Origin of the sequence: Streptomyces sp. NPDC058741 (genome assembly GCF_042746715.1) — a bacterium.
Taxonomy (GTDB): domain Bacteria; phylum Actinomycetota; class Actinomycetes; order Streptomycetales; family Streptomycetaceae; genus Streptomyces.
Map to the genome: position 1 here is coordinate 54,745 of NZ_JBHYQH010000003.1, position 56,828 is coordinate 111,572.

A 56,828-nucleotide genomic window follows, 5' to 3' on the forward strand; every position below is an offset into this window, starting at 1 on the left:
TTTTTGCGAGGTTATATCCTCCCCATCAGGGTGGTGTTGATCTATAGGACTAGTCGGTGCGCCACCGCTGGGGGGGCCCCACGCCCCTTGCGGCAGTGTGTTTCACGTGAAACACACTGCTTGAGTGGCCCTACTTGACTGACTTCAGGCAGAGAACGACATCGTGGTTGTCACCCACCTGGTAGTACGCGATCTCCGCCTCCTTGACCGTCGCGCACTTGCTGTCGTCGCTGGTGTTGTCGAACTTCTCGACGACCTTGTACTGAGCGTCACTGGATGAGCAGTCGACCGTGGAGAGGTCCGGCTGGGACTGGGATCCCTTGTTCTGCATGCAACTACCCACGGCCGTGGTCTCCGCGTCGGTCTTGCCCATCTGCCACTTGACCACGGCGATGATGATGGCGATGACGATGAAGCCGACGATACGCAGCAGCTTCTTGCTGAAGCGCCGAGAGGGAGTCGGCTGAGGGGCCGGAGCGCCACCCTGGGGCGGGATGCCGGGCTGGCCGGGCTGCTGCGGGTAGCCGGCCTGCGGCGGGAACGGAGCCTGAGGCTGAACCGCGGGCTGGCCCTGCGCGAACGGATTGCCCTGGGGCGGCGGAGTAGTCACTTGGGGGTCCCCCTAGAACATGGTGAGTGACGCGAACATGTCGCGAGATAAGACCCACGTAAGCTATCGGTCCCCACTGACAACGCAGTAGTCAGGAATGGCTCTGTGGCATTGATGTGACACTTACGGACGTCCAAAACGCGCCATAGCGGCAGCTACTGCCGCGTAGGTGACGGCGATCGTGATCACCAGCGTCGCGGATCGGCCGTCCGGTGGCAGCATGAGGGCGGCCACAGCGGCCGCGCCGACGAAGGAGACGTTGAACAGAACGTCGTAGACCGAGAAGATCCGGCCACGGAAACCGTCGTCGACGGCCGACTGGACGATCGTGTCCGTGGCGATCTTCGCGCCCTGGGTGGTCAGCCCCAGGACGAACGCCGCGACCAGCAAGGGAACGGTGGCGAACGGCAGTCCGAGCGCGGGTTCCAGCACTGCGGCGGCCCCCGCGCACACGACGATCCAAAGACCGGGTCCGAGGCGTCCCGCGGCCCAGGGGGTCACCACGGCCGCCGCGAAGAAGCCCGCGCCGGAGATGCCCAACGCCAGCCCGAGCAGGGTGAGTCCACCGTCGGTGGTCGAGGTGAGCGCGTACCGGCAGAGCATCAGCAGCATGACCAGCAGCGCGCCGTAGCAGAACCGCATCAGCGACATCGCGGCGAGCGCCCAGGCGGCCTCCCGGCGCCGCGGCTCGGCCAGGTGCCGTGCGCCCGCCACCAGATCGCGCAGGGTGGTGCTGATCGCCGTACCGATCCGCACATGCGGCACCGTCCGGTCGGGGCCCAGCAGTTCACGCGCCATGCGGAGGGAGGCCAGAGCCGCGCACAGGTACAGCCCCGCCGCCACGAGCACCACGGCGGCGTCGGAATCGGCCACCACCAGACGGACCACGAAGGCGATACCGCCGCCCGCGGTCGCCGCCAGCGTCCCGGCCGTCGGGGAGAGGGAGTTGGCGATGACCAGGCGCTCGGCGTCGACCACACGCGGCAGGGCGGCTGACAGGCCCGAGAGGACGAACCGGTTGATGGCGGTCACGCACAGCGCGGAGGCGTAGAAGAGCCAGTCCGGAGCGGGGCTGAGTATCAGCACAGCCGTCGCGCAGGCGAGCAGGGCGCGCAGCAGGCTCCCGTGGAACAGGACCTGACGTCGTCGCCACCGGTCCAGCAGGACCCCGGCGAAAGGGCCGACGAGGGAGTACGGAAGGAGCAGGACCGCCATCGCCGAGGCGACCGCCGCGGCGGAGGTCTCCTTCTCCGGTGAGAAGACCACGTGGGCGGCGAGCGCGACCTGGTAGACGCCGTCGGCGCCCTGGGAGAGCAGCCGGACGGCGAGCAGGCGCCGGAACCCCTGGAAAAGCAACAGCACACGCAGGTCACGGACGACGGCCATGGGGCCCAGCCTCACATACGGGGAGGGTCCCCGGGGCCTTGCGACCCGGGGACCCTCACAGCCCTGGCAGGAGCGACGTGTGGTGGCGCGTCAGCGCTCGACCTCGCCCTTGATGAACTTCTCGACGTTCTCGCGGGCCTCGTCGTCGAAGTACTGCACGGGCGGGGACTTCATGAAGTAGCTCGAAGCCGAGAGGATCGGGCCGCCGATGCCGCGGTCCTTGGCGATCTTCGCGGCGCGCAGCGCGTCGATGATGACACCGGCGGAGTTCGGGGAGTCCCAGACCTCGAGCTTGTACTCCAGGTTCAGCGGGACGTCGCCGAACGCGCGGCCCTCGAGGCGCACGTAGGCCCACTTGCGGTCGTCCAGCCAGGCGACGTAGTCGGACGGGCCGATGTGGACGTTGCCCTCGCCCAGTTCGCGGTCGCGGATCTGGGAGGTGACGGCCTGCGTCTTGGAGATCTTCTTCGACTCGAGGCGGTCGCGCTCGAGCATGTTCTTGAAGTCCATGTTGCCGCCGACGTTCAGCTGCATCGTGCGGTCCAGGACGACGCCCCGGTCCTCGAACAGCTTCGCCATGACGCGGTGCGTGATCGTGGCGCCGACCTGCGACTTGATGTCGTCGCCGACGATCGGGACGCCCGCCTCGGTGAACTTGTCCGCCCACTCCTTGGTGCCGGCGATGAAGACCGGAAGGGCGTTGACGAACGCGACCTTGGCGTCGAGGGCGCACTGCGCGTAGAACTTCGCCGCGTCCTCGGAGCCGACCGGCAGGTAGCAGACGAGGACGTCGACCTGCTGGTCCTTGAGGATCTGGACGACGTCGACCGGCTCGTCGGCGGCCTCCTCGATGGTCTCGCGGTAGTACCGGCCGAGGCCGTCGAGGGTGTGGCCGCGCTGGACCGTCACTCCGGTGTGGGGCACGTCGCAGATCTTGATGGTGTTGTTCTCCGAGGCGCCGATGGCGTCCGCGAGGTCGAGACCGACCTTCTTGGCGTCCACGTCGAACGCGGCGACGAACTCGACGTCGCGGACGTGGTACTCGCCGAACTGGACGTGCATCAGGCCCGGCACCTTGGACGCCGGGTCGGCGTCCTTGTAGTACTCGACTCCCTGCACCAGCGATGCGGCGCAGTTGCCCACACCGACGATGGCTACGCGAACCGAACCCATTCCGGTTGCTCCCTGTGTGTACGAGTGAGGCCCTGAAGTGGGCTCTCACGTGGCGGTGTCGCCGGGCGTATCCGGACGGGGGTCGTCCCCCGGCCGGGGCAGGCCGCCCGACGCTCCAGATGTGGTGTCACGCGAAGCGGGCTCCCCGGAGGCGGAACCCTGGAGGTCCCGTCCCGCCCGCTCGCTCTCGATGAGCTCGTTCAGCCAGCGCACCTCGCGCTCCACGGACTCCATCCCGTGGCGCTGCAGCTCAAGCGTGTAGTCGTCGAGGCGCTCCCGGGTCCGGGCCAGGGACGCGCTCATCTTCTCGAGGCGCTCCTCCAGCCGGCTGCGGCGGCCTTCGAGCACGCGCATACGGACATCGCGTGAGGTCTGCCCGAAGAATGCGAAGCGGGCGGCGAAGGTCTCGTCCTCGTACGCGTCGGGCCCGGTCTGCGAGAGCAGTTGCTCGAAGTGCTCCTTACCCTCCGCCGTCAGCCGGTAGACGATCTTGGCGCGGCGGCCGGTCAGGGGCACCGTCTCGGTTTCGGTCCCCGGTTCCTCGATCAGCCAGCCGTTGGCGACCAGCGTCTTGAGGCAGGGGTACAGCGTTCCGTAGCTGAACGCCCGGAACACACCCAGTGACGTGTTGAGACGTTTACGCAGTTCATAGCCGTGCATGGGAGATTCGCGGAGCAGGCCGAGTACGGCGAACTCAAGGATCCCGGAACGCCGGCTCATCGTCGCCTCCTCCCTGCCGTGGTGTGCGCGTCTCCGTCGGATGTGTCGGACCGATGTGTCGAGCAGATGTATCGACTCGATACATCAAAACGATAGAACGGCCTTCCGGATGCGACAAGGGGGGGTGTGGTGAACGGGATCACATCACCGATTCGTCGGATGCGATGTGCCTGATTTGAGGTGAACTTCGGGCCTCGGCAGGTTTTGACGGTGCGTAGTCTGTGCGCCATGCACCTCACCGGGAACCGAGTGACGCCTGAGCGCGTCGTCATCTTCGGTGTAGTACGGGTGCACACGGGACCGATGAATGCGGAGCCGACCGCATCCGTACTTCGGGGGGACCGGAAACCAGCCGCCGTTTCCAGGCGCGCAAAGGTGCGCCTGCCCGAGGAGTAGTCGTTCGATGAGCGAGCACCGTCGCAAACCGCCGCAGCCGCAGGGAGGCGGACGTGCCGCGGCCCGACGCGGCCAGTCCGGCTCGTCCTCCGGCCGCCGCGCGGCACCGCGAGGCGCCACCGGGTCTCCGTCCGACTCCTATGGGTCGGGTCCCCTCGGCTCGGGGGGTGATGAGCGCGCGTACGGCAGCCGTGCGGAGGCCCGGCGCGCGGCGCAGAGAGGCGCGGGAGGCAGCCGGCGCAGGGCTGCCGAACCGACCCGAGGCGGCCGTCGCGCCGCCCCCGGCGGGCCGAACGGGCCCGGCCGGGGCCGAGGGCGCGCAGCCGCCGTCCCCGGCAAGAAGCGGCTGATCGACTATCCGCGGGCCGGCAAGGACGGCTGGCAGCGCTGGCTGCCGTCCTGGAAGCTCGTCTCCGGCCTGTGCATCGGCTTCCTCGGCAGCCTCGTGGCCGTGGCGGGCATCGGCTACGCCATGGTGGGCGTCCCGAACGAGGAGAACGCGGCGGCGCTGTCGCAGAACAACGTCTACTACTGGGCCGACGGCACTCAGATGGTCGCGGCGGGCAGTGGCCAGAACCGCCAGAACGTCGCGATCGAGCGGATCCCGAAGGCCATGCAGTGGGCGGTGATCTCGGCCGAGAACAAGAGCTTCTACCAAGACTCGGGCGTCGACCCCATGGGCATCGCCCGAGCCCTGGCGAACATGGCGCGGGGCGGTGACACCCAGGGCGGCTCGACGATCACCCAGCAGTTCGTCAAGAACACCTACCTCAGCCAGGAACAGACGATCACTCGTAAGTTCAAGGAGATGTTCATCTCCATCAAGGTGGGCACCAAGGTCTCCAAGCCGGTGATCCTCCAGGGCTACCTCAACACCTCGTACTACGGCCGTGGCGCCTACGGCATCCAGGCCGCCGCGCAGGCTTACTACGGCAAGGACGCCGCGAAGCTCACCCCGAGCGAGTGCGCCTTCCTCGCCGCTCTGCTCAAGGGCCCGACCTACTACGATCCGGCGGGCAACGAGAGCATCGACACCACGGCGACTGCGGAGGCCAACCGCAAGCGTTCCGAGGACCGCTGGGGCTGGATCCTCGAGCAGATGCACAACGACAAGAGGATCACGGACAAGCAGTACCAGGACGCGATCAAGGAGTACCCCGAGCCCCAGCCACGCAAGGCCTCCAAGGGCATGAGCGGGCAGATCGGCTACCTGGCGGACACGGCCAAGAAGTACGTCCTGAACCACTCCAACATCACGGAAGCCCAGTTCGACCAGGGCGGCTACCAGATCAGGACGACCTTCGAGAAGAGCAAGGTCGAGGCACTGGCGAAGGCCGTCAAGAAGGTCGAGAAGGAGAAGCTCGACCCGAAGAATCGGGAGCGGGACCGACACGTCCAGTTCGGTGCGGCGTCGGTGAAGCCCAAGGACGGCGCGATCGTCGCGCTCTACGGTGGCGCGGGCTACGAGAACGGCCACTTCAACAACAACGCGGACACCTCGGGTGTCCCGGTCGGCTCCACCTGGAAGCCGTTCGTGCTCGCCGCCGCCATGGAGCACGGGACCTACCGCAGTGAGGGACCGCTCTCGCCGCTGAGCAAGTACAACGGCAACGACCTCCTGAAGGTCCGGAACAACGACGGTTCCTACGTCCTGAAGAAGGACAACACGCCGTTCCTTCAGAAGAACGAGAGCGACCACCCCTGGGGCTACATCACCCTGCGCAAGGCGATGGAGCAGTCCGTCAACACCCCGTTCGTACAGCTGGGCATGGACGTCGGGATGAGGAACGTGCGGGACGTGGCCGAGAAGTCAGGCATCCTCGACTCCAGCTTCGCCACTCTGAACCCGTCGTTCGCGCTCGGTACCTCGACGCCCAGCGCGATCCGCATGGCCGACGCCTACGCGACGTTCGCCGCCGCCGGCAAGCAGGCCGCTCCGTACTCGGTGACCAGCGTCAAGTTCAACGGGCAGGACATCGAGGGCTTCGACAAGCCCCGGATCACCCAGGCGATGCCGGAGAACGTGGCGAACAACATCACGGACGTCCTCGAGAACGTCATCCAGAACGGCACGGGTAAGAACGCGCTGGCTCTGGGCCGTACGGCGGCCGGCAAGACCGGTACGACGGACGAGAACAAGTCCGCCTGGTTCGTCGGTTACACGCAGCAGCTGTCCACCTCGGTCGCGATGTTCCGTGAGGACCCCAAGAGCGCCAAGCTGCTCTCCATGAACGGCACGGCCGGCGAGGAGTCCATTCACGGTGGTGATGTCCCCACGCTGGTGTGGACCGAGTACATGAAGGCCGCGCTCAAGGGCAAGCCCGATCTCGGTTTCCCGGATGCCGAGCAGATCGGCCAGATCCAGGACGGGGTGGGTGCTCCCTCGCCGACCCCGACGCCCACGGTGGAGCCCAGTGAGACCGTGACCGAGACGCCGAGCGCCACGCCGAGCGAGACGCCGACGAGTCCGTCGCCCTCACCGAGCGACTCCTGTGGATTCTTCGGGTGCCAGACGGACGGCGGCGCACAGAACGGTGGCCCGGGCAACGGAGGCACGGACGGTGGGGCGAGCACCGAGCCCAGCCCGACCGACACGAACCTGGACGGCGGTAACAGCAGGGGCAACGGCAACGGGGGCATCTTCGGAGGCCCTGCCGGATAGCTGACGATCGCCCTGCTTGGGTGTTTCACGTGAAACGCCACGATGTTTCACGTGAAACGAGGGCCGCCGCACCCACTCGGGTGCGGCGGCCCTCGGCGTATGGCCGGACTCGTACGGCAGGATGTGCGGCATGCCCAGTGCAGAATCGACGCGAGCAGGCGTCCATGAGCCGGAGCCGGTGCGGCCGACCAAGGAGGACGAGGTCGCCGCGGCCGGCAGTGAGCTGATCGGCGGCCCGCTCGGGCGGCGCGTGCTGCCCGGGGCCTCCTGGTGGACTCCGGTGCGGGTGATCGCGCTCGTGGCGATCGGCATGTTCGCCCTCGGCCTGGTCCAGAAGGCGCCCTGCTACAACGGTGCCTGGTTCTTCGGCGCAAGCTCCCAGTACACGCACGCGTGCTACTCGGACATCCCGCACCTCTACCAGGGGCGCGGCTTCGCCGACGGGCTCGTGCCGTACTTCGACAAGCTCCCCGGCGACATGCAGTACCTGGAGTACCCGGTGCTGACCGGTGTCTTCATGGAGGCCGCCTCGTGGCTCACGCCCGGCAGCGGCACCATCCAGGACCAGGAGCAGTGGTACTGGATGGTCAACGCGGGGATGCTCATGGTCTGCGCGGCCGTCATCGCCGTCTGCGTCACCCGCACCCACGCGCGGCGTCCCTGGGACGGTCTCCTGGTCGCTCTGGCGCCCGCCTTCGCACTGACGGCCACCATCAACTGGGACCTGCTGGCGGTCGCCCTGACGGCCGCGGCGATGCTGATGTGGTCGCGGGGCCGCTCCCTCGCCTTCGGTGTCCTGCTCGGCCTCGCCACGGCCGCCAAGCTCTATCCCTTCCTGCTTCTGGGGCCGCTGCTGGTGCTGTGCTGGCGCGCGGGCAGGTGGCGGGAGTTCGGTACGGCCCTGGGCGGCGCGATCGTCGCCTGGGTCGTCGTGAACGGGCCGGTGATGCTCTTCGCGTTCGAGGGCTGGTCGAAGTTCTACACGTTCAGCCAGGAGCGCGGTGTCGACTTCGGCTCGTTCTGGCTGATCCTGGCCCAGAACTCGGACGACCCCCTCAGCACCGACACCGTCAACACGCTCGCCACGCTGCTGATGCTGGCGAGCTGCGTGGCCGTCGCGGCGCTCGCACTGACCGCACCGCGCCGCCCCCGGTTCGCCCAGCTCGCCTTCCTGATCGTCGCGGCCTTCATCCTCACGAACAAGGTCTATTCACCCCAGTACGTGCTGTGGCTGGTTCCCCTGGCCGCCCTGGCCCGGCCGAAGTGGCGGGACTTCCTGATCTGGCAGGCCTGCGAGGTGGCGTACTTCCTGGGCATCTGGATGTACCTCGCGTACACGACCAGCGGAGACGCCCACAAGGGACTGCCCACCGACGGCTACCACTGGGCCATCGGCCTGCATCTGCTGGGGACGCTGTACCTGTGCGTGATGATCGTCCGGGACATCTTCATGCCGGAACGGGATCCGGTGCGCCGCTCCGGGGACGACGACCCCTCGGGCGGCGTGCTCGACGGCGCCGAGGACGTCTTCGTCCTCGGTCCCGCGGGCCGCTCCCGACAGGACGCGACCACCCACTTCGAGGGACCGCAGGTGCAGTGGGGCAAGCAGGGCGCTCCCGGCGGTTCGCTGTGAGCGAACGGCGCTGACCCGGCTTGAGGTTCAGGAGGGTCGGAGACACCGAAGGCCGTACACGGGACACCGTGTACGGCCTTCTCGCTGAGCTCGAGCTTCCCGGGTTCAGCGGTCCACGAGCCGGTCGAACTGCGTGGTGGTGTGCCGCAGATGGGCCACCAGCTCCTCGCCGACCTTCGGCTCCGGTGCTTCCGCGGGCACGAAGAGGATCGAGACCTGCATGTGCGGCGGTTCGGCGAACCAGCGCTGCTTGCCGCCCCAGACGAACGGAGAGAGGTTCCGGTTGACCGTCGCGAGGCCGGCACGGGCGACGCCCTTGGCGCGCGGCATGACCCCGTGCAGCGCCTTGGGAGCCTCCAGACCCACCCCGTGCGACGTACCGCCCGCCACGACCACCAGGAAGCCGTCTGAGGCCGCCTTCTGCTGGCGGTAGCCGAAGCGGTCGCCCTTGGCCACGCGCGTGACGTCCAGGACCGCGCCGCGGTACTCGGTGGCGTCGTGGTCGCCCAGCCACAGCCGCGTGCCGATGCGGGCCCGGAAGCGGGTCTGCGGGAACTGCTGCTGCAGCCGGGCCAGGTCGTCGGCCTTCAGATGGCTGACGAACATGGTGTGCAGGGGCAGCCGGGCCGCGCGCAGCCGGTCCATCCAGCCGATGACCTCCTCGACCGCGTCCGAGCCGTCGGTGCGGTCCAGGGGCAGGTGGATGGCGAAGCCCTCCAGGCGGACGTTCTCGATGGCGGAGTGCAGCTGGGGCAGGTCCTGCTCGCTGATGCCGTGCCGCTTCATCGAGGACATCACCTCGATGACCACACGGGCTCCGACGAGGCCGTACACGCCGTCTATCGACGAGACCGAGCGGATGACCCGGTCCGGCAGCGGCACGGGTTCCTCGCCGCGGCGGTACGGCGTCAGCACCAGCAGGTCACCGCCGAACCAGTCCTTGATCCGGGCCGCCTCGTACGTCGTGCCGACGGCGAGGACGTCCGAACCCAGCCGCGTGGCCTCCTCCGCCAGCCGCTCGTGCCCGAAACCGTAGCCATTGCCCTTGCAGACCGGCACGAGGCCCGGGAACTGCTCCTGTACGTGCTTGTGGTGCGCCCGCCAGCGCGCGGTGTCGACGTAGAGCGTGAGCGCCATGGCCGGACCTGGAACCTTTCTCGTGGTCGCCGTGTATCAGCGGTTGCCGTGTTGCCGTGTTGCGGTGTGTCAGAGGTATGGAAGCACTGAACGTGGCGTCACCTACGCGACATGTAGATGTCGAGCGCCTTGTGCAGCAGCTTGTTCAGCGGGAAGTCCCACTCGCCGAGGTACTCCGCGGCCTGGCCGCCCGTGCCCACCTTGAACTGGATCAGGCCGAAGAGGTGGTCGGTCTCGTCGAGCGAGTCGGAGATACCGCGCAGGTCGTACACGGTGGCACCGAGCGCGTAGGCGTCGCGGAGCATCCGCCACTGCATCGCGTTCGACGGCCGGACCTCGCGGCCGATGTTGTCGGAGGCGCCGTAGGAGTACCAGACGTGCCCGCCGACGATCAGCATCGTCGACGCCGATAGGTTCACGCCGTTGTGCCGGGCGAAGTACAGCCGCATGCGGTTCGGGTCCTCGGAGTTGAGGGCCGTCCACATGCGCTGGAAGTACGACAGCGGCCGCGGCCGGAAGTGGTCGCGCACGGCCGTGATCTCGTACAGCCGCTGCCACTCCTCGAGGTCCTGGTAGCCGCCCTGGACGACCTCGACGCCGGCCTTCTCGGCCTTCTTGATGTTGCGGCGCCACAGCTGGTTGAAGTTCTTGTGGACCTCTTCCAGGGAGCGGTTGGCCAGCGGCACCTGGAAGACGTAGCGGGGCTGGACGTCGCCGAAACCGGCGCCGCCGTCCTCCCCCTGCTGCCAGCCCATGCGGCGCAGTTTGTCCGCCACCTCGAACGCGCGCGGCTCGATGTGGTCGGCCTCGATGTCGCGCAGGCGCTTCACGTCGGGGTTCTGGATGCCCTGCTTGATGGAGGCGGCGTCCCAGCGCCGGATGATCACCGGCGGGCCCATCTTCACCGAGAAGGCGCCCTGCTGCTTCAGGTGCGCCAGCATCGGCTCGATCCATTCCTGCAGATTCGGCGCGAACCAGTTGATGACCGGGCCCTCGGGCAGGTAGGCGAGGTAGCGCTTGATCTTGGGGAGCTGCCGGTAGAGGACCAGGCCGGCGCCGACGAGCTCGCCGGTCCGGTCGTCGAACCAGCCGAGGTGTTCCGAACGCCATTCCGCCTTGACGTCAGCCCAGGCCGGGACCTGCATGTGGCTCGCCGACGGCAGGCTCTGGATGTAGGCCAGATGCTGCTCTCGACTGATGGTCCTCAGGGTCAGGCTCATTCGGGGCGCTCCTCGGGCTGGTGTGTCCCCATGGGGTCAGGGGCTCCGGCTCTCGCGCGAAGCCTACTGCGCCTGGGGAGCGCGCTGTTTGGGCGTACGCCACCTCCGCCCCGGCCCCAGGACGGCCGGGGCGTGGCCCGGGGATCGAATGAGTGAGGGTGCTCTGGCGTCAGTCGATGAGCCCGCCGAAGAGGCCGCCGTGCGCCATGCCCAGGAAGAACCCGACGCCGCACGCGCCCAGGCCGAGGATCAGGCCGAAGCGCTCACGGGTCGTCTCCGAGATCCACTGGCCGTAGGCGCCGGTGAGAATGCCCACCAGGCCGGTCCAGGAGCTGAGCAGGTGCAGGTCTTCGTCGATGAGCGCCGTGAGGAACGACGTGATGCCCAGCACCAGGGTCACCGCGAGAAGGGCGTCCGGGAGGGGATGGGGCTTGCCGTCCGTGGCGAAGAGGCCACCTGCGGTGTTGGGTCGCAATGCCTGTGCCATAGGGCACCTCCTGCGAAAGTCGGCGCATCGTAGCGCCATACACACCCGATGTGTACAGATTGGCTGCCCTCCCGCCCGGATTTCAACCGCAAGCCCCCGTGCGGGTACTCTGTACCGTCCGTACCGGTGTCTGCCCATGTCACGGCAAGGGCTTCTGCACAGAACCCCCGACTGTCAGTGGTGGCCGATACCGTTGCCTACGCATCACAACCCTCCTGCCACGGAACGACCGTGGCCGCTGAGTCCAAAGGAGGTGGGTTCCACATGCGTCACTACGAGGTGATGGTCATCCTCGACCCCGACGTCGAGGAGCGCGCTGTCTCCCCGCTGATCGAGAACTTCCTCTCTGTCGTCCGTGACGGCGGCGGAAAGGTCGAGAAGGTCGACACCTGGGGCCGTCGTCGTCTCGCGTACGAGATCAAGAAGAAGCCCGAGGGTATCTACTCGGTCATCGACCTGCAGGCCGAGCCTGGGGTCGTCAAGGAGCTCGACCGCCAGATGAACCTGAACGAGTCGGTCCTCCGGACCAAGGTCCTCCGCCCCGAGACCCACTGAGCCCTCCCGCTCAGCTGATCCCGGGATTCGAGTAAGCAGCCAGAGCAAACCCGCCGAGAGGTTCCCCCATGGCAGGCGAGACCGTCATCACGGTCGTCGGCAATCTTGTCGACGACCCCGAGCTGCGCTTCACCCCCTCCGGTGCGGCCGTCGCGAAGTTCCGTGTCGCGTCCACTCCCCGCACCTTCGACCGCCAGACGAACGAGTGGAAGGACGGCGAGAGCCTGTTCCTGACCTGCTCGGTCTGGCGTCAGGCGGCGGAGAACGTCGCGGAGTCGCTCCAGCGAGGCATGCGCGTCATCGTGCAGGGCCGGCTGAAGCAGCGGTCCTACGAGGACCGTGAGGGTGTCAAGCGCACGGTCTACGAGCTGGACGTCGAGGAAGTCGGCGCCAGCCTGCGCAGCGCCACGGCCAAGGTCACCAAGACCACCGGCCGCGGTGGCCAGGGCGGATACGGCGGCGGTGGCGGCCAGGGTGGCGGCGGCTGGGGCGGCGGCCCCGGCGGCGGCCAGCAGGGCGGCGGTGCTCCCGCCGACGACCCGTGGGCGACCGGCGCACCTGCCGGTGGCCAGCAGGGCGGCCAGGGTGGCGGCGGCTGGGGCGGCGGCTCCGGCGGCGGTGGCGGCTACTCGGACGAGCCCCCCTTCTAAGGGCGGGTTCGCACCCACACTTCTTGATCACACAGGAGAATCACCATGGCGAAGCCGCCTGTGCGCAAGCCGAAGAAGAAGGTCTGCGCTTTCTGCAAGGACAAGGTCACGTACGTGGACTACAAGGACACGAACATGCTGCGGAAGTTCATTTCCGACCGCGGCAAGATCCGTGCCCGCCGCGTGACCGGCAACTGCACGCAGCACCAGCGTGACGTCGCCACGGCCGTCAAGAACAGCCGTGAGATGGCGCTGCTGCCCTACACGTCCACCGCACGCTAAGGGAAGGGTGACCTACTCATGAAGATCATCCTCACCCACGAGGTCTCCGGCCTCGGTGCCGCTGGCGACGTCGTCGACGTCAAGGACGGTTACGCTCGCAACTACCTGATCCCGCGGAAGCTCGCTATCCGCTGGACCAAGGGCGGCGAGAAGGACGTCGAGCAGATCCGTCGTGCTCGCAAGATCCACGAGATCCAGACCATCGAGCAGGCCAACCAGGTGAAGGCCCAGCTCGAGGGCGTCAAGGTCCGCCTGGCCGTCCGTGCCGGCGAGGCCGGTCGCCTCTTCGGTTCCGTCACCCCGGCCGACATCGCCTCGGCGATCAAGGCCTCCGGTGGCCCCGAGGTCGACAAGCGCCGTATCGAGGTCGGTTCGCCGATCAAGTCGCTCGGCGCCCACGAGACGTCCGTGCGTCTGCACCCCGAGGTTGACGCGAAGGTCAGCATCGAGGTCGTCGCGGCCTGAGTGCCGCGCTCGCTCCAGCAGTGAGAGATGGGGCCGTACCCTCCGGGGTGCGGCCCCATCGTCGTGTCTGCGGCAGGGTGGCGGTGTGTTTCACGTGAAACACACCGCCACGTCGTTTCACGTGAAACGACGAGAAGTGCGTCGCCCTCTCAGCGGGTAGCGCCTGTCACGATCCAGCGGCCCGAGCGGGCGCGGAGCCAGAGGGTCAGCATGCGTACGGTCATCATCAGCGTCATGGCGCCCCAGAGGGCGGTCAGTCCACCGCCCATCCCCGGAACCAGCAGGGCGACCGGCGTGAAGACGGCCAGGACGATCAGCATCGCCCAGGCCAGATACGGGCCGTCACCTGCGCCCATCAGTACTCCGTCCAAGGTGAAGACGATGCCGGAGATCGGCTGAGACAGAGCCACGATGACCAATGCGGGCAGCGCCACGTCTGTGACGGCGGGATCGCTGGTGAACAAGGGAAGGAAGAGCGGGCGGCTGACGATCACCAGAACGCCGAGTGCGACACCGACGGCGACGCCCCACTCCACCATGCGACGGCAGGCGTCACGGGCGCCCTGTGTATCGCCGGCTCCGAGACAACGCCCGATGATCGCCTGTCCGGCGATGGCGATGGCGTCGAGCGCGAAAGCGAGCAGGCTCCACAGGGACAGGATGATCTGGTGGGCGGCGATGTCGGCGTCCCCGAGCCGGGCCGCGACCGCCGTGGCGATCATCAGGATCGCCCGCAGAGACAGGGTACGGACGAGGAGAGGAACACCGGCTTGTGCGGAGGCTCTGATCCCGGCGGCGTCCGGGCGCAGCGAGACGCCGTGCTTGCGTGCCCCGCTCAGAACCACTGCGAGATAGACCGCGGCCATGCCGAACTGGGCGATGACCGTGCCCCAGGCGGAGCCGGCGATCCCGAGGTCGGCGCCGTAGACCAGCCCGGCGTTGAGAGCGCCGTTCGCCACGAAACCGCCGATGGCGACATAGAGCGGTGTCTTGGTGTCCTGCAGACCGCGCAGGACGCCGGTCGCGGCGAGGACGATGAGCATGGCCGGGATGCCGAACACCGAGATACGCAGGTACGTCGTCGCATAGGGGGCAGCCGCCTCCGATGCGCCGAAGAGGTCCACGATGTGGGGTGCCGTCGGCAGGGCGGCGGCGACCACGGCGGCGCCGAGGAACAGTGCCAGCCAAATGCCGTCCACGCCCTTGCGGATGGCGGCAGGGAGCTCACCCGCGCCGACACGGCGAGCGACCGCTGCCGTGGTGGCGTAGGCGAGGAACACGAAGACGCTGACGGCGGTCATCAGCAGGGCCGAGGCGACGCCGAGGCCGGCGAGCTGGGCGGTGCCCAGGTGGCCGACGATCGCGGTGTCGGCCATGAGGAAGAGGGGCTCGGCGACGAGGGCGCCGAAGGCCGGCAAGGCCAGCGTGACGATCTCTTGATCGTGCTGTCTCCGGCCGTCTCGACGGCGCACGGGGGCCTGTGTCATGCGCACCAATCTAATCGTCCACAGGTAAGAGATGCAAAGCAACTGAGGCCCTTACTTCGTGTCCCGGGAAGCGCACTCCTGTGCAGTGTTCGAAGCGATCTTGCGCCCGTCGGGAAAGTTTTTCTTCTGCACAGCCGGTGGATGGCAAAGGACCAGGTCAGAGGTCCTTGCAGAAGGTGAAGGTCGGCTTGTTCACAGCGCTGTCCACCGGGTCGTGCACAGGTTTCGAGGAGTTCTCCACAGCATCTGGGCCGTCGTCCACATGGCCTGTGGATAACCAGATTGGCTGACGGTGCCGACGGGCCTACGGTAGTCCGACGCCCGCTCCGTCCGCCGGTTTCCAGAACGCCACAAAACCGGCGCCCGTCAACCGGAGTTGGGCCTCTCATTTGTCAGTGCCGTGCCGTAGAAAAGAGGGGCACGGTGAGGTCTGCTGCGGCGGACGGGAGGAGGTGGCTCGGTGAGCATTTCCGAGCCCTTGGACGACCCGTGGGCCGACAGTGGGCCCAGCGATCGTCTCCCCGCCTCCCGTCGACGGGGCGACGGACCCCGGGGCCGTGACGAACAGCACGAGCGGGGCAGGGACGGCGGCGCGTGGGACAGCGGAGGGGCTCCGTCGTTCGAGCGCGTACCCCCGCAGGACATCGAGGCGGAGCAGTCCGTCCTCGGCGGCATGCTCCTGTCCAAGGACGCCATCGCCGACGTCGTCGAGATCCTCAAGGGGCACGACTTCTACAAGCCGGCGCACGAGACGATCTACCAGGCCGTCCTCGACGTGTACGCCAAGGGCGAGCCGGCCGACCCCATCACGATCGCTGCCGAGCTCACCAAGCGTGGCGAGATCAACAAGGTCGGCGGGGCCTCCTATCTGCACACTCTCGTCCAGACGGTCCCGACCGCGGCCAACGCCGCGTACTACGCGGAGATCGTTCACGAGCGGGCCGTCCTGCGGCGCCTGGTCGAGGCGGGAACGCGCATCACGCAGATGGGATACGCGGCAGACGACGACGTCGACGAGATCGTCAACCGCGCCCAGGCAGAGGTCTACGCGGTCACCGAACAGCGCACCAGCGAGGACTATCTCCCGCTCGGCGACATCATGGAGGGCGCGCTCGACGAGATCGAGGCGATCGGCTCCCGAAGCGGCGAGATGACCGGCGTGCCCACCGGGTTCACCGACTTCGACTCGCTCACCAACGGCCTGCACCCGGGCCAGATGATCGTCATCGCCGCCCGTCCGGCCATGGGCAAGTCCACGCTCGCGCTGGACTTCGCGCGGGCCTGCTCCATCAAGAACAACCTGCCGAGCGTGATCTTCTCGCTCGAGATGGGGCGCAACGAGATCGCGATGCGTCTGCTGTCCGCCGAGGCCCGGGTCGCCCTGCACCACATGCGCTCCGGCACCATGACGGACGAGGACTGGACCCGTCTGGCCCGGCGGATGCCGGACGTCTCCGCGGCCCCGCTCTACATCGACGACTCCCCGAACCTCTCGATGATGGAGATCCGCGCCAAGTGCCGTCGCCTCAAGCAGCGCAACGACCTCCGGCTCGTGGTCATCGACTACCTCCAGCTGATGCAGTCCGGCGGCTCCAAGCGCGCCGAGAGCCGGCAGCAAGAGGTCTCGGACATGTCCCGTAACCTCAAGCTGCTGGCCAAGGAGCTGGAGATCCCCGTCATCGCGCTCTCGCAGCTGAACCGCGGCCCCGAGCAGCGTACGGACAAGAAGCCGATGGTGTCCGACCTACGTGAGTCCGGCTCCATCGAGCAGGACGCCGACATGGTCATCCTGCTGCACCGCGAGGACGCCTACGAGAAGGAGTCGCCCCGCGCGGGCGAGGCCGACCTGATCGTGGCCAAGCACCGTAACGGCCCCACGGCGACGATCACGGTCGCCTTCCAGGGCCACTACTCGCGCTTCGTGGACATGGCGCAGACCTGAGGCCGCCCGGGCGCCGCGTCGTCGCGCCAAGGCTCGTCAGCACCCACGGCACTGATGTGACGCCGGGCCGGGAAATGAAGTCGACTCACAGGCGCCATGCCGATGGACTTGGGGCATGACGACATTCCAAGAAGAGGTGCTGCCCGCCACACGCCGGGCGCTGCTGCACCGGATCGCCGTGGCGCAGACACAGGGGCGGGCACCGTCGCTGGTAGCGGCCGTCGTGCGGGACGGGCGTGTGGTGTGGCACGGGGCCCGCACGTCGGTGGACGGTCACGCGCCTGACGAGAACGTCCAGTACCGGATCGGCTCGATCACCAAGACCTTCACGGCCGTACTGGTCCTCCGGCTGCGCGACGAGGGTGCGCTGGAGCTGGGGGACCCCCTGGAGAAGCATCTGCCGGACACCGGCGTGGGGGAGGCGACGATCGCCGAACTGCTCGCGCACACGGGAGGGCTGGCAGCCGAGACACCGGGACCGTGGTGGGAACGGAGCCCCGGCTCCCTGCGTCCCGAACTCGCCGACGTACTGGGCGAGCAGCCCCGGCTGTCTCCGCCGGGCCGCAGGTTCCACTACTCGAATCCGGGTTACGCGCTGCTCGGCGCACTGGTCGAGGAGCTGCGGGGTGCCTCCTGGCAGGAGGTGCTTCGGCGTGAGGTGCTCGAGCCTCTGGGGCTGCATCGGACGAGCGTGCGTCCGCAGGCGCCGTATGCCGGCGGCTGGGCCGTGCACCCCTGGGCCGATGCGATGCTCCCGGAACCCGCCGAGGATCTGGGGCGCATGGCTCCCGCCGGCCAACTGTGGTCGACCACGGGGGATCTGGCGCGGTTCGCCGCCTTTCTCGTCAACGGCGACGATCGGGTGCTGAGTGCCGAGTCATTGCGGGAGATGAGAACACCGGCCGCGTCCCACGAAGCGGCGGATGTGGCGAGCGGCTACGCCTACTGCCTGGGTATGGAGATCCGGCGGCGGAACGGACGGTCCCTCGTCGGCCACACCGGTTCGCTGCCCGGCTTCCTCGCCTGCCTCATGATCAGCATCGAGGACGACGTGGCAGCGGTCGTCCTGGCGAACTGCACGTCCGGCCCCCTGCTGTTCGCCGTGGCCGCCGATCTGGTGCGTATCGTCGCCGAGGCGGAGCCGCGCATCCCCGCCCCATGGAAACCGATGGCCGAGGCCGACGTGGATGTGGCGCTGCTGGAGCTGACGGGCCAGTGGTACTGGGGGACGTACGCCTGCGCCCTGCGCCTCACCGCTGACGGGCTCGCCTCGCTGGAGCCGTTGTCCGGCCAGGGACGGCGCTCACGGTTCCGGCCCAACGGCGACGGTACGTGGACCGGCCTGGAGGGCTACTACGCCGGAGAGGTTCTCAGGGCCGTGCGGAGGCCGGACGGGTCCGTGAGCCATCTGGATCTGGGTTCGTTCGTCTTCACCCGGCAACCGTACGACGAAGGGTCCCCGGTGCCGGGAGGTGTCGATCCCGAGGGATGGCGAGGGATCGGATAGGCGTCGTCGGAGGTGGGCGCTGTTTCACGTGAAACAGCGCCCACCCTCGGTCAGAGCGGAAGCTTGAAGCCGGTGTGCGACGCCGTGAATCCCAGCCGCTCGTAGAAGCGGTGGGCGTCGGAACGGGTGTTGTCAGAGGTCAGCTGGACCAGCTGGCAGCCTTCATCGCGGGAGGTGTCTACCGCCCACTGGATGAGTAGCGTGCCCAGGCCGCTGCCGCGCTCGTCGGCGTGGATGCGCACTCCCTCGATGATCGACCTGGTCGCCCCTCGCCGGGACAGTCCGGGAATGATCGTGAGCTGGAGCGTGCCGACGACGCGGCCCTCCCGGACGGCCACGACCAGGTGCTGGTTCGGGTCGGCGCTGAGCCGCTCCAGCGCGGCCAGATACGGGGTGAGGTTGTCCGGCGACTCGCGCTGTGCGCCCAGCGGATCGTCCGCGAGCATTGCCACGATCGCCGGGACGTCGTCGGCGACGGCGTCGCGTATCTCAAGATCTCCCACGGACGCAGCTTACGCACAGGTGGTCGGTGCGGGAGAGGCGGCGCAGCGGGGCGCCCCTGTTCATCGTCGGCAACCTGCTCTCCGCTCTCTCCCCGGCCTTCGCCGTCATGCTGATCGGCCGGATCGTCGCCTCGCAGGCCCACGGCGCCTTCTTCGGCATCGGCTCGGTCGTCGCGGCCGACCTCGTCGCCCCGGACAAGAAGGCCGGAGCCATCGCCATGATGTTCACCGGTCTGACCGTCCCCAACGTCGTCGGCGTCCCGCTGGGCACGCTCGTCGGGCAGTCGATCGGGTGGCGGGTCACCGTCGGTATCGTCGCCGCGCTCGGGGTCATCGGCCTGGCCGGAATCGCCCGGCTGGTCCCGGACGTGCCCAAGCCGGAAGGGGTACACCTGCGCCACGAACTGGCCGCCTTCAAGAACGTGCAGGTGCTGCTGGCGATGGCGATGACCGTCCTCGGTTTCGGCGGTGTCTTCGCGGCCATCACCTACATCGCGCCGATGATGACCCATGTCGCCGGCTTCGCCGACGGATCGGTCACCTGGCTGCTCGTCCTCTTCGGCCTCGGCATGGTCGGCGGCAATCTCGTCGGCGGCAGGTTCGCCGACCGTGCCCTGATGCCCATGCTGTACGTCTCCGTGGGGGCGGCGGCCGTCGTCCTGGCGCTGTTCACGCTCACCGCGCACCACACGGTGCTGTCGGCCGTCACCATCGCACTGATCGGCGCCCTGGGCTTCGCCACCGTCCCGCCGCTCCAGAAGCGGGTCCTCGACCAGGCACACGGCGCCCCACCCTGGCCTCCGCCGTGAACATCGGTGCCTTCAACCTCGGCAACGCCCTGTCCGCCCGGCTCGGCGGCCTCGTGATCGCCGCGGGCCTCGGCTACACCGCGCCCAACTGGGTCGGTGCCGCCCTGGCCGCGGCAGCCCTGGTCCTGGCCTTCCTCTCGGCCGCCCTGGAACGCGGCTCCGACGCCCCCAGCACCGTCGTCACGCAGTCCACGCCGACCGGGCAGCGGACCGCCGCCCACCACTGAACCCCCCGGCAACAGGGCACAGAGCCCATCGCGCACAGCCCACCGGCGTCAGAGGCCGATCACCTCCCCCGGGTCCCGTACGCCCCAGCTCCTCCTGCGGGAGAACCTCATGAGCAGCACCACCGCCGCCGTGTCCGGATTCAGCCCGCCGCGACCGTGACCGGGGCGAACCGGCGGCGCCAGTCTCCTGGCAGCTCGGTGATCCCGTGGGCCATCACGGAGTTGAAGGCGACGGACGCAAGACCCCGTTCCTTCACCCACGCGAGCAGTTCCTCGTGCCGCACGTCGATGTCGGTGCGCAGAGGACGGTCGGTGTGAGCGGCGAGTGAGGTGATGAGCGCCTGCGCCACCGAGGTGTCGCGTGCGACGAGCGGGCCGACGACATGGGTCTGCATGTTCGGCCAGGCGGCCGCGTAGCCGACGAGCCGCCCGTTCTCCTCCGCCACGCGCAACTGGTCGGCGAAGGCGGGCAACCGGGTGACGATGTGCGTGCGGTCGGTCCCGAACACCGGCTCGTCGAGGCGGAGGATCGCGGAGAGATCCTCGGCGGTCGCGGCGCGAGTGGTGACCTTCGTCTCGGGTCCTCCCGGCCTGAAGTGACCGCTCACCATCTCCGCCCGGCCGATGACCTTGAAGCCCAGCTCCTCGTAGAGCGGACGGCCGTTCGGCGTGGCATGCAAGGTGACCGGTGTCGTGCCCCTGGCGGCGGAGAGGACGTGACGCATCAGCCGGCGTCCCACGCCTCGCCGCGCATGCCGTTCGGCCACGAGCACCATGCCGATCGCCGCCAGGGCGGGATGCTCCTGCGGTCCGTACTCGGTGACGACGCAGGCGCTCACCAGACCGCCGTCGGGGTCGTCGATGCCGTAGCCCTTCCCGGCTGTGAGGAGAAAGCCCCACTTGTGATCCTCCCGTGGCCACCCCCGGTCCTCGGACAAGTCGGCGCAGGCGGTGAGATCACGGAGCGTCAGACGACGGATGGGCAGGGAGTCAAGGGAAGGAGTCGACACGCAGGCCAGGCTGTCCGACGGGGGCCCTCGGCGTCCACCGCTTTCGGCGGAGAGATGCGAGCTTGTGGCCGGTTGTCGTCGCCTGCTCACCAGGGGGTGCAGGCACGCAGTGTTTCACGTGAAACGCGCAAGAACAGCTGATGTCCGAACGGGACGTCGAATAGGCAAGGTCTGAAAGGTAGTTGGCGAAATCGGCGAGCCGGGCAGGGGCCTGATGCGTAAGGAGGGAAGGGGACTTGTGCACACGGCGGTGGCCGGTAGGGTCGACTCCAATTGGCGTCCGGGGTGGGTGACCCGTTCCGGGGTGTGCCGCCCGCGGGGCCGACGACGGGTGGAACAGGGCCGCATCAGCCGCGGCAGGGACGGGAACACGGTCCGTCCAGGGGGAAGCAGGCACCTTCCGACCAGGAACGTGCGCAGACCGACCGAGAAGATGCTCGAGGCGAGGCACACCATGGACGCTCCGACCACCACATCGGCCGACGACGGCATGTCCGGCGGTGGGGGCGGCTGGTTCGCCCCCCGCAAGGACGCCACCCCGAACAACGAGTTCGGTCCGCTGGAGGGGCGTCCCCCGACGCCGGCGCCCGGGCCGGCACCCGACCCCCAGGCCATGTCGCCGGGTCCCGCTCCGGCCCTGCTCACCCCGACGCCCTTCGCCTCCGCTGTCCTTCCACCGGGCGGACCGCGCGTTCCCGCCCAGCGACCGATGCCGGAGTCCGCCGCGGAGGCGGCAGCCGCCCCCCCGCAGGCGTCTCCTGACGCCGTCCTGATCCGCAGGGTGATGGATGAGGTCACCCCGGTGGCCGACAAGGTCACGTCGTACTTCTACGCCCTGCTCTTCGTCCGCCATCCCGATCTGCGGTCGCTGTTCCCGGCCGCGATGGACACCCAGCGGGACCGGCTGCTCAGAGCCCTGCTCACGGCCGCCGAACACATCGACAACGCCGACGTCCTCGTCGACTACCTGCGGAACCTCGGAAGGGGCCACCGGAAGTACGGGACGCGGGCCGAGCACTACCCGGCCGTCGGGGAGTGCCTCATCGGCGCGCTGAGCACGTATGCCGCCGGTGTCTGGAACGAGGAGACGGAAGCCGCATGGGTCCGGGCCTACACCAGGATCTCCCAGATCATGATCGACGCGGCGGCCGCAGACGAACTGCGGGCCCCGGCCTGGTGGTACGCCGAGATCGTCGGGCACGACCTCAGGACCCCGGACATCGCGGTGGTCACGGTGCGCCCCGACCAGCCGTATCCGTTCCTGGCCGGGCAGTACACGAGCCTCGAGACACCCTGGTGGCCGCGGATCTGGCGGCACTACTCCTTCGCTTCGGCACCCCGCTCCGACGGCCTGCTGTCGTTCCATGTGAAAGCCGTGCCGGCCGGCTGGGTCTCCAACGCCCTGGTGCACCGTGCCCGCCCCGGCGACATCATCCGCCTCGGCCCGCCCGCCGGCTCCATGACCGTGGACCACTCCACCGACAGCGGGTTGCTGTGCCTGGGCGGCGGCACCGGCATAGCCCCCATCAAAGCCCTGGTCGAAGACGTCGCCGAGTACGGGGACCGCCGGTCGATGGAGGTCTTCTACGGCGCCCGCACCGGACACGACCTGTACGACATCGACACGATGCTGCGTCTCCAGCAGGCGCACCCCTGGCTCTCGGTGCGCGCGATCATCGACCAGCAGGCGCGCAGGCAGCTTCCTGACGCGATCCGCGCCTTCGGACCGTGGAACGAGTTCGACGCCTATCTCTCGGGTCCGCCCGGGATGATCCGCAGCGGCCTCGTCGCCCTGCGGGGCAGCGGTATCCCCCCGTACCGCATACGGCACGACTCGGTGGAGGCACTGGTCTCGGCAGGGACCTGACCGGCTCGGTGTCAGCCCAGGTCGGATGCGTGCAGGGCGCGGACGCCCTCGATGTTGCCGTCCAGGTAGTGCCGCAACGACAGCGGAACGAGATGCACGGAGGCGATGCCGACCCGGGTGAAGGGCACACGCACGATCTCGTACTCGCCGATGGGCTCCTCCACCTCCGGACCGTGGCGCCGCGACGGGTCCATGGACACCACGTGGCAGACGAAGAAGTGCTGCACCTTCACGCCGGTCGCGCCGCCGTCCTCTCCGATGTGCTCCACGGTGTCCACGAAGCAGGGCACCACATCTGTGATCTCCGCGCCGAGTTCTTCGTACACCTCTCGGTGCAGGGCGTCGACGACGGTCGGGTCGTCGGGCTCGACCCCGCCGCCGGGGGTGACCCAGTAGGGATCGAGGCCCGGCTTGGTGCGCTTGATCAGGATCAGGTCGTCACCGTCCAGCAGAACGGCGCGGGCGGTGCGCTTGACCACGGGTCGGACGGTCATGGGGGAAATGTGGCCCGGCTGGTTCCACGTGAAACATCGCGAAACGTGACCACTCGAGCCCTGGGAGTGAGGTGTGACCGCGCACGTCTCTGCCCTCAGCACCAACTGTCCGCCGCCCTCAGCAGCCACTCGTGCGCCCGCGCGACATGCGGCATCGCCAGTGTCCCGGTCCGCACCACCAGGAAGTACGTCCGCAGCGGCGGCACCGTCGGCTCGTGCAGGGCGACGACGTCACCCCGCGCCAGCGCGGAGGCGCACAGGTACCGCGGCAGCACCGCCAGTCCCGCGCCCGCTGCCGCGCAGGCCAGCACCGCGCGCAGGTCGGGGACGACGACCGCGCCGGGAACTGCCGGGTGGGAGTCGAAGACCGAGGCCCAGTACCGGGAGACGAAGGGCAGCGACTCGTGGACCTCCACCACGGGCACCTGCTCCAGGGCCGATTCCGGTGTGATGCCCGGCTGACGGGTGCCGAGCTGTTCGGCCCAGCGTGGGGCTGCGACCAGCACGTGTTCCTCGTCGCAGAGCGCAGTCGCCGTCAGCAGCGCGCCGCGGGGCCGCGCCGTGCTGATGGCCAGATCATGATGCCCGGCGGACAGCCCTTCCAGGGTTTCCTCGGCGTTCCCGAAGGAGGCGCGCAGCGCGAAGCCCTGGCCGTCCTCGCGGGTCAGCTCGGCGAGCGCGGGAAGGGCCCGCTCGGCGGTGAACTCCGGGGGCCCGGCGAGATGCAGCGTCCGCAGGGAGGAGTCGTCGTCGAGGCCGGTCTCCGTGATCTCGACCAGGGCGTCGAGATGCGGCGCGGCCTTGTGAGCGAGTTCGTCACCGATGCCGGTCGGCGTCACCCCGCGGGCCTGCCGCAGGAACAGGGGGCGCCCCAGCTGTCGTTCCAGCGTCCTGATCTGCGAGGTGACGGCCGGCTGGGAGAGACCGAGCAGGGCGGCGGCGCGCGTGAAGGAGCCGGCCCGGTGCACGGTCACGAAGGTCCGCAGCAAGGCCAGATCCACTTGCCCACCCCCCTCGTCGGCCCCGCTCCCGGCCCCCCGGCCGAGCCCAACTATAAGTAAGTCGATAGGTCCCTGTCGCTACCGTGATTGGACACTGACAGAGAGTCAACTAGCCTTGGTGGTGCGGTTCTTGCGTGCGGAACCGGCAGGGCGGTCCGAGCCACGAGGGGGGAGGCTCGGACCGCCTGGGGGAGATGTCAGGCCGCCGACGCGTCCAGCGCTCGCAGCAGATCGGCCACCAGGTCCTGAGGGTCCTCGGCACCGACCGACAGGCGGATGAAGCCCTCCGGCACGGCGTCCCCGCCCCAGCGTCCGCGGCGTTCGGCCGTGGACCGCACTCCGCCGAAGCTCGTCGCGTCGTCCACGATCCGCAGCGCTCCGAGGAAGCGGTCGGCCCGCTCGCGCGAGGGCAGCGTGAACGACACGACGCACCCGAAGCGCCGCATCTGCTGCGCGGCGATCTTGTGCGAGGGGTCGTCGGGGAGCCCGGGATAGCGCAGTCCGGTCACTTCGGGCCGTCCGCGCAGCGCGTCGGCGACGGCCAGGGCCGTGGCGTTCTGCCGGTCGACCCGCATCTCGAGCGTCGCGATCGAACGGTGCGCGAGCCAGGCCTCCATGGGCCCCGGGATCGCCCCGACGATCTTGCGCCAGCGCCGCACCGCGGCCATGGCGCCCTCGTCCCGGCCGGCGACGTAGCCCAGCAGCACGTCACCGTGACCGGTGAGCTGCTTGGTGCCGCTGGCCACCGCGAAGTCGGCGCCGAGCTCCAGGGGCCGCTGGCCGAGCGGTGTGGCGAGGGTGTTGTCGACAGCCACCAGGGCGCCCTGCGCGTGTGCCGCGTCGGCGAGTCGCCTGATGTCGCACACGTCCAGCCCGGGGTTCGACGGGGTCTCGATCCACAGCAGTTTCGCGCCGTCGAGGACGCCGAGCTGGGCGTCGCCGCCGGTCGGTGTCGTGCGCACCTCGATGCCGTACGCCTCCAGCTGGGCGCGGACCAGGGGCAGCGCCTGGTAGCCGTCGTCGGGGAGGACGCACACATCACCGGTGCGCAGCTGGGAGAAGAGCACCGCCGAGATCGCGGCCATGCCCGAGGCGAAGACGAGCGTCTCCACGTCGTCCCGGCCGGGAGCCTCCAGCTCGCCGACGGCACGCTCCAGCAGCGTCCAGGTCGGGTTCTCGTCACGACCGTAGGTGTACGGGCCGGTGGGGTCGCCCGGCAGGTGGAAGTGGGCGGCGAACACCGGCCCGGGAAGGGTCGGCTCGTGCTTGACCGCCTCGGGCAGCCCGGCCCGCACCGCGCGCGTGCCGTCGCCGGCAGCCTCCTGGCCCGCGGCGCTCCCCACCTGCCCCGGACCGGCGTTCCCCTGGTCAGGACCGGTCCTCGTCCGGTCCGCGCGGGGCGTCCCCCGGGCCGTGCCGCCCGTCGCTCCACTCGCGTCACCCGTCGCGGATCCACTCATGCCGCTCGTCCCTCCATGTCCTTGCGTACAGCGGCGAGCAGACCGGTGCTCGCCGCCTCCACCATCTCAAGGCACTCCTGGAAACCCTCCGCGTCCCCGTAGTAGGGGTCCGGAACGTCGAGGTCGTCGCCGGCGGCGGGGTCGTACGACCGAAGCAGCCCCACCTTGCGCGCGTCCCGCTCCGTAGGGGCGAGGTGGCGCAGCGCCCCGAGGTGGCCGGAGTCCAGGGCGATGACCAGATCGAGCCGCGAGAACCACGACGGATGGAACTGCCGGGCCGTGTGGGCTGACGCGTAGCCGCTCTCCTCCAGGACCGCCACCGTGCGCGGATCGGCTCCGTCGCCCTCGTGCCAGCCGCCGGTGCCGGCGCTGTCGACCTCGACCAGGCCGTCGAGCCCGGCCTCCGCGACCCGCGCGCGGAAGACGACCTCGGCCATCGGGGAGCGGCAGATGTTGCCCGTGCAGACGAAACAGACGCGGTAGGCCACGTGCGGTCAGTCCCCGTCGGGCAGGATGACGTTCAGCGCCCAGGACACGATCGAGATGATCAGGCCCCCCAGAACGGCCGTCCAGAAGCCCTGCACGTGGAAGGCCAGGTCGAACAGGCCGGCCAGCCACGAGGTGAGCAGCAGCATCAGCGCGTTGACGATCAGGGTGAACAGCCCCAGCGTCAGGATCAGCAGCGGAAGGCTCAGCAGCTTGACGAACGGCTTGACCAGGAAGTTCACCAGGCCGAAGAGCAGCGCGACCAGGATCAGGGTGCCGATCTGCTTGCCCGTGCTGTCACCGGTCAGGGTGATCTTGTCGAGCAGCCACACGGCGACCGCCAGCGCCCCCGCGTTGGCGATCGTCTTGACTAGGAAATGCATCATGTGTCTGATCGTTGCAGACCTGATCGGACGTGGGTACGAGAGGCAGGAGCGGACAAGGCGATGAAGGCATTCCGGCTGGACGAACTGGAGGCGGAGCGCGCCGCCAACGAGGGCGCCTACCTGCAGTTCCTTCGGGAGAAGAACATGTCGGTCGGTCTGTACGCCCTGGACGCGGGCGAGCAGGATCCACAGAATCCGCACCGTCAGGACGAGGTCTACTTCGTGGTGAGCGGTCGTGCCGCGATCACCGTCGGCATGGAGACGACGCAGGTGACGCGCGGCAGCGTGGTCTACGTTCCGGCGGGAGTCGCCCACAAGTTCCACCACATCACCGAGGACCTGCGGGTGCTCGTGATCTTCTCTCCGCCGGAGAGCTGAGGCGACGCCTCCGGGTTCCCTAGGGGATCGGTCAGGGGAGGACAAGGGGTGCGAGACCCCCGTGAGGCCCCTCCCCGACCTAGCATCGAGTGCAGGACATCAAGGATCGACAGGACCCGGCACTCGGACGGGCGGAGAGGTAAGGACGAGGACGATGCGAGAGATCTTCGCGGGGCTTCCGTGGTGGGTGAAGTGGATCGCGGTGCCGGTCATCGCCATCGTCGTCTTCGGCGGGCTGATCGCCAGCGTGGTGGGTCTCGTCATCTGGCTGCTCTTCAAGGTGCTGGTCTTCGTGGCGCTCGTCGGCGGACTGATCTACGTCGTACGGAAGTTCACGGCGAGTTCCTCGTCGCGCAGCGACTGGTGAGACGGATGGGGAACCGGTGGGGGTAGCGGGGAACGCCTGGAATCCCCGGTTCCCTCGGGCGAGGGAAGTTTGCCCGCCGGGCGGTCTGTACGCGGTGGCAGACGAATAGAGTCCGGAACTCGACGCGGGGACAACCCCGCGAGCGGCGTACCTCCCCACCCGTGTTCCTCGCACGGGCTGCCCCCCTCGCGCCTCGGAGTGACCCTTGGTCCCGGCTGACACCGCCCCTGTCCACCTCCACACCGTCCCCGCGCAACCCCGCTCGGCCGGCCCCGGAAGTGCGCCCCGCCCCACGCCGCCGGCCTCCCCGGCGACCCTCATCGGATCCGTGCAGCGCGCGATGCGCCTGCTGGAGACCGTCGCCGGCCACGAGTACGGCGCCCCCGCCAAACAACTCGCCCGCGAGACCGGTCTGGCCCTGCCCACGACCTACCACCTGCTGCGCACGCTCGTGCACGAGGGCTATCTGCACCGGGACAAGGGCCTGTTCTTCCTCGGCGAGGCGGCCGAGCGGCTGAGCAGCAGCGGGGCACGGCAGAAACGTCGCAGCACGGTCGTCGACGTGCTCGCCCGCTGGCGGGACGCGCTCGGCGTGCCCGTGTACTACGCGGTGTACCGCGAGGGCGAGATCGAGGTCCTGTGCGTCTCGGAGACCCCGGCCATCCCGGCGGTCGAGGAGTGGGCGGACTTCCGCGAGACCGGGCACGCGCACGCCGTCGGGCAGTGCCTGCTGTCCCAGCTGGACGAGGAGGCCCGCCGGGACCACCTCGACCGCCATCCGGTGCGGCCCCTCACGCCCTACACGGTGCGCGACGACCACAGCCTGCTGAGACGTCTGGAGCGGGTGCGCCGGATGGAACCGGTGACCGAGCGCCAGGAGTACGCCCTGGGCGCGGTCTGCGCGGCGATCCCCCTCACCGTGGGCGCCACGGCGGCGACGGTGGCCATCTCCCTGCCCGTCCACCAGGCCGACCGGTTGCTGCCCACGGCCCGGCAGTTGCAGACCGAGATCGGGCGCGTCCTCGGCTCGCTCGCGCTCTCTATCACTATGTGAAAACTCACTCCTTGTGATCTGCTGTGCACGTTCAGCAAGATTCCTCCAGATGTCAGAGGTTCGTTCCCGGCCAGTCGACGGCGAATGACGGGGTTAGCGATGCACGAGTCCGTACAAGCAGAGGTCATGATGAGCTTCCTCGTGTCCGAGGAGCTCTCTTTCCGTATTCCGGTGGAGCTGCGCTATGAGACCGGTGATCCCTATGCCGTCCGGCTGACGTTCCATCTGCCCGGTGACGCCCCGGTGACATGGGCCTTCGGCAGGGAACTGCTCATCGACGGGGTAGGGCGGCCGTGCGGCGAGGGCGATGTGCGGGTCACGCCCGTCGAACCGGACACGCTCGGCGAGGTGCTGATCCGCCTTCAGGTGGGCGGCGACCAGGCACTGTTCCGGTCCTCCACGGCGCCGCTCGTCGCCTTCCTGGACCGCACGGACAAGTTGGTGCCGCTCGGCCAGGAAGGCGCGCTAGCCGACTTCGACGCCCACCTCGACGAGGCGCTCGACCGCATCCTGGCGGAGCAGGGCGCCGGATGACGAAGCGGCCGGCGGCACAGTGGAGGAACGCTTCACCGGATGCCGCCGCCTCGTGCAGGAACGCTTCTCTGACGCATCCCCCGCCCACCGGCGTCAGCGCTTGCGGCGCCGGCCTCTCCCGCCCCGCGCCGGTGCGGCGGCCTCCGCGACGGCGGGCTCCCTTCCCGGACGGTCGGCCGAGACCACCAGCGCCGCCAGCGCCGTGGTGACCGGCACCGACGCGACCAGGCCGATCGACCCGACCAGTGTGCGCACGATCTCCTCCGCGACCAGCTCGCTGTTGGCGACCGTTCCCACCCCGCTCTGCGCGATGGAGAACAGCAGGAGCAGCGGCAGCGCGGCACCGGCGTAGGCGAGGACGAGCGTGTTGACGACCGAGGCGATGTGGTCGCGGCCGATGCGGATGCCCGCGCGGTAGAGCCCGCGCCAGCCCATCGACGGGTTGGCCTCGTGCAGCTCCCAGACCGCCGACGTCTGCGTGACCGTGACGTCGTCGAGGACACCGAGCGAGCCGATGATGACGCCGGCGAGCAGCAGACCGCTCATGTCGATCGTCGGGTAGAGGCCGTGGATCAGACCGGTGTTGTCGTCGGTGTTGCCGGTGAGTGCGGCCCAGTCGATGAACACCGAGCCCAGCAGGCCGATCAGCAACAGGGAGATCAGGGTGCCGAGCACCGCCACGGAGGTCCGGGCCGACAGGCCGTGACACATGTACAGGGCGATGAGCATGATGGCACTCGCGCCCACCACCGCCACGACCAGCGGGTTCGAGCCCTGCAGGATCGCGGGCAGGATGAAGAGGCTCAGCACCAGGAAGCTGACCGCCAGGGAGATCAGCGCCATGACACCGCGCAGCCGTCCGACGGCAACGACGGCGAGCGCGAAGATGCCGGCCAGCACCGCCAGGGGCACACGGCGGTTGACGTCGGTGACCGAGTACTGCAGCTCCCTCGGCGCGGAGGGCTCGTAGGCGACCACGACCTCCTGGCCCTCGTGCAGCTGGCGGGACTGGTCGGGCTGGACGATCTCCGTGAACGTCCGGCCCTTGTCCTTGCCGCTGTCGACCCGGATCGTGGCCCGCTTGCAGTCGCCCTTCTCCCGCTGCACCGCGGAGGAGCCCTCGGCGGTGGAGGTGTCGCCGGTCGGCGGCACGCCCTGGGCGCCGGCCTCCTGACAGCTCACCTCGACGACCTTGGTGACCGTGGCCTGCTGGGTCTGCCGGTCGAATCCGACGCCCGTGCGCTCGTGCGGCGGGGCGCCACCCGGCCACAGCACGGCGAGACCGACCAGGACCGCCGCGGCGAAGGGGATCAGGATCGCCGCGATGACCTTGCGCAGGTGCGTGGAGACCGGCGCGGCCGGACCGTGGCTGTGACTGTGCGAGTGGCCGTGGCCTCCGCCTGTGCCGCGGCCGGGATCGTTTCCGTCCCCGCCGCCGTGCCCTTCACCGCCGCCGTGCCCGTCACCGCCGCGACCGTGCCCTTCACCGCCGTGCCCGTGCCCGTGCCCGTGGTCTCCGCCCTGCCCGGCCCCGGAACCAGCGTCATGCCCGCCTCCGGGACCCTGTCCGGTCGCGGGACCGGTGCCGTACCCGTTTCCAGGCCCCTGTCTGCCCGCAGGGCCTGCACCGTACCCGTCTCCGGGGCCGAAGCCCCGCCCACCGTCCCGGTCGGTCTCGTGACCGCCTCCGGGCCCGGCACCCCGGCGGCTGCCGGGGCCGTAGTCACCGGTGGGGCCGGACGCGTGTCCGCCGGGAGCGCCGGCGCCACGCTCGGGGCCGGCGCCGAAACGCGCACCCGGCACGTACCGCTGCCCGTGGGCAGGCGTGTGCCCGCCCCCGGCGGCGTCATCAGGGCCGCCTCCCGGGCCGTTGCCGTGTCCGGCGCCGGAGCCGCGGGGCGGTTCGGGCGGTGGGTACGGAGGTCGGTTCGTCGTGGTCACCGCCCGATCATCGCAAGAACGAGGGGGGCCCTCTGTTCACCGCGCCAAGATTGCCGCTAGCGTGGAGTCACCTTTTGTACACGCGGGAGCTCGGAGCACCGGGCTGAGAGGGCGCTGACCTCCGTCCCAGCGATGTTTCACATGAAACATCACCGAAGTCGAGTGATGTTTCACACGGAATGTCGGCAGACGGAAATGGCTGCGTCGACCGCCGAACCTGTTACCGGGTAATGCCGGCGTAGGGAGTAGGTCTCATGACCAACAAGGACGTACGCACGCCTGCCTCCGTTCAGGACGCTCAGTCCGAGGAGGCCGGGAAGTCCATCGGCTGGCACAAGGCATACGTCGAGGGCACCCGCCCCGACCTGCGGGTGCCGGTCCGCCAGGTGCACCTCACCAACGGGCGGTCGGTCACGCTGTACGACACCTCCGGCCCGTACACCGATCCGCTCGTCGAGACCGACGTGCGCAGGGGCCTGCCGCCGCTGCGTGAGAACTGGATCGTCGCCCGCGGCGACACCGAGGAGTACGCGGGCCGCCCCGTCCGTCCCGAGGACGACGGCATCAAGCACACCTCGCCCCGGGGCGGCCTGCGCAACCTCGACGCGGTCTTCCCCGGCCGGCCCCGACAGCCTCGCCGCGGCAGGGACGGGAAGGCGGTCACGCAGCTCGCGTACGCCTGCAACGGCGAGATCACGCCCGAGATGGAGTACGTGGCGCTGCGGGAGAACGTCGACCCGGAGGTGGTCCGCGAGGAGATCGCGGCGGGCCGGGCGGTGCTCCCGGCCAACGTCAACCACCCGGAGATCGAGCCGATGATCATCGGTAAGCGGTTCCTGGTGAAGGTCAACGCCAACATCGGCAACTCGGCCGTGACCTCCTCCATCGAGGAGGAGGTCGAGAAGATGACCTGGGCGACCCGCTGGGGCGCCGACACGGTCATGGACCTCTCCACCGGCCGCAACATCCACACCACGCGCGAGTGGGTGCTGCGCAACTCCCCCGTCCCCATCGGCACGGTGCCGCTCTACCAGGCCCTGGAGAAGGTCGATGGCCGGGCCGAGGAGCTGACCTGGGAGATCTACAAGGACACCGTCATCGAACAGGCCGAACAGGGCGTGGACTACATGACGGTCCATGCCGGAGTACGCCTGGCGTACGTCCCGCTCACCGCCCACCGCAAGACCGGCATCGTCTCCCGCGGCGGCTCCATCATGGCCGCGTGGTGCCTCGCGCACCACAAGGAGTCGTTCCTGTACGAGAACTTCGAGGAACTCTGCGAGATCCTCGCCGCGTACGACGTGACGTACTCCCTCGGCGACGGCCTGCGGCCCGGGTCGATCGCGGACGCCAACGACGAGGCCCAGTTCGCCGAGTTGAGGACCCTCGGGGAACTCAACCGGATCGCGAGGCGTTTCCACGTGCAGACCATGATCGAGGGCCCGGGCCACGTCCCGATGCACAAGATCAAGGAGAACATCGACCTTCAGCGGGAGATCTGCGATGAAGCCCCGTTCTACACGCTCGGCCCGCTGACCACGGACATCGCGCCGGCGTACGACCACATCACGTCCGGCATCGGTGCCGCGATGATCGCCTGGTGGGGCACCGCCATGCTGTGCTACGTCACGCCCAAGGAGCACCTGGGCCTGCCCAACCGTGACGACGTCAAGACCGGCGTCATCACCTACAAGATCGCCGCCCACGCGGCCGACCTCGCCAAGGGACACCCGGGTGCCCAGGAGTGGGACGACGCGCTGTCCGACGCCCGGTTCGAGTTCCGGTGGGAGGACCAGTTCAACCTGGCCCTCGACCCTGACACGGCACGGGAGTTCCACGACGAGACCCTGCCGGCGGAACCGGCCAAGACGGCTCACTTCTGCTCGATGTGCGGTCCCAAGTTCTGCAGCATGAAGATCAGTCAAAGCATCACGGAGCGCTTCGGTGGTGCGGCGGCTGATGGGGCATCGGCTGAGGAGATCGCCGAGGGGATGCTCCAGAAGTCGAAGGAGTTCGCCGAGGCGGGCAACCGGGTGTACCTGCCGATCGCCGACTGAGTCTGAAGCGCTGGAGTCGACGACTCGCGGGACGCACCTCCACGCCAGGCCGCGGGAGACCGGGAGTACGTATCTCCAGGCGCGGACGAGCAGGGCCGTCGCCGATCGCCGGGAGCACCGGACCATCGGCGTCGTGTCGTTCCGGCCGACGGCGGTGATCAGGCATCCGCGGTGCGACGACCGCATCCACCGATGGGCGCCGACGGCACCAGCGCTGTACCACCTCGCGCTGGTGCGTGCCTTCGGCCGCCGCAGGCGGAACGAGTCGAGGCGCAGGTGCTCCGCCGGCCGTGAGGCCGGCCGGCGGCTATTCCGGCTGGTGTTCCGGGCCTCCGAAGTCCGGGCTGGTGTAGTCGGGGCTGCTGAAGCTCGGCCGCGAGCCGCCCCGGCTGCCGTCGTCCGGGCTGGTGAAGCCCGGGCGGTCGTAGCCGAGGTGTGGTATGCGGCTGACCGGGGTGGTCGAGGACGCGGGGTGCAGGGCCGCGGCCGCGCCCGGGTCCGCGAGGGCTTCCCGCAGGAAGGGCAGGACACCCCGTTCCAGCAGGGCCCCGCGCCAGGCCTCCCTGGCCTCGGCCACTTCCCTGCGCATCTCGTCGTACGGACCGTCCTCGGCCGACGGCTTGTTGCGCAGGGCGGTGACCAGCAGACCCACGGCGGCGACGAGGATCGCGACCGCGGTGACGGCGCCGAAGACCCAGCCCGTCGTGAGCATGGTCCGGGCGAACGCCGGATCGGGGTCGAGCACCCGCAGGACGTAGCCGACGAGCAGGAAGATCGCCGCCGCCGTGCCGGCCAGGACGGGTGCCAGGACGGCGACGACGGCGACGGCGCCCGCGCCGGCGGTCTCGGCGACCTCTCCCATGGTGGCGGCGATGCCCGCCGCGCCCCCGCCCGGCTCGGAGGAGCCGGGCGCGCGCCCGGACGCCGGGTCGGACGGCGCCGGCCGGCGCAGATCCTCACGGACCTTGACGTAGTGCTGGTACTCGGTCGACGCGGCTGCCGTGATCAGCGCCGTGGCGTTGAGCGCCATGGTGCGCAGTTGCTCGGGGTTGAGCCGCTGTCCGACAGCGGCAAGTTCCGGACGGTGTGGTGCGGAGCGCAGCGCCTCATCGAGGACCCGCTCGTAGTCCTGGCGGTCCTCGCTCAGCAGGTGCTGCGGAACGCTGTTCATGTGCATCCCCCGATGCTCCGTAGGGCTTGGGGCTCGGCATGCTGACGAGCCGTCGGGCAGAAACGGAGGGGAGCCTGCTACGGACACGCCGATGGTAGAGCGGTGACGGTGGGCGGTGACAGGGGATTTACCGAAATTGGCCCGTCACCGGTCCTGCCCTGTGGCGGCGGGCGCCCGGCCGGTGAACGCTCACGAGGGCAGAGGCAGTTGCTGGACCAGCAGCTTGCCGGCCATGGTGACACCGCCGTCCATCGCGATGGCGAGTCCGTCGGCGTAGACGTGCGGCCCCTCGACCACCGGGGCGCCCCTGTCCTCGTCCTCCTCGGAGCCGACCTCGCCCAGCAGATACGGGATCGGGCTGTGGCCGTGAACGACACGGGTGCCGCCGTACGTATCGAGGAGGGAACGGACGGCGTCCGCGCCGCCCTCGTCGCGGAAGGAGAACCGCTTGGTGAACTTGCGGAACAGGTCCCAGACCTCGTCCGCGTCGTTGCGCGTGAGGGTCTCGCGGACGGTGTCGTTGACCTCTTCGATGGAGCGTCCGTAGTCCAGGTAGGCGGTGGTGTCGGAGTGCACGAGCAGGTGGCCGTCGACCTCCTCGACGGCGTCCAGGCGGGACATCCACTGCAGGTGGTGGTCCTGGAGGCGGTCCATGTCGGTCTTCTGGCCGCCGTTGAGCAGCCAGGCGGCCTGGAAGGTGGCGGTACCGGCGCCCGAGTTGACGGGGGTGTCGCCGAACCGCTTGGCGCCGAGCAGCAGCAGCTCGTGGTTGCCCATGAGCGCCTTGCAGTAGCCGCCGGCCGCCGCCGCCTCGGCGGACAGCCGCATCACCAGGTCGATGACGCCGATGCCGTCCGGGCCGCGGTCGGTGAAGTCGCCGAGGAACCACAGGCGGGCGGTGCCGGCGCACCAGTGGCCCGCGGCGTCGAGCAGGCCCTTCTCCTGGAGGGCGGTCACCAGCTGGTCGAGGTAGCCGTGCACGTCGCCCACGACGTACAGCTGGCCCTGCCCGATGGTGGACTGCGGGGCCGCGGTGTTCTCGGGTTCGACGGTCACCTGGACAGTGTCACCCCGGTTGATGACGGGGAGGTCGCGCTGGGTCGGCGTGTATCCCTCGGGACAGGTCTCCTCGGACGGTGGGACGACCTCGCCGGGATGGACGCTGTGGACGTACGGACCGGTCTCGTGGACGTACGCCGGCACCCGGAAGTCGCGCAGCGTCGCCGTCCGCTCCACCTCGGGTCCCTGACCGGCCCCCTGAGTCATCGACCCCTCCACCTCGCGCCGCATCTGCACCGCATCGGACTGCCTGGTCGTAGCGGTCCGCCGGTGTCGTGGGCCCATCATAGGAATGCGGATCGCGCCCTGTGATGACCCAGGGGTGGTGAATCAGAGCAAGACTCCGGTTCACCGCGGCTTTCGCCCCGATTGAGCCGGGCTTCGGCCGTCGTGTGACCGTCCTCGCCCGCACGCGCCGCGCGAGAACGGTCTCCTCCCACTGGGGACCGGCCCCGTCTTCTCCCCGCGAGCGCGGCCTTCCCCCGTGTCTGAACCGTGGCCTACGTCGTCCCGGGTGACCGCGGCGCGCTGACCGTCGTGCGCGGCGGGCGTCGCTGGGACGACGTGCGCACGATCAGCTCCGTCGGTATCACCTGCTGGACCGTACGCTCGGATTCCACGCCCTCGATGGCGTCGATGAGCAGCTGCACCACCGCCGTGCCGATGCGCCGCGGTTTCAGGGAGAGCGTGGTGATCGGCGGCTCGGTGCCGGCGTACACGGTGGACTCGCTGCAGCAGACCAGCAGCAGGTCGTCGGGGACGCGCAGTCCGTAGCGGCGGGCTGCGGCGAGCAGGTCGGTGCCGTTCGGGTCGAAAAGCCCGTAGACGGCGTCGGGGCGGTCGGGGCGGGCGAGCAGCCGGTCGGCGGCCACGGCGCCGGCGCACGGGTCGTGCGCGGGATAGGCCTCGTACACCGGATCCTGGCCGACCCGCTCGCACCAGCGCAGGTACGCGGTGGTCGACAGGTGGGTGTAGGTGTCCGTGGTGGTCCCGGTGAGCAGGCCGATGCGGCGGGCGCCGGCGTCGGCCAGGTGGTCGAGGATGCCGAGGACGGCGGCCTCGTGGTCGTTGTCGACCCAGGCCGTGACCGGCAGCGAGCCGGCGGGACGCCCGTCGGAGACGACCGGCAGGCCCTGCCGGACGAGTTCGCTGACCACGGGGTCCTGGTCGGAGGGGTCGATGACGACCGTGCCGTCCAGGGCGACGTTCGACCAGACGTCGTGGCGGGAGGTCGCGGGCAGGATGACCAGGGCGTAGCCGCGGGCGAGCGCGGCGGAGGTGGCGGCGCGGGCCATCTCGGCGAAATAGGCGAACTCGGTGAAGGTGAAAGGTTCATCCCCGTACGTGGTCACGGTCAGGCCGATGAGGCCCGACCTGCCGGTACGGAGGGTCCGGGCGGCGGCCGAGGGCCGGTAGCCGAGCCGGTCGGCGACCTCGCGGACGTGACGCCGGGTGGCGTCCGGGAGCCGGCCCTTGCCGTTGAGGGCGTCGGAGACGGTCGTGATGGAGACTCCGGCGGCGGCGGCCACGTCTCTGATCCCCGCCCGACCCGGCCGGCTGCCTCGCCGTGAGGTTTCCGCGCGGCTCACCTGGTGCTTCCCTGCTGCTGTCATGGCGAGCCGATAGTAGGGCTCATGCGGTGGGGTGGTGCGGACGCATATGCACGCGTTGACAGGCACGTTTCTGCATGATCATCAGTACTCAATTGCATCCGAAACAAAGGGGTTTGAGGGCTCCCATGGCAGTACGTGGCGTGTCGACGCGTGCGTGCCTGCCGCGTCGCCGATGTTGCGAAGAGGTCTCAACTCACCTGCACGGGTGATGCGCGCCAGGGCGCACACCACCCGCGCGTAGATATATGTGAGTCGCGCCCCCGTATTCGTACTCCTTCGTACGGCGATGCCCCTGATGCCGGTGGGGCGAGGGGCTCAGGCGCCCGCGGGTCGGTCGTGGCTATACGCAGCGGCGCCGAATCCTCATAAGGTGAGGAGTATTGGACGTCGGCGGCGGTCATGGGCCGCCGGTCTTCACGAGGAGGACTGCGGTGAGCGAGACGAGCCCGAGGCTGCGCGCCGAGCTGGAGGGGATCCCCACCTACAAGCCGGGCAAGCCGGCCGCGGCGGGCGGACCGGTGGCCTACAAGCTGTCCTCCAACGAGAACCCCTACCCGCCGCTGCCCGGCGTGATGGAATCGGTGACGGCGGCGGCCTGCACCTTCAACCGCTACCCGGACATGGCCTGCACGGGCCTGATGAACGAGCTGTCCGAGCGGTTCGGCGTGCCCCTCTCCCACCTGTCCACCGGCACCGGGTCGGTCGGTGTCGCCCAGCAGCTGATCCAGGCCACCTCCGGCCCGGGTGACGAGGTGATCTACGCCTGGCGCTCCTTCGAGGCCTACCCGATCATCACCCAGATCAGTGGCGCGACCTCGGTGCAGGTGCCGCTGACGTCCGGCGATGTGCACGACCTCGACGCGATGGCCGAGGCGATCACCGACCGGACCCGGCTGATCTTCGTCTGCAACCCCAACAACCCGACGGGCACGGTGGTGCGGCGGGCGGAGCTGGAGCGCTTCCTCGACCGGGTCCCCGCCGACGTGCTGGTGGTGCTCGACGAGGCCTACCGCGAGTTCGTCCGTGACCCCGAGGTGCCGGACGGGGTCGAGATCTACCGGAACCGGCCCAACGTCTGCGTCCTGCGGACCTTCTCCAAGGCGTACGGCCTGGCCGGGCTGCGGGTCGGTTTCGCCATCGCCCACGACCCGGTGGCCGCGGCGCTGCGCAAGACGGCGGTGCCGTTCGGGGTGAGCCAGCTCGCGCAGGAGGCGGCGATCGCCTCGCTGCGGGCCGAGGACGAGTTGCTCGGGCGGGTCGGCTCACTGGTCTGTGAGCGCACCCGCGTGGTCGACGGACTGCGTGTCCAGGGCTGGACGGTGCCGGAGACCCAGGCCAACTTCGTATGGCTGCGGCTGGGGGAGCACACGGTTCCGTTCGCTCAGGCGTGCGAGCAGGCGGGCGTCGTGATCCGGCCGTTCCCGGGCGAGGGCGTCCGGGTGACGGTCGGGGAGGCCGAGGCGAACGACATCTTCCTCAAGGTGGCGGAAGGGTTCCGCAGGGAGTTCTGAGGTCCGGGCAGGTCCCGTGGTGCGAGCCGGTCGGCGTTCCGTCGTCGACCGGCTCCGCGCGTTCTCGGGCTGCAGACGCCCATGGGCCGGGGCCGCATGGGGCCGTCCGGGCCCGCATGGTGCACATCACAGAGGACCCCCTCCATGGCTCGAAAACACGTGCTGCATAATAGCTTGTGAATGTGAACGCTTTCACAAGCGTAGGTAAGGAGCGGCGACGTGGACCTCGCTTTGGCGCCGGAGACCCTGGCGCGATGGCAGTTCGGCATCACCACCGTCTACCACTTCCTGTTCGTCCCCCTGACGATCTCGCTGGCCGCACTCACGGCCGGGCTGCAGACCGCCTGGGTGCGGACGGAGAAGGAGAAGTACCTCCGGGCGACCAAGTTCTGGGGCAAACTCTTCCTGATCAACATCGCGATGGGAGTGGTCACCGGCATCGTGCAGGAGTTCCAGTTCGGCATGAACTGGTCCGACTACTCGCGCTTCGTCGGTGACGTCTTCGGTGCGCCGCTCGCCTTCGAGGCCCTGCTCGCCTTCTTCTTCGAGTCCACCTTCATCGGCCTGTGGATCTTCGGCTGGGACAAGCTGCCCAAGAGGATCCACCTGGCCTGCATCTGGATGGTCTCGATCGGCACGCTGCTCTCGGCGTACTTCATCCTCGCCGCGAACTCGTGGATGCAGCACCCGGTCGGCTACCGGATCAACGAGCAGAAGGGCCGGGCCGAACTCACCGACTTCTGGCTCGTGCTGACCCAGAACACCACGCTCAACCAGGTCTTCCACAGCTTCTCCGCGGCCTTCCTGACGGGCGGCGCCTTCATGGTGGGGATCGCCGCCTTCCACCTGCTGCGCAAGAAGCACATCCCGGTGATGCGCACCTCGCTCCGGCTCGGCCTGGTCACCGTCGCCGTCGGCGGCCTGCTCACCGCGGTCAGCGGGGACACCCTGGGCAAGGTCATGTACGAGCAGCAGCCGATGAAGATGGCCGCTGCCGAGGCGCTGTGGGACGGCGAGAAGCCGGCGCCCTTCTCGGTGTTCGCCTACGGCGACGTCGACGAGGGGCACAACAAGGTCGCCCTGGAGATCCCCGGCCTGCTCTCCTTCCTGGCCCACAGCGACTTCGAGTCGTACGTGCCGGGCATCAACGACACCAACAAGGCGCTCCAGGAGAAGTTCGGTCCCGGTGACTACAAGCCCATCGTCCCCGTCGCCTACTGGGGCTTCCGCTGGATGATCGGCTTCGGCATGGCGTCGTTCGCGATCGGCCTGCTGGGGCTGTGGCTCACACGGAAGAAGTTCCTGCTGCCGGCCGCCTGGCGGACCGGGGAGGACGAGGTGCCGCATCTGGTCCTGCTCCGGGAGCCGCTCCGGCCGCGCCTGACCCGCCTGTACTGGCTGGCGGCCGTGTGGACGACGGCCTTCCCGCTGATCGCCAACTCCTGGGGCTGGATCTTCACCGAGATGGGCCGCCAGCCGTGGGTCGTCTACGGCCTGTTCCAGACGCGGGACGCGGTCTCCCCCGGTGTCTCCCAGGCCGAGGTCCTCACCTCGATGATCGTCTTCACGGTGCTGTACGCGATCCTCGCCGTCATCGAGGTCAAGCTGCTGGTCAAGTACGTCAAGGCCGGTCCACCCGAGCTCACCGAGGCCGATCTCAACCCGCCCACGAAGATCGGCGGCGACCTCCGTGACGCCGACAAGCCGATGGCCTTCTCGTACTAGGCCGAGGGAGCTGCACAGTCATGGAACTGCACGACGTCTGGTTCGTCCTGATCGCCGTCCTGTGGACCGGCTACTTCTTCCTGGAGGGCTTCGACTTCGGGGTCGGGGTGCTCACGAGGCTGCTCGCCCGCGACCGGCCCGAGAAGCGGGTACTGATCAACACGATCGGCCCCGTCTGGGACGGCAACGAGGTGTGGCTGCTCACGGCGGGCGGTGCGACCTTCGCCGCGTTCCCCGAGTGGTACGCGACGCTCTTCTCCGGCTTCTACCTGCCGCTGCTGCTCATCCTGGTCTGCCTCATCGTCCGGGGCGTGGCCTTCGAGTACCGCGTGAAGCGGCCCGAGGAGAACTGGCAGCGCAACTGGGAGACGGCGATCTTCTGGACCTCACTGATCCCCGCGTTCCTGTGGGGCGTGGCCTTCGCCAACATCGTGCGCGGCGTGAAGATCGACCAGGACTTCAACTACACGGGAGGCGTCCTGGACCTGCTCAACCCGTACGCGCTCCTGGGCGGGCTTGTCACCCTGGCGCTGTTCACCTTCCACGGCACGGTGTTCGTCGGGCTCAAAACCGTGGGGGAGATCCGGGAGCGGGCGCGGACGCTGGCGCTTCGCGTCGGGCTGCTGACCGCGGCGCTCGCCCTCCTCTTCCTGCTGTGGACGCAGGTCGAACGGGGCGACGGGATCTCGTTCGTCGCGGCGGTGGCGGCCGTGGCATCGCTCCTCGTCGCGCTGGTCGCGGCGCGTGCGAGGCGTGAGGGCTGGGCGTTCGCCCTGTCCGGGCTCACCATCGTGGCCACGGTGGCGATGCTCTTCCTGACGCTGTTCCCGAACGTCATGCCCTCGACGCTGAACCCGGACTGGAGCCTGACGGTCACCAACGCCTCGTCCAGCCCCTACACGCTGAAGATCATGACCTGGTGTGCGGGAATCGCGACTCCCGTCGTGATGCTCTACCAGGGCTGGACGTACTGGGTCTTCCGCAAGCGGATCGGTACGCAGCACATCGCCGAGTCCGTGCACTGAGGTGTGTTTCACGTGAAACCGATCGATCCGCGCCTGCTCCGGTACACCCGTGCCACCCGCGGCTTCCTGGTGGCGGTCGTCACCCTGGGAGCCGTGGGGGCGGGGCTGGTCATCGCGCAGGCGATGCTCATCGCCGAGGTCGTGGTGGGTGCCTTCGAGCACCGCATGTCCGCGTCCGAACTCACCACTCCCCTGCTGCTGTTGGTCGCCGTCGCGGCCGGCCGGGCGGTCGTCGGCTGGCTCACCGAGCTCGCCGCGCACCGGGCCGGCGCGGCGGTCAAGTCCGAGCTGAGGGGACGGCTGCTGGAGCACGCCGCACGGCTCGGGCCGGGATGGCTGAGCGGGCAGCGGACCGGTTCGCTGGTCGCCCTGGCCACCCGGGGCGTCGACGCCCTCGACGACTACTTCTCGCGGTACCTGCCGCAGCTGGGTCTCGCGGTCGTCGTACCCGTGGCGGTGCTCGCGCGGATCGTCACCGAGGACTGGGTCTCCGCGGCCATCATCGTGGGCACCCTGCCGCTCATCCCGGTCTTCATGACCCTGATCGGCTGGGCCACCCAGTCACGTATGGACCGTCAGTGGCGTCTGCTGTCACGGCTGTCGGGGCACTTCCTGGACGTCGTGGCGGGGCTGCCGACGCTGAAGGTGTTCGGCCGTGCCAAAGCCCAGGCCGAGTCGATCCGGCGGATCACCGGCGCGTACCGGCGCGCGACCATGCGGACGCTGCGGATCGCCTTCCTCTCCTCCTTCGCGCTGGAGCTGCTCGCGACGATCTCGGTGGCCCTGGTCGCCGTGACCATCGGCATGCGGCTGGTGCACGGCGAGATGGACCTGTACATCGGCCTGGTCATCCTGATCCTCGCGCCGGAGGCATACCTGCCGTTGCGGCAGGTCGGTGCGCGGTACCACGCGGCGGCGGAGGGGCTGGCAGCGGCGGAGGAGGTCTTCGCGGTGCTGGAGACCCCCGTCCCTCCCTCCGGTTCCGTGGCCGTACCGCAGGGCGTGCTGGTCTTCGAGGGCCTGACCGTCCGGTATCCGGGGCGGTCGGCGGACGTCCTCTCCGAGGTGTCCTTCACCGTCGAACCCGGGGAGACGGTCGCGCTGGTCGGCCCGAGCGGCGCCGGCAAGTCGACCCTGCTGCACGCCCTGCTCGGCCTCGCACGGCCGGCCGGGGGACGGATCACGGTGGGGGGAGTCGACCTCACCGAGGCCGACCTGCGGCAGTGGCGGTCCCGGATCGCGTGGGTGCCGCAACGACCGCATCTCTTCGCCGGGACGATCGCCGAGAACGTACGGCTCGCGCGGCCCGACGCGGACGACGAGGCGGTGCGAGGTGCGCTGCGGGACGCCGGGGCGCTGGAGTTCGTGGACGCGCTGCCCGAGGGGGCCGACACCCTGCTCGGTGAGGACGGCGCCGGGCTGTCCGCCGGGCAGCGGCAACGGCTCGCGCTGGCGCGGGCGTTCCTCGCGGACCGGCCCGTGCTGCTGCTCGACGAACCGACGGCGGCGCTGGACGGCGCCACCGAGGCGGAGGTCGTGGCCGCCGTCCGGCGCCTGGCTGCCGGGCGGACGGTGCTGATGGTCGTGCACCGGCCGGCGCTGCTGGAAGTCGCCGACCGGGTGGTCCGGCTGGGGGAGCCGGAGACCGTGGCCGTTGCCATGGACCGTCCCGTCACGCCGAAGGGGGCGCCGCGCCCTGTCGACGCCGGGCCGGCCGCCCCGGCCGCAGTGGCCCAGCGGCCCTCCTCGGGCGGTGTACTCGCCCGGGTGCGTGCCCTGTCCGGGGCCCGGCGCGGCCGGCTCGGACTGGCGCTGCTGCTCGGCAGCCTCGCGCTCGGGAGCGCCGTGGGGCTCATGGCCACCTCGGGGTGGCTGATCTCCCGGGCCTCGCAGCAGCCGCCCGTGCTGTACCTGATGATGGCCGTGACGGCCACGCGGGCCTTCGGCATCGGGCGGGCGGTGTTCCGCTACGCCGAGCGGCTGGTGTCGCACGACGCCGTGCTGCGGATGCTCGCGGACACCAGGGTGGAGGTGTTCCGCAGGCTGGAGCGGCTGGCGCCCGCCGGGCTGCGCCGCACCCGCCGGGGCGACCTCCTCTCCCGTCTGGTCGCGGACGTCGACGCGCTGCAGGACTACTGGCTGCGCTGGCTGCTGCCGGCCGGGGCGGCCGCCCTCGTGTCGGCCGTGTCCGTCGGCTTCACGGCCTGGCTGCTGCCCGAGGCCGGGGCCCTGCTGGCGGCCGGGCTGCTGGCCGCGGGCGTCGGCGTGCCGCTCGTGACGGGTGCCGTGGCCCGGCGGGCCGACCACCGGCTGGCGCCCGCCCGCGGTGTGCTCGCGACCCGGGTGACCGACCTGCTCACCGGCACCGCGGAGCTCACCGTGGCCGGTGCCCTGCCCGCGCGGACCGCCCAGGCACGGGAGGCCGACGGGACACTCACCCGGATCGCCTCGCGCGCCGCCACGGCCACGGCCCTCGGCGACGGACTCACCGCCCTGATCTCCGGCCTGACCGTCACGGCCGCCGCCCTGGCCGGCGCGCAGGCGGTCGCCGCGGGACGGCTGGAGGGTGTGGCCGTGGCCGTCGTCGTCCTCACCCCGCTGGCCGCGTTCGAGGCCGTGCTGGGGCTGCCGCTCGCCGTGCAGTACCGGCAGCGCGTGCGCCGGAGCGCGGAGCGGGTGTACGAGGTGCTGGACGCCCCGGAGCCCGTGCGGGAGCCGGAGCGGCCCCGGCCGGCACCCCCGTCCCCGTTCCCGGTCGTCGTCAGGGGCCTGGCCGCCCGGCACGCCGGACAGGACCGGGAGGCCCTCGCCGGGCTCGACCTGACCCTCGACGAGGGCCGCCGCGTCGCCGTGGTCGGACCCTCCGGCTCCGGCAAGACGACGCTGGCGCAGACCCTCCTGCGGTTCCTCGACGCGGAGGCGGGCACCTACACGCTGGCCGGTGTCGACGCCTACGCGTTGCACGGTGACGACGTACGCGGGCTCGTCGGGCTGTGCGCGCAGGACGCGCACCTCTTCGACAGCTCGCTGCGGGAGAACCTGCTGCTCGCCCGCAAGGACGCCACCGAGGACGACCTGCGTGCCGCGCTGGGCCGGGCTCGGCTGCTCGACTGGGCCGACGGCCTGCCCGACGGGCTCGACACGCTCGTCGGCGAGCACGGGGCCCGGCTGTCGGGTGGGCAGCGGCAACGGCTGGCCCTGGCCCGGGCGCTGCTCGCGGACTTCCCCGTCCTGGTGCTCGACGAACCGGCCGAGCATCTCGACCTGCCCACCGCCGACGCCCTCACCACCGACCTGCTGGCCGCCACCGAAGGCCGCACGACCCTGCTCATCACGCACCGGCTGGCCGGTCTGGAGGCGGTGGACGAGGTGATCGTGCTGGACCGGGGACGGGTGGTGCAGCGCGGACCGTTCGCGGAGCTGGTGACGGCGGACGGGCCGTTGCGGGGGATGGCGGAGCGGGAGGCGGCGTCGGAGTCCCTCGCGGGAGTTCCGTAGCACCCGCGTGGGGCTCCGCCCTGATCCGTTCGGAGCATCCGGTCCCCCGGCCGTACGACGAGAACAGGACCGGAGCGGCGGGGCGGGTCACGATCGCTGACATGCGTTCATTTCGCCGCCACCGCCTGCTGGTTCCGGTCCTGCTCTGCGCGCTGGCCGTCCTCGCGGCCCGCCCCCACACGGCCGGCGACGAATCCGGCAGCGGCAGCACCGCCGGCGGGGCGGACACGCCCGCCGGTGGCCTCAGCGCCGACGTGGTGCGGCTCTACGAGGACGCCGCGGTCGCTACCCAGCAGTACGAGGCCGGCCGCAAGGAGGCCGATGAGCAGCGGACCAGGGCCCGGCGCGCCGAGGAACTGCTCGACGCGCAGCGGCGGCACATCGCCGCGCTCCACGAGGACCTGGGCCGCATCGCCCGGGCCCAGTACCGCAGCGGCGGGGGCCTGCCCGTGGCCGCGCAGATCATCCTCGCCGACAGCCCCGACGACCTGATGCGTGGTCAGCACGCCTTCTCGCAGGCGGACCTGGCGCTGAACAACGCGATCTCCAAGAGCCGCCGGGCCGAGGCGCACCTGGCAGCCGACGAGGCGAAGGCCGCGGCCGAGTGGCAGGCGCTGGACAAGCGGAACGCCCAGCTCGCGGCCCTGAAGGCCGCTATCGAGGAGAAGCTGGAGGCCGCCCGCTCGGAGTTGCAGGGGCGGGCGGACGCCGCGGTCGCCGCGGGCTCCTGCCGTGGTGCCGTCCGGCTCGACCAGCGCGAGACGGGGTTCACCAGCGCGTGGGTCACGCCCGTGGAGACGTACGAGCTGTCCGCGTCCTACGGCAGCGGCGGCTCACGGTGGGCGAACCGGCACACGGGGCAGGACTTCGCGGTGCCCATCGGCACGCCGGTGCGTGCCGTCGGGGCGGGCCGGGTGGTGAAGGTGTCCTGCGGAGGAGCCTTCGGCATCGAGATCGTGCTCGAGCACCCGGGCGGCTACTACACGCAGTACGCCCATCTGGCGTCCGTGGCGGTCGATCAGGGGGAGCTCGTCACCCCGGGCCAGTGGATCGGGCAGTCGGGCACCAGTGGCAACTCCACCGGCCCTCACCTGCACTTCGAGACGCGGGTGACGCCGGAGATGGGCTCGGCGGTGAACCCGGTGTCCTGGCTGGCGGCACGCGGGGTGACGCTCTGAGAGAAGCCGTCCGGTAGGGAGCGGCCCGGTGAGGACGACGGCCGGGCCGCTCCCTACACTCGGTCGGCCGGAGCGGCCCGGCGCTACAACCACTCGGCCAGCAACTGCTCGATCACGACCGCCACCCCGTCCTCGTTGTTCGCGACCGTTCGCCCCGAGGCCGCGGCGACCACGTCGGGGTGCGCGTTGCCCATCGCGTACGAGCGGCCCGCCCAGGTCAGCATCTCGACGTCGTTCGGCATGTCCCCGAAGGCGACGACCTCCTCGTGCGAGATGCCGCGCTCGGCACAGCACAGGGCGAGTGTGCTGGCCTTGGACACCTCGGGGCCGCTGATCTCCAGCAGGGCGCTGGGGCTGGACCGGGTGACGTTGGCCCGATCGCCGATGGCGAGCCGGGCCAGGGTCAGGAAGGCGTCCGGGTCGAGCTCGGGATGGTAGGAGAGGATCTTCAGCACCGGCTCGGAGGCCGCCCGGTGGGCGAGGGACAGCACTTCCTCGGCCGGAGCGAGGCTGTCGGGTATCTCCACGTGCAGCTTCGGGTAGGCCGGCTCCTGGTAGAAGCCGTACGTCTGCTCCACCGCGTACACCGTGCCCGGTGCGGCCTCGCGCAGCAGTCGGACGGCGTCCAGCGCGTTCTCGCGGGCCAGCTCGCGCACCTTCACGAACCGGTGGGCGCCGGGGCCGCCGTGCAGGTCGACCACGGCCGCGCCGTTGCCGCAGATCGCCAGCCCGTGGCCGTGCACGTGGTCGCTGACGACGTCCATCCAGCGCGCCGGGCGGCCCGTGACGAAGAAGACCTCGATGCCCGCCTCCTCCGCGGCGGCCAGCGCGGCGACCGTGCGCGGGGAGACCGACTTGTCGTCGCGGAGCAGGGTGCCGTCGAGGTCGGTGGCGATCAGTCGCGGCGGGAGGGTTCTGGCCGCGGTCTCGGGCTGTCGGGTCGCTGAGGTCACCCGGCCATTGTCCTGCATATGCCCGCTCGGCCGTGCGGGAGTCCGAACAGGTGAGTGGGTACCACCGTCTGTGGCGTCTACGTCGGGGTCCTTCGCAGGCACCCGGCCGGTCTCGTACCGGTGCTCAGCGCAACTGCTCCGGGGCCTCCATCGCGATCTGCTCGAAGACCTTCTCGTCCACCGCGAACTGCGACTCGGGGATCGGCCAGTGGAGCACCAGCTCGGTGAAGCCCAGCTCCGCGTGCCGGCCGGCGAAGTCCACGAAGGCGTCCAGGGACTGCAGCGGCCGGGTGCGGTCGGGGGTGAAACCGGTGAGCAGGACCTTGTCGAGGCCGGTCATGTCCCGACCGGTCTCCGCGCAGAGGTCGGCCAGCCTCTCGGCCTGTCCGCGAATGGCCTGAATCGACTGCTCGGGGGTGCCGTTCTCGTACAGCTTGGGGTCCCCGGTGGTCACCCATGCCTGCCCGTGCCCCGCGACGAGACGCATCCCGCGCGGCCCGGTCGCGGCCACCGCGAAGGGCAGCCGGGGGCGCTGCACACAGCCGGGGATGTTGCGGGCCTCATGGGCCGAGTAGAAGTCACCCTCGTACGACACCGCGTCCTCGCAGAGCAGCCGGTCGAGCAGCGGGACGAACTCGGCGAAGCGGTCGGCGCGCTCCCGCGGGCTCCACGGATCCTGGCCGAGCGCGGTGGCGTCGAAGCCGGAGCCGCCCGCTCCTATGCCCAGGGTGACCCGCCCGCCGGAGATGTCGTCGAGGGAGATCAGTTCCTTGGCGAGGGTCACGGGGTGCCGGAAGTTCGGTGAGGTCACGAGCGTGCCCAGCCGCATCCGGTCGGTGACGGCCGCGGCGGCGGTGAGGGTCGGCAGAGCTCCGAACCACGGGCCGTCCCGGAAGGTGCGCCACGAGAGGTGGTCGTAGGTGTACGCGGTGTGGAAGCCGAGCTGGTCGGCACGGATCCAGGCCGCACGGCCGCCTTCGTGCCAGCGGCGGTGGGGGAGGATCACGGTGCTCAGGCGCAGACTCATGGCATCGAGCCTAAAGGAGCCCCGGCGGGTGTCCTGTGTTTCACGTGAAACACCCCGCGAGCGCCCACGCGTCGCCGCCCCGAGGGAGCAGGTCAGTGCGATTCGGGGAAACGCAGGTAGCGCGGCGGTACGGACCCGGTCAGCCACACACCGTTCGCGCTCACGTGGAAGACATGACCGTCGCGGTGCATGGCGGCGGCGTCGACTCCGAGTACGACCGGCCGCCCGCGGCGGGCCCCGACCCGGGTCGCCGTCTCACGGTCGGGTGACAGATGCACGGCGTGCCGGTTCATGGGCCGGAGTCCCTCGGCCCGGATCGCGTCCAGGTGGCGGGCCACGGTGCCGTGGTAGAGGTGCGCGGGCGGAGTCGCCGGCGCCAGGCCGAGGTCCACCTCGACGCTGTGGCCCTGGCTGGCGCGGATCCGGGTGCCCTCGACGGCGAAGCGCCGCTTGTCGTTGGAGGCGACGACATGGTCCAGTTCGTCGCGCGTGAACCGGAAGCCGTGCGCGGCCGCCGCGGCGATGAGCGCGTCGATCTCCACCCAGCCGGCCTCGTCGAGCGTGAGCCCGATCCGTTCCGGCTGGTGGCGCAGATGCTTGGAGAGGTACTTCGACACCTTCACGGTTCGTCTTTCGTCCATCCCCTCAGCGTGCGGGAGAGACACGCATCACGCGATCGAGTTTCACCGCGGAGGTTTGATCCACAACCACATCGCGTTATCCACAGGAGAAACCCGCGTTCCTGTGGACAACTGACCTCAGCAGCAGGGTGTTTGGCGTCCCGTCACACCGGTGGCCGCACGCGCGCGACCCTCCGCAGGAGACCCGGGGCGAACCGCGCCAGCATCCGCGCACCCCGCGCCTCCGGCGTCACCGGCACGACGGCCTCGTTGCGGACGACCGCGCCGAGGATCGCCCGGGCGACCTTCTCCGGTGGGTAGTTGCGCATCCCGTACAGCCGGGCGGCCCGCCGCTGGAGTCGCTTCTCCTCCTCGGCGTCCACCCCGGCGAAGTGCGCCGTCGAGGTGATGGCGGTGTTCACGAAGCCGGGGCAGACCGCGCTCACGCCGATCCCCCGCCCGGCCAGTTCCGCCCGCAGGCACTCGCTGAGCATCAGCACGGCCGCCTTGGACGTGCTGTACGCGGGCAGGGCCCGGGACGGCTGGTAGGCCGCGGCCGAGGCGATGTTGACGATGTGGCCGCCCTGGCCCCGCTCGGCCATCCGGCGGCCGAAGAGCCGGCAGCCGTGGATCACACCCCACAGGTTGACGTCGAGGACCTTCCTCCAGTCCTCAGGCGTGGTGTCGAAGAAGGAGCCGGACAGCCCGATCCCGGCGTTGTTCACCAGGACGTCCACCACGCCGTACTCCGCGGTGACCTTGTCGGCCAGCCTCTCCATGGCCCGCTCGTCCGAGACGTCGGTCGTCTCCGCCCAGGCCTCGGGCGCGCCGTCGCGGAGTGCCGACTCGGCGGTGCGGGCCGCCGCCTCCGCGTCCCGGTCGACGGCCACGACGCGCGCGCCGGCCCCGGCGAAGGCGAGCGCGGTCGCCCGCCCGATGCCGCTGCCCGCCCCGGTGACGAGCACCAGACGCCCGCCGAAGCGCTCGGCGTGCCGGCCCCCCGCCGCCACCGGGGAACGCCCGCTCTCGACGGACAGGACGAACTCCTCGATCCATCCGGCCACCAGGTCGGGCCGCGTCCGCGGGATCCAGTGCCCGGCCGCCACCGTCCTGCGGGTCAGCCGCGGGACCCACTGCTCCAGGTCGTCGTGGAGCCGCTCCGACAGGAACCGGTCCTCCACGGGTGTGATGAGCTGCACGGGCGCGTGGGCGTGCGCGTCCGGGCGCGGCTCGCGCAGCCGGGGCCGGACGTTGTCGCGGTACAGCCAGGCCCCGCGGGCCGCGTCCGACGGCAGGGACGAGGTGGGGTAGCCGCCCCGGGGCACCTTCTCGACGCGCTCCAGGACTCCGGGCCAGCGCTTGCCGAGCGGGCCGCGCCAGGCCAGCTCCGGCAGCACGGGCGTGTGCAGCAGGTACACGTACCAGGACCGTGCGCCCTGGCCGAGCAGCTGGCCGATCCGGCGCGGGGTGGGGCGCTTCACACGCCGGCTGATCCAGTGGCCGAAGTGGTCGAGCGACGGGCCGGACATCGAGGTGAAGGACGCGATGCGGCCCTCGGTGCGCTTGACGGTGGTGAACTCCCAGGCCTGCACCGAGCCCCAGTCGTGCCCGACCAGGTGCACCGGGCGGCCGGGGCTGACCGCGTCCGCGACGGCCAGGAAGTCGTCCGTGAGCTTCTCCAGCGTGAACCCGCCGCGCAGCGGGCTCGGCGCCGTGGACCGGCCGTGGCCTCGGACGTCGTACGCCACCACGTGGAAGTGCCCGGCGAGCCGCGCGGCGACCTCGGACCACACCTCCTTGCTGTCGGGGTAGCCGTGCACCAGGACGACCGTGGGCCGGCCCGGATCGCCCATCTCGGCCACGCACAGCTCGACCTCGCCGGTCCGCACCCAGCGCTCCCGCGCGCCCGTCAGCAACGTCATCCGGCGAATCTGGCAGTTGTTAGAGAGTCCGTCAATAGGAGCCTTCCGATCGTGGCGACCCTCAGGGACCAAGCCCCCTAAGGGCCCGTAATACTCGAGGCTGATCCCAAGACAGCTCTGCGGAGTGACGACCGCCACGCGCACGGCCCCTACCTTCGAAGGGTGACTGTGATCGCGACCGAAAGCCTGAGCAAGCGGTTCCCCCGGGTGACCGCGCTTGACCGGCTCTCCGTGGACGTCGGGCCCGGTGTGACCGGACTCGTCGGAGCCAACGGCGCCGGCAAGTCCACACTGATCAAGATCCTGCTGGGACTGTCCCCCGCCACGGAGGGCCGCGCCGACGTGCTCGGCCTCGACGTCGCCACCGAGGGTGCCGCCATCCGTGAGCGCGTCGGGTACATGCCCGAGCACGACTGCCTGCCGCCGGACGTCTCGGCCACCGAGTTCGTCGTCCACATGGCGCGCATGTCCGGACTGCCGCCCACCGCGGCGCGCGAGCGCACGGCCGACACCCTGCGCCACGTCGGCCTGTACGAGGAGCGCTACCGCCCCATCGGCGGCTACTCCACCGGCATGAAGCAGCGCGTCAAGCTCGCCCAGGCCCTCGTGCACGACCCGCAGCTGGTCTTCCTGGACGAGCCGACCAACGGCCTCGACCCGGCCGGCCGCGACGAGATGCTCGGCCTGATCCGCCGCATCCACACCGACTTCGGAATCTCGGTCCTGGTCACCTCCCACCTGCTGGGCGAACTGGAGCGCACCTGCGACCACGTCGTCGTCATCGACGGCGGCAGGCTCCTGCGCTCCAGCTCCACCACGGACTTCACCCAGATCACCACCACCCTCGCCATCGAGGTCACCGACACCGACGAGCACCCGGACGGCACCCGCGCGGTCCGCGAGGCGCTGCACGCGCGCGGGGTGGGCGTCGAGGACGGCAGCGGCCTGCCCGGAGCGGGCCACGTCCTGCTCCTGACCGCGCAGGGCGAGGAGACCTACGACCTGGTCCGGGACGTGATCGCGGACCTCGGACTCGGCCTGGTGCGCATGGAGCAGCGCCGGCACCACATCTCCGAGGTCTTCACGGCCGGCGACGAGCACGAGCAGCGGAAGGAGGCGGTCGGCCATGGCGGTTGAGCACTCCACGGGCACCCCCGCCCGGGCCCCGGGCGACCAGACCCGCATCCACAACATCGGCTACCGCAGCTACGACGGCCCCCGTCTCGGCCGCGCCTACGCCCGCCGCTCCCTGTACTCGCAGTCCCTGCGCGGCGCCTACGGCCTCGGCCGCTCGGTCAGGTCCAAGGTGCTGCCGATGCTGCTCTTCGTGGTGATGTGCGTGCCCGCGGCCATCATGGTCGCCGTGGCGGTCGCCACCAAGGCCAAGGAACTGCCCCTGGACTACACGCGCTACGCGATCGTCATGCAGGCCGTCCTCAGCCTCTACGTCGCCTCCCAGGCGCCGCAGTCCGTCTCGCGCGACCTGCGCTTCAAGACCGTGCCGCTGTACTTCTCCCGGCCCATCGAGACGGCCGACTACGTCCGCGCCAAGTTCGCGGCCCTCGCCTCGGCGCTGTTCATCCTCACCGCCGCTCCCCTGCTCGTGCTCTACGCGGGCGCGCTGCTGGCCAAGCTCGACTTCGCCGACCAGACCAGGGGATTCGCACAGGGACTGGTCTCCGTGGCACTGCTCTCCCTGCTCTTCGCCGGCATCGGCCTGGTCGTCGCGTCCTTCACCCCGCGCCGCGGTTTCGGCATCGCCGCCGTGATCGCCGTGCTGACCATCACCTACGGCGCGGTCTCCACCCTCCAGGCCATCGCCGACGCCCAGGGCAGCAGCGACGCCGTGCCGTGGATCGGGCTCTTCTCGCCCATCACGATCATCGACGGTGTGCAGTCCGCGTTCCTCGGCGCGACCTCCGCCTTCCCGGGCGGGGCCGGCCCGGGCACCGCCGAGGGCGTCGTCTTCGTCCTCGCCGCCCTCGGACTGATCGCGGCGAGCTACGGCCTGCTGATGCGCCGCTACAAGAAGGTGGGACTGTGACCACGCTCTCCATCGACCACGTCTCCCGCTGGTTCGGCAACGTGGTCGCCGTCAACGACATCACCATGACCGTCGGCCCCGGCGTCACGGGCCTGCTCGGCCCCAACGGCGCCGGGAAGTCCACCCTCATCAACATGATGGGCGGCTTCCTGGCCCCCTCCACCGGCACGGTCACCCTCGACGGGCGGCCGGTGTGGCGCAACGAGGACATCTACCGGCACATCGGCGTCGTCCCCGAGCGGGAGGCGATGTACGACTTCCTCACCGGCAGGGAGTTCGTCCTCGCCAACGCAGAGCTGCACGGCCTGGGCGCCAGGGCGGCCCAGAAGGCGTTGGCGACGGTCGAGATGGAGTACGCGCAGGATCGCAGGATCCAGACGTACTCCAAGGGCATGCGCCAGCGCGTGAAGATGGCGAGCGCCCTCGTCCACGACCCCTCGCTGCTGCTGCTCGACGAGCCGTTCAACGGCATGGACCCGCGCCAGCGCATGCAGCTCATGGACCTGCTGCGCCGCATGGGCGACGAGGGCCGCACGGTGCTGTTCTCCTCGCACATCCTCGAAGAGGTCGAGCAGCTCGCCTGGCACATCGAGGTCGTGGTCGCCGGCCGGCACGCCGCGAGCGGCGACTTCCGCAGGATCCGCCGTCTGATGACCGACCGGCCGCACCGCTATCTGGTGCGCTCCAGCGACGACCGCGCCCTCGCGGCCGCGCTCATCGCCGACCCGTCGACGTCCGGCATCGAGGTCGACGTCACCGAGGGCGCGCTGCGCATCCAGGCCGTCGACTTCGGCCGCTTCACGGCGCTGCTGCCGCGGGTGGCCCGGGAGCACGGCATCCGCCTGCTCACGGTCTCGCCGTCCGACGAGTCCCTCGAGTCCGTCTTCTCGTACCTGGTCGCGGCGTAGGAGGCCCTGATGTACGACCCCACAGTCGCCCGGCTCACCTACCGGGCCCTGCTCGGCCGGCGCCGGGCCCTCATCCTCGGCGCGCTGCCGCTGCTGCTCGTCGTGATCGCAGTGGCGGTCCGCGCCCTGGCCGGAGCGGACGACCAGACGGCGGCCGACCTGCTGGGCGGACTCGCCCTCGCCACGATGGTGCCGATCATCGGCGTCATCGCCGGCACCGGCGCGATCGGCCCGGAGATCGACGACGGCTCGGTGGTGTACCTGCTGTCCAAGCCGATCACGCGGCCGACCATCATCTTCACGAAGCTGATCGTCGCCATCGCGGTGACCATGGTGTTCTCGGCGGTGCCCACGCTCGTCGCGGGCCTCGTCCTGAACGGCAACGGCCAGCAGGTGGCCGTGGCCTACACGGTGGCGGCCCTGGTCGCGTCCATCGCCTACGCGGCCCTGTTCCTGCTGCTCGGCACGGTCTCCCGGCACGCGGTGGTGTTCGGCCTGGTCTACGCCCTGGTCTGGGAGGCGCTGTTCGGCTCACTGGTGCCGGGCGCCCGCACGCTCAGCGTCCAGCAGTGGTCGCTGGCCGTGGCCCAGAAGGTGTCCGGCGGGGACCTGGTCTCCTCCGACGTCGGCCTCACCACGGCGACGGTCCTGCTCGTGGCCGTCACGGTGCTGGCCACCTGGTACGCCGGCCAGAAGCTGCGCTCGCTCACCCTCGCCGGAGAGGAGTGACGTGCCCCGGCCTTGACGGAGGCTTCACCTCGCCCGGCGCACACTGGGCACACGTGACGCGGTGCGACGCACGGGAGTTGGACGGCGGGAGGACGCAGATGGCGGGCGAGAGGGCTCAGTACGACGACCGCGGACAGCCCGGCTCCTCAGACGGAGCGGCCGCGGACGACCTCGAAGGCCTCGTCCTGGACGAGGACTTCATACGCTCCGCCGAGACCTCCGAGCCGTCCGCCCGCGCCCGGATGCTGGCCGCGCGCTGGCGCCGGGAGGAACCGGAGCCCCAGCCCTGGCGCTCCGAGAAGCCTCCCGCGGGCTGGTTCTTCAGCAAGGCCCGCAGACGCCGGTGGCGCAGGCGTTAGCCGGCCGGACGCCATCGGTGGGCGCCTGCCGGCCGGTCCGACGAACGTCCACCGGCCGCCGCCGAATTTAATCGCTGGCGCCCCGTTCGTCCGGCGGGCAGAGTGGTGGTCGTCCCTGCCGGGCGACAACCCGGTGCCACGTTCGGGGAGAGGAGCCGGACGATGTCCATGCACGGCAGTACGTCCAGCTCCTTCCTTCAGGGCAGCCCGAGGCGGGCTCCGGAGTAGTCGCTACCGCTCCGTGGAGCCTTCCCACACGGGGAGCTGCCCGGGGCGGCCGCTTCGAGCACGCGACTCGCACCTCGCGTGGGCCGCCCACCCGGAGGATTGGCCGAGTGGTAAGGCACTGGCTTGCTAAGCCATGGTCGGGCCGGACAGCCCGCGCACGTTCGATCCGTGCATCCTCCGCCGAGCACCACCGAACACCGGGCGTCAGAGCGGGTGTTCAGCCCAGCAACCGCTCCAGCACCACCGCGATGCCGTCCTCCTCGTGGGAGGTCGTCACCTCGTCGGCCACCGCCTTCAGCTCCACATGGGCATCGGCCATGGCGACGCCGTAGGAGGCCCAGGCGAACATCGGTATGTCGTTGGGCATGTCGCCGAAGGCGATCGTGTCGGCCGCCTTCGCCCCGAGCCGCCGCGCCGCCAGGGACAGGCCCGTCGCCTTGGACAGCCCGAGCGGGAGCAGCTCGACGATGCCCTCGCCGGCCATGACGACGGAGACGAAACCGCCCGCGGTGCGCGCGGCCACCTCGCACAGCTCGTCGTCCGACAGGGTCGGGTGCTGGATGTACAGCTTGTTCAGCGGCGCGGTCCACAGCTCGGACGCGTCCGTGAAGGGCGTCGCGGGCAGGGCGCCCTGGACCGCGTAGCCCGGGCCGACGAGCACTTCGCCGTCCAGGCCGTCGCGGCTGGCCGCCAGGTACAGCGGGCCGACCTCCGCCTCGATCTTGGCCAGGGCCACCCCGGCGAGCTGCCGGTCCAGCGTGACCGACGTCAGCAGACGGTGCGCGCCGGCGTCGTAGACCTGCGCGCCCTGACCGCAGACGGCCAGGCCCTGGTAGCCGAGCTCGTCGAGGATGTGCCGGGTCCAGGGGACCGCGCGGCCGGTGACGACGATGTGCGCGCCGCCCGCCGCCGTCGCGGCGGCGAGCGCGTCACGGGTGCGCGGCGACACCGACTCGTCGGACCGCAGCAGCGTCCCGTCGAGGTCGGTCGCGACCAGCTTGTAGGGGAATGCGCCCGAGGGGGCCGTGTCGCTCACGTGGCCACCGGCTCCAGGACCTCCCGGCCGCCCAGGTACGGGCGCAGCACCTCGGGCACGCGCACCGAGCCGTCGGCCTGCTGGTGGTTCTCCAGGATCGCCACGATCGTGCGCGGCACGGCGCACAGCGTGCCGTTGAGCGTCGCGAGGGGCTTGACCTGCTTGCCGTCACGCACGCGGATCGACAGCCGGCGGGACTGGAACTCCGTGCAGTCCGACGTCGAGGTCAGCTCGCGGTACTTGCCCTGCGTGGGGATCCACGCCTCGCAGTCGTACTTGCGGGAGGCCGAGGCGCCCAGGTCGGCGCTCGCCACGTCGATCACCCGGTACGGCAGCTCCAGCGAGGTCAGCCACTGCTTCTCCCAGTCCAGGAGCCGCTGGTGCTCGGCCTGGGAGTCCTCCGGGGCCACGTAGGAGAACATCTCGACCTTGTCGAACTGGTGCACGCGGAAGATGCCCCGGGTGTCCTTGCCGTGCGAGCCGGCCTCGCGGCGGAAGCAGGGCGAGAAGCCGGCGTAGCGCAGGGGGAGGCGGTCGGCGTCGATGATCTCGTCCATGTGGTACGCCGCGAGCGGCACCTCGGACGTGCCGACCAGGTAGAGGTCGTCGTCGGCGAGGTGGTAGACGTCCTGGGCGGCCTGGCCGAGGAAGCCCGTGCCCGCCATGGACTGGGGGCGCACCAGAGCCGGGGTCAGCATCGGCGTGAATCCGGCCGCGGTGGCCTGGGCGATCGCCGCGTTCACCAGGGCGAGCTCCAGGAGCGCGCCGACGCCGGTGAGGAAGTAGAAGCGGGAGCCGGAGACCTTGGCGCCGCGCTCGACGTCGATCGCGCCGAGGATCTGGCCGAGTGCCAGGTGGTCCCTGGGCTCGAAGCCCTCGGCGGCGAAGTCGCGGATCGTGCCGTGCGTCTCCAGGGTGACGAAGTCCTCCTCGCCGCCCACGGGGACGTCAGGGTGGACCAGGTTGCCGAGCCGGAGCAGCAGCTCCTGGGTCTCGGCCGCGGCGGCGTCCCGCTCCGCGTCGGCCGCCTTGACGTCGGCCGCGAGCTGGCTCGCCTTCTTCAGCAGCTCGGCCTTCTCGTCCCCGGCGGCCTTGGGGATGAGCTTGCCGAGCGCCTTCTGCCCGGCGCGCAGCTCGTCGAAGCGGACGCCGGACGACCTGCGCCGCTCGTCGGCAGACAGGAGGGAGTCGACGAGCGCGACGTCCTCTCCACGGGCGCGCTGGGACGCGCGCACACGGTCGGGGTCCTCACGGAGCAGGCGAAGGTCAATCACGCGCCCAAGGCTACCGGTGAGGGATGACCGGCCACGACTCACTCTTCCTGTGGAGCCATACG

Annotated in this window: 49 protein-coding genes, 1 tRNA gene, 1 pseudogene and 1 riboswitch; of the genes and pseudogenes, 26 read left to right on the top strand and 25 right to left on the bottom strand. The window is 70.2% G+C overall.

Annotated features, from left to right (window positions below; genetic code table 11):
• Positions 1-130 precede the first annotated feature (130 nt).
• The 4 genes from ACFW6P_RS03080 to ACFW6P_RS03095 all read right to left on the bottom strand — a co-directional run bounded on the left by ACFW6P_RS03080 (position 131) and on the right by ACFW6P_RS03095 (position 3,889).
• Entirely contained in the window at positions 131-610 is a 480-nt protein-coding gene (locus ACFW6P_RS03080; protein WP_386349199.1) for a hypothetical protein, read from the bottom strand.
• 123 nt (positions 611-733) lie between these two features.
• Positions 734-1,996, bottom strand: a complete 1,263-nt coding sequence (locus tag ACFW6P_RS03085; protein WP_386422802.1) for an MFS transporter — start codon at positions 1,994-1,996, stop codon at positions 734-736.
• 90 nt (positions 1,997-2,086) lie between these two features.
• Positions 2,087-3,169 (bottom strand): inositol-3-phosphate synthase, encoded by a 1,083-nt coding sequence (locus ACFW6P_RS03090; protein ID WP_386349193.1) that lies wholly within the window; start codon positions 3,167-3,169, stop codon positions 2,087-2,089.
• Positions 3,170-3,214: 45 nt separating this feature from the next.
• Complete coding sequence (locus tag ACFW6P_RS03095; protein WP_386422803.1) at positions 3,215-3,889, bottom strand: PadR family transcriptional regulator; 675 nt, start codon at positions 3,887-3,889, stop codon at positions 3,215-3,217.
• A 403-nt stretch (positions 3,890-4,292) separates the two neighbouring features.
• Here ACFW6P_RS03095 and ACFW6P_RS03100 point away from each other — a divergent pair, with 403 nt between their 5' ends.
• The gene (locus tag ACFW6P_RS03100; protein WP_386349188.1) at positions 4,293-6,947 is read left to right on the top strand and encodes a transglycosylase domain-containing protein; all 2,655 of its coding nucleotides are present in this window, start codon (positions 4,293-4,295) and stop codon (positions 6,945-6,947) included.
• Between the two features lie 121 nt (positions 6,948-7,068).
• The gene (locus ACFW6P_RS03105) at positions 7,069-8,580 is read left to right on the top strand and encodes a glycosyltransferase family 87 protein (protein WP_386349185.1); all 1,512 of its coding nucleotides are present in this window, start codon (positions 7,069-7,071) and stop codon (positions 8,578-8,580) included.
• A 105-nt stretch (positions 8,581-8,685) separates the two neighbouring features.
• On the opposite strand, the gene ACFW6P_RS03110 is transcribed toward ACFW6P_RS03105, so the two are convergent.
• From ACFW6P_RS03110 to ACFW6P_RS03120, 3 genes are all read right to left on the bottom strand, one after another.
• On the bottom strand, positions 8,686-9,717 hold the full coding sequence (locus tag ACFW6P_RS03110) for an alanine racemase (protein ID WP_386349183.1): 1,032 nt from the start codon (positions 9,715-9,717) through the stop codon (positions 8,686-8,688).
• A gap of 98 nt (positions 9,718-9,815) precedes the next feature.
• Positions 9,816-10,937, bottom strand: a complete 1,122-nt coding sequence (gene femX / locus ACFW6P_RS03115) for a peptidoglycan bridge formation glycyltransferase FemX (protein WP_386422805.1) — start codon at positions 10,935-10,937, stop codon at positions 9,816-9,818.
• A 169-nt stretch (positions 10,938-11,106) separates the two neighbouring features.
• Complete coding sequence (locus ACFW6P_RS03120) at positions 11,107-11,424, bottom strand: hypothetical protein (RefSeq protein WP_386349177.1); 318 nt, start codon at positions 11,422-11,424, stop codon at positions 11,107-11,109.
• A 264-nt stretch (positions 11,425-11,688) separates the two neighbouring features.
• On the opposite strand from ACFW6P_RS03120, the gene rpsF reads away from it, so the two are divergent.
• The 4 genes from rpsF to rplI all read left to right on the top strand — a co-directional run bounded on the left by rpsF (position 11,689) and on the right by rplI (position 13,376).
• Positions 11,689-11,979, top strand: a complete 291-nt coding sequence (gene rpsF, locus ACFW6P_RS03125) for a 30S ribosomal protein S6 (RefSeq protein ID WP_006141322.1) — start codon at positions 11,689-11,691, stop codon at positions 11,977-11,979.
• Between the two features lie 68 nt (positions 11,980-12,047).
• Positions 12,048-12,629 carry a single-stranded DNA-binding protein gene (locus ACFW6P_RS03130; RefSeq protein ID WP_386349174.1) on the top strand — a complete coding sequence of 194 codons (582 nt, stop codon included), beginning with the start codon at positions 12,048-12,050 and terminating at the stop codon, positions 12,627-12,629.
• Between the two features lie 45 nt (positions 12,630-12,674).
• Complete coding sequence (rpsR, locus tag ACFW6P_RS03135; RefSeq protein WP_003949403.1) at positions 12,675-12,911, top strand: 30S ribosomal protein S18; 237 nt, start codon at positions 12,675-12,677, stop codon at positions 12,909-12,911.
• Between the two features lie 18 nt (positions 12,912-12,929).
• The gene (gene rplI, locus ACFW6P_RS03140; RefSeq protein ID WP_386349171.1) at positions 12,930-13,376 is read left to right on the top strand and encodes a 50S ribosomal protein L9; all 447 of its coding nucleotides are present in this window, start codon (positions 12,930-12,932) and stop codon (positions 13,374-13,376) included.
• A 149-nt stretch (positions 13,377-13,525) separates the two neighbouring features.
• Here rplI and ACFW6P_RS03145 read toward each other — a convergent pair whose 3' ends face one another.
• Positions 13,526-14,863, bottom strand: coding sequence for an MATE family efflux transporter (locus tag ACFW6P_RS03145; protein WP_386422807.1), 1,338 nt, complete (start codon positions 14,861-14,863; stop codon positions 13,526-13,528).
• 460 nt (positions 14,864-15,323) lie between these two features.
• Here ACFW6P_RS03145 and dnaB point away from each other — a divergent pair, with 460 nt between their 5' ends.
• Together dnaB and ACFW6P_RS03155 are read left to right on the top strand one after the other, a co-directional pair.
• Positions 15,324-16,805: a replicative DNA helicase gene (dnaB, locus tag ACFW6P_RS03150; RefSeq protein ID WP_386349165.1), complete on the top strand. Its 1,482-nt coding sequence runs from the start codon at positions 15,324-15,326 to the stop codon at positions 16,803-16,805.
• Positions 16,806-16,920: 115 nt separating this feature from the next.
• Positions 16,921-18,312 carry a serine hydrolase domain-containing protein gene (locus ACFW6P_RS03155; RefSeq protein ID WP_386349162.1) on the top strand — a complete coding sequence of 464 codons (1,392 nt, stop codon included), beginning with the start codon at positions 16,921-16,923 and terminating at the stop codon, positions 18,310-18,312.
• A 50-nt stretch (positions 18,313-18,362) separates the two neighbouring features.
• Here the strand turns inward: ACFW6P_RS03155 and ACFW6P_RS03160 are convergent, their stop codons facing one another.
• Complete coding sequence (locus ACFW6P_RS03160) at positions 18,363-18,815, bottom strand: GNAT family N-acetyltransferase (RefSeq protein ID WP_386349159.1); 453 nt, start codon at positions 18,813-18,815, stop codon at positions 18,363-18,365.
• Positions 18,816-18,871: 56 nt separating this feature from the next.
• Here ACFW6P_RS03160 and ACFW6P_RS03165 point away from each other — a divergent pair.
• Positions 18,872-19,851 (top strand): annotated as a pseudogene (locus tag ACFW6P_RS03165) (MFS transporter); the annotation flags it as partial.
• 140 nt (positions 19,852-19,991) lie between these two features.
• Here ACFW6P_RS03165 and ACFW6P_RS03170 read toward each other — a convergent pair.
• Positions 19,992-20,861, bottom strand: coding sequence for a GNAT family N-acetyltransferase (locus ACFW6P_RS03170; RefSeq protein WP_386349156.1), 870 nt, complete (start codon positions 20,859-20,861; stop codon positions 19,992-19,994).
• 454 nt (positions 20,862-21,315) lie between these two features.
• Here ACFW6P_RS03170 and ACFW6P_RS03175 point away from each other — a divergent pair, with 454 nt between their 5' ends.
• A complete protein-coding gene (locus tag ACFW6P_RS03175) occupies positions 21,316-22,728 on the top strand; it encodes a globin domain-containing protein (protein ID WP_386349153.1) in 1,413 nt (470 codons plus the stop codon).
• A gap of 11 nt (positions 22,729-22,739) precedes the next feature.
• Here ACFW6P_RS03175 and ACFW6P_RS03180 read toward each other — a convergent pair whose 3' ends face one another.
• The 5 genes from ACFW6P_RS03180 to ACFW6P_RS03200 form a co-directional block, all read right to left on the bottom strand.
• Positions 22,740-23,222: an NUDIX domain-containing protein gene (locus ACFW6P_RS03180; protein ID WP_386349150.1), complete on the bottom strand. Its 483-nt coding sequence runs from the start codon at positions 23,220-23,222 to the stop codon at positions 22,740-22,742.
• 95 nt (positions 23,223-23,317) lie between these two features.
• Complete coding sequence (locus tag ACFW6P_RS03185) at positions 23,318-24,223, bottom strand: LysR family transcriptional regulator (RefSeq protein WP_386349147.1); 906 nt, start codon at positions 24,221-24,223, stop codon at positions 23,318-23,320.
• A 197-nt stretch (positions 24,224-24,420) separates the two neighbouring features.
• Positions 24,421-25,683 carry a cystathionine gamma-lyase gene (locus ACFW6P_RS03190; protein ID WP_386349144.1) on the bottom strand — a complete coding sequence of 421 codons (1,263 nt, stop codon included), beginning with the start codon at positions 25,681-25,683 and terminating at the stop codon, positions 24,421-24,423.
• Entirely contained in the window at positions 25,680-26,171 is a 492-nt protein-coding gene (locus tag ACFW6P_RS03195; protein ID WP_386422809.1) for a low molecular weight protein-tyrosine-phosphatase, read from the bottom strand. Before ACFW6P_RS03195 ends, ACFW6P_RS03190 begins: the two co-directional genes overlap by 4 nt.
• Before the next feature lie 6 nt (positions 26,172-26,177).
• Entirely contained in the window at positions 26,178-26,555 is a 378-nt protein-coding gene (locus tag ACFW6P_RS03200) for a phage holin family protein (protein WP_386349138.1), read from the bottom strand.
• Positions 26,556-26,615: 60 nt separating this feature from the next.
• Here ACFW6P_RS03200 and ACFW6P_RS03205 point away from each other — a divergent pair, with 60 nt between their 5' ends.
• The 4 genes from ACFW6P_RS03205 (at position 26,616) to ACFW6P_RS03220 (ending at position 28,888) form a co-directional block, all read left to right on the top strand.
• Entirely contained in the window at positions 26,616-26,933 is a 318-nt protein-coding gene (locus ACFW6P_RS03205; RefSeq protein WP_386422810.1) for a cupin domain-containing protein, read from the top strand.
• Between the two features lie 154 nt (positions 26,934-27,087).
• Positions 27,088-27,300 (top strand): DUF5326 family protein, encoded by a 213-nt coding sequence (locus ACFW6P_RS03210; RefSeq protein ID WP_386349132.1) that lies wholly within the window; start codon positions 27,088-27,090, stop codon positions 27,298-27,300.
• 328 nt (positions 27,301-27,628) lie between these two features.
• A complete protein-coding gene (locus ACFW6P_RS03215; RefSeq protein WP_386349129.1) occupies positions 27,629-28,354 on the top strand; it encodes an IclR family transcriptional regulator in 726 nt (241 codons plus the stop codon).
• Positions 28,355-28,453: 99 nt separating this feature from the next.
• The gene (locus ACFW6P_RS03220) at positions 28,454-28,888 is read left to right on the top strand and encodes an SsgA family sporulation/cell division regulator (protein ID WP_386349126.1); all 435 of its coding nucleotides are present in this window, start codon (positions 28,454-28,456) and stop codon (positions 28,886-28,888) included.
• Between the two features lie 93 nt (positions 28,889-28,981).
• Here ACFW6P_RS03220 and ACFW6P_RS03225 read toward each other — a convergent pair whose 3' ends face one another.
• Positions 28,982-30,163, bottom strand: coding sequence for a YibE/F family protein (locus ACFW6P_RS03225; protein ID WP_386349123.1), 1,182 nt, complete (start codon positions 30,161-30,163; stop codon positions 28,982-28,984).
• Positions 30,164-30,901: 738 nt separating this feature from the next.
• Positions 30,902-31,091: riboswitch (TPP riboswitch) on the top strand.
• Between ACFW6P_RS03225 and thiC the strand changes: the two genes are divergently transcribed.
• Positions 31,084-32,886, top strand: coding sequence for a phosphomethylpyrimidine synthase ThiC (gene thiC / locus ACFW6P_RS03230; RefSeq protein WP_386422812.1), 1,803 nt, complete (start codon positions 31,084-31,086; stop codon positions 32,884-32,886). Its footprint overlaps the riboswitch before it by 8 nt.
• A 307-nt stretch (positions 32,887-33,193) precedes the next feature.
• Here thiC and ACFW6P_RS03235 read toward each other — a convergent pair whose 3' ends face one another.
• The 3 genes from ACFW6P_RS03235 to ACFW6P_RS03245 form a co-directional block, all read right to left on the bottom strand.
• Entirely contained in the window at positions 33,194-34,063 is an 870-nt protein-coding gene (locus ACFW6P_RS03235) for a hypothetical protein (protein ID WP_386349117.1), read from the bottom strand.
• A gap of 183 nt (positions 34,064-34,246) precedes the next feature.
• Complete coding sequence (locus tag ACFW6P_RS03240; protein WP_386349114.1) at positions 34,247-35,323, bottom strand: metallophosphoesterase; 1,077 nt, start codon at positions 35,321-35,323, stop codon at positions 34,247-34,249.
• A 293-nt stretch (positions 35,324-35,616) separates the two neighbouring features.
• Complete coding sequence (locus tag ACFW6P_RS03245) at positions 35,617-36,729, bottom strand: LacI family DNA-binding transcriptional regulator (RefSeq protein ID WP_386349111.1); 1,113 nt, start codon at positions 36,727-36,729, stop codon at positions 35,617-35,619.
• A 431-nt stretch (positions 36,730-37,160) separates the two neighbouring features.
• Between ACFW6P_RS03245 and hisC the strand changes: the two genes are divergently transcribed.
• From hisC to ACFW6P_RS03270, 5 genes are all read left to right on the top strand, one after another.
• Entirely contained in the window at positions 37,161-38,240 is a 1,080-nt protein-coding gene (gene hisC / locus ACFW6P_RS03250) for a histidinol-phosphate transaminase (RefSeq protein WP_386349108.1), read from the top strand.
• 219 nt (positions 38,241-38,459) lie between these two features.
• Positions 38,460-39,965 carry a cytochrome ubiquinol oxidase subunit I gene (locus tag ACFW6P_RS03255; protein WP_386349106.1) on the top strand — a complete coding sequence of 502 codons (1,506 nt, stop codon included), beginning with the start codon at positions 38,460-38,462 and terminating at the stop codon, positions 39,963-39,965.
• A gap of 20 nt (positions 39,966-39,985) precedes the next feature.
• A complete protein-coding gene (gene cydB, locus ACFW6P_RS03260; RefSeq protein ID WP_386349103.1) occupies positions 39,986-40,990 on the top strand; it encodes a cytochrome d ubiquinol oxidase subunit II in 1,005 nt (334 codons plus the stop codon).
• A gap of 12 nt (positions 40,991-41,002) precedes the next feature.
• Positions 41,003-44,488, top strand: a complete 3,486-nt coding sequence (gene cydD, locus ACFW6P_RS03265; RefSeq protein ID WP_386422813.1) for a thiol reductant ABC exporter subunit CydD — start codon at positions 41,003-41,005, stop codon at positions 44,486-44,488.
• A 101-nt stretch (positions 44,489-44,589) separates the two neighbouring features.
• Positions 44,590-45,666: a peptidoglycan DD-metalloendopeptidase family protein gene (locus ACFW6P_RS03270; RefSeq protein ID WP_386349097.1), complete on the top strand. Its 1,077-nt coding sequence runs from the start codon at positions 44,590-44,592 to the stop codon at positions 45,664-45,666.
• Between the two features lie 83 nt (positions 45,667-45,749).
• Here ACFW6P_RS03270 and ACFW6P_RS03275 read toward each other — a convergent pair whose 3' ends face one another.
• The 4 genes from ACFW6P_RS03275 to ACFW6P_RS03290 all read right to left on the bottom strand — a co-directional run bounded on the left by ACFW6P_RS03275 (position 45,750) and on the right by ACFW6P_RS03290 (position 50,188).
• Positions 45,750-46,637: a Cof-type HAD-IIB family hydrolase gene (locus ACFW6P_RS03275; protein ID WP_386349094.1), complete on the bottom strand. Its 888-nt coding sequence runs from the start codon at positions 46,635-46,637 to the stop codon at positions 45,750-45,752.
• A gap of 106 nt (positions 46,638-46,743) precedes the next feature.
• Positions 46,744-47,646 carry an LLM class flavin-dependent oxidoreductase gene (locus tag ACFW6P_RS03280; protein WP_386349091.1) on the bottom strand — a complete coding sequence of 301 codons (903 nt, stop codon included), beginning with the start codon at positions 47,644-47,646 and terminating at the stop codon, positions 46,744-46,746.
• Positions 47,647-47,738: 92 nt separating this feature from the next.
• Positions 47,739-48,287, bottom strand: coding sequence for an RNA 2'-phosphotransferase (locus ACFW6P_RS03285; RefSeq protein WP_386349088.1), 549 nt, complete (start codon positions 48,285-48,287; stop codon positions 47,739-47,741).
• 143 nt (positions 48,288-48,430) lie between these two features.
• Positions 48,431-50,188 carry an SDR family oxidoreductase gene (locus ACFW6P_RS03290; RefSeq protein WP_386349085.1) on the bottom strand — a complete coding sequence of 586 codons (1,758 nt, stop codon included), beginning with the start codon at positions 50,186-50,188 and terminating at the stop codon, positions 48,431-48,433.
• A gap of 168 nt (positions 50,189-50,356) precedes the next feature.
• On the opposite strand from ACFW6P_RS03290, the gene ACFW6P_RS03295 reads away from it, so the two are divergent.
• The 6 genes from ACFW6P_RS03295 (at position 50,357) to ACFW6P_RS03320 (ending at position 54,636) form a co-directional block, all read left to right on the top strand.
• Complete coding sequence (locus tag ACFW6P_RS03295) at positions 50,357-51,325, top strand: ABC transporter ATP-binding protein (RefSeq protein WP_386349361.1); 969 nt, start codon at positions 50,357-50,359, stop codon at positions 51,323-51,325.
• Positions 51,315-52,232: an ABC transporter permease gene (locus tag ACFW6P_RS03300; RefSeq protein WP_386349081.1), complete on the top strand. Its 918-nt coding sequence runs from the start codon at positions 51,315-51,317 to the stop codon at positions 52,230-52,232. The genes ACFW6P_RS03295 and ACFW6P_RS03300 overlap by 11 nt, the downstream gene beginning before the upstream one ends.
• A complete protein-coding gene (locus tag ACFW6P_RS03305) occupies positions 52,229-53,140 on the top strand; it encodes an ABC transporter ATP-binding protein (RefSeq protein WP_386349078.1) in 912 nt (303 codons plus the stop codon). The genes ACFW6P_RS03300 and ACFW6P_RS03305 overlap by 4 nt, the downstream gene beginning before the upstream one ends.
• 9 nt (positions 53,141-53,149) lie before the next feature.
• Positions 53,150-53,869: an ABC transporter permease subunit gene (locus ACFW6P_RS03310; protein ID WP_386349075.1), complete on the top strand. Its 720-nt coding sequence runs from the start codon at positions 53,150-53,152 to the stop codon at positions 53,867-53,869.
• A gap of 98 nt (positions 53,870-53,967) precedes the next feature.
• Positions 53,968-54,228 (top strand): hypothetical protein, encoded by a 261-nt coding sequence (locus tag ACFW6P_RS03315; RefSeq protein ID WP_386349358.1) that lies wholly within the window; start codon positions 53,968-53,970, stop codon positions 54,226-54,228.
• 321 nt (positions 54,229-54,549) lie between these two features.
• Positions 54,550-54,636: transfer RNA gene (locus tag ACFW6P_RS03320), tRNA-Ser, on the top strand.
• A 37-nt stretch (positions 54,637-54,673) separates the two neighbouring features.
• On the opposite strand, the gene ACFW6P_RS03325 is transcribed toward ACFW6P_RS03320, so the two are convergent.
• Both ACFW6P_RS03325 and serS read right to left on the bottom strand, forming a co-directional pair.
• The gene (locus tag ACFW6P_RS03325; protein ID WP_386349072.1) at positions 54,674-55,492 is read right to left on the bottom strand and encodes an HAD family hydrolase; all 819 of its coding nucleotides are present in this window, start codon (positions 55,490-55,492) and stop codon (positions 54,674-54,676) included.
• Positions 55,489-56,766 carry a serine--tRNA ligase gene (gene serS, locus ACFW6P_RS03330; RefSeq protein ID WP_386349069.1) on the bottom strand — a complete coding sequence of 426 codons (1,278 nt, stop codon included), beginning with the start codon at positions 56,764-56,766 and terminating at the stop codon, positions 55,489-55,491. Before serS ends, ACFW6P_RS03325 begins: the two co-directional genes overlap by 4 nt.
• Positions 56,767-56,828 lie beyond the last annotated feature (62 nt).

Bases quoted from the DNA above. Each gene is read 5' to 3' on its own strand.
- thiC (WP_386422812.1), top strand. From the start codon at position 31,084: ATGACCAACAAGGACGTACGCACGCCTGCCTCCGTTCAGGACGCTCAG.
- ACFW6P_RS03120 (WP_386349177.1), bottom strand. From the start codon at position 11,424: ATGGCACAGGCATTGCGACCCAACACCGCAGGTGGCCTCTTCGCCACG.
- ACFW6P_RS03190 (WP_386349144.1), bottom strand. From the start codon at position 25,683: ATGAGTGGATCCGCGACGGGTGACGCGAGTGGAGCGACGGGCGGCACG.
- ACFW6P_RS03270 (WP_386349097.1), top strand. From the start codon at position 44,590: ATGCGTTCATTTCGCCGCCACCGCCTGCTGGTTCCGGTCCTGCTCTGC.
- ACFW6P_RS03180 (WP_386349150.1), bottom strand. From the start codon at position 23,222: ATGACCGTCCGACCCGTGGTCAAGCGCACCGCCCGCGCCGTTCTGCTG.
- ACFW6P_RS03085 (WP_386422802.1), bottom strand. From the start codon at position 1,996: ATGGCCGTCGTCCGTGACCTGCGTGTGCTGTTGCTTTTCCAGGGGTTC.
- cydB (WP_386349103.1), top strand. From the start codon at position 39,986: ATGGAACTGCACGACGTCTGGTTCGTCCTGATCGCCGTCCTGTGGACC.
- ACFW6P_RS03245 (WP_386349111.1), bottom strand. From the start codon at position 36,729: ATGACAGCAGCAGGGAAGCACCAGGTGAGCCGCGCGGAAACCTCACGG.
- ACFW6P_RS03285 (WP_386349088.1), bottom strand. From the start codon at position 48,287: ATGGACGAAAGACGAACCGTGAAGGTGTCGAAGTACCTCTCCAAGCAT.
- ACFW6P_RS03220 (WP_386349126.1), top strand. From the start codon at position 28,454: ATGCACGAGTCCGTACAAGCAGAGGTCATGATGAGCTTCCTCGTGTCC.
- rpsR (WP_003949403.1), top strand. From the start codon at position 12,675: ATGGCGAAGCCGCCTGTGCGCAAGCCGAAGAAGAAGGTCTGCGCTTTC.
- ACFW6P_RS03310 (WP_386349075.1), top strand. From the start codon at position 53,150: ATGTACGACCCCACAGTCGCCCGGCTCACCTACCGGGCCCTGCTCGGC.
- femX (WP_386422805.1), bottom strand. From the start codon at position 10,937: ATGAGCCTGACCCTGAGGACCATCAGTCGAGAGCAGCATCTGGCCTAC.
- ACFW6P_RS03280 (WP_386349091.1), bottom strand. From the start codon at position 47,646: ATGAGTCTGCGCCTGAGCACCGTGATCCTCCCCCACCGCCGCTGGCAC.
- ACFW6P_RS03200 (WP_386349138.1), bottom strand. From the start codon at position 26,555: ATGATGCATTTCCTAGTCAAGACGATCGCCAACGCGGGGGCGCTGGCG.
- ACFW6P_RS03110 (WP_386349183.1), bottom strand. From the start codon at position 9,717: ATGGCGCTCACGCTCTACGTCGACACCGCGCGCTGGCGGGCGCACCAC.
- ACFW6P_RS03145 (WP_386422807.1), bottom strand. From the start codon at position 14,863: ATGACACAGGCCCCCGTGCGCCGTCGAGACGGCCGGAGACAGCACGAT.
- rpsF (WP_006141322.1), top strand. From the start codon at position 11,689: ATGCGTCACTACGAGGTGATGGTCATCCTCGACCCCGACGTCGAGGAG.
- ACFW6P_RS03205 (WP_386422810.1), top strand. From the start codon at position 26,616: ATGAAGGCATTCCGGCTGGACGAACTGGAGGCGGAGCGCGCCGCCAAC.
- ACFW6P_RS03275 (WP_386349094.1), bottom strand. From the start codon at position 46,637: ATGCAGGACAATGGCCGGGTGACCTCAGCGACCCGACAGCCCGAGACC.
- ACFW6P_RS03300 (WP_386349081.1), top strand. From the start codon at position 51,315: ATGGCGGTTGAGCACTCCACGGGCACCCCCGCCCGGGCCCCGGGCGAC.
- ACFW6P_RS03240 (WP_386349114.1), bottom strand. From the start codon at position 35,323: ATGACTCAGGGGGCCGGTCAGGGACCCGAGGTGGAGCGGACGGCGACG.
- ACFW6P_RS03130 (WP_386349174.1), top strand. From the start codon at position 12,048: ATGGCAGGCGAGACCGTCATCACGGTCGTCGGCAATCTTGTCGACGAC.
- ACFW6P_RS03090 (WP_386349193.1), bottom strand. From the start codon at position 3,169: ATGGGTTCGGTTCGCGTAGCCATCGTCGGTGTGGGCAACTGCGCCGCA.
- ACFW6P_RS03290 (WP_386349085.1), bottom strand. From the start codon at position 50,188: ATGACGTTGCTGACGGGCGCGCGGGAGCGCTGGGTGCGGACCGGCGAG.
- ACFW6P_RS03235 (WP_386349117.1), bottom strand. From the start codon at position 34,063: ATGCACATGAACAGCGTTCCGCAGCACCTGCTGAGCGAGGACCGCCAG.
- ACFW6P_RS03315 (WP_386349358.1), top strand. From the start codon at position 53,968: ATGGCGGGCGAGAGGGCTCAGTACGACGACCGCGGACAGCCCGGCTCC.
- ACFW6P_RS03210 (WP_386349132.1), top strand. From the start codon at position 27,088: ATGCGAGAGATCTTCGCGGGGCTTCCGTGGTGGGTGAAGTGGATCGCG.
- ACFW6P_RS03100 (WP_386349188.1), top strand. From the start codon at position 4,293: ATGAGCGAGCACCGTCGCAAACCGCCGCAGCCGCAGGGAGGCGGACGT.
- ACFW6P_RS03155 (WP_386349162.1), top strand. From the start codon at position 16,921: ATGACGACATTCCAAGAAGAGGTGCTGCCCGCCACACGCCGGGCGCTG.
- ACFW6P_RS03095 (WP_386422803.1), bottom strand. From the start codon at position 3,889: ATGAGCCGGCGTTCCGGGATCCTTGAGTTCGCCGTACTCGGCCTGCTC.
- ACFW6P_RS03175 (WP_386349153.1), top strand. From the start codon at position 21,316: ATGGACGCTCCGACCACCACATCGGCCGACGACGGCATGTCCGGCGGT.
- ACFW6P_RS03105 (WP_386349185.1), top strand. From the start codon at position 7,069: ATGTGCGGCATGCCCAGTGCAGAATCGACGCGAGCAGGCGTCCATGAG.
- rplI (WP_386349171.1), top strand. From the start codon at position 12,930: ATGAAGATCATCCTCACCCACGAGGTCTCCGGCCTCGGTGCCGCTGGC.